62 protein-coding genes, 1 tRNA gene and 1 pseudogene (2 of these 64 cut by a window edge) are annotated in these 55825 nt (G+C 44.5%); 38 read left to right on the forward strand and 26 right to left on the reverse strand.

Translation table 11 applies throughout. The features are described from left to right. The 3 genes from HW988_RS01485 to HW988_RS01495 all read left to right on the forward strand — a co-directional run. Window positions 1–308, forward strand: partial view of a DEAD/DEAH box helicase gene (locus tag HW988_RS01485; RefSeq protein WP_181605920.1) — the final stretch only. 1417 nt of this gene lie to the left of the window's left edge; only the last 308 of its 1725 coding nucleotides appear in the window; its start codon lies off the left edge, out of view; the stop codon is at window positions 306–308. 148 nt (window positions 309–456) lie between these two features. After that, the gene (locus tag HW988_RS01490) at window positions 457–723 is read left to right on the forward strand and encodes a hypothetical protein (RefSeq protein WP_181605921.1); all 267 of its coding nucleotides are present in this window, start codon (window positions 457–459) and stop codon (window positions 721–723) included. A 279-nt stretch (window positions 724–1002) separates the two neighbouring features. After that, window positions 1003–1815 (forward strand): SAM-dependent methyltransferase, encoded by an 813-nt coding sequence (locus HW988_RS01495; RefSeq protein WP_181605922.1) that lies wholly within the window; start codon window positions 1003–1005, stop codon window positions 1813–1815. A gap of 13 nt (window positions 1816–1828) precedes the next feature. Here HW988_RS01495 and HW988_RS01500 read toward each other — a convergent pair whose 3' ends face one another. Further along, entirely contained in the window at window positions 1829–2335 is a 507-nt protein-coding gene (locus tag HW988_RS01500; protein ID WP_181605923.1) for a pyridoxamine 5'-phosphate oxidase family protein, read from the reverse strand. 341 nt (window positions 2336–2676) lie between these two features. Here HW988_RS01500 and HW988_RS01505 point away from each other — a divergent pair, with 341 nt between their 5' ends. The 5 genes from HW988_RS01505 (at window position 2677) to HW988_RS01525 (ending at window position 7065) form a co-directional block, all read left to right on the forward strand. After that, the gene (locus HW988_RS01505; RefSeq protein ID WP_255490149.1) at window positions 2677–4125 is read left to right on the forward strand and encodes a murein L,D-transpeptidase; all 1449 of its coding nucleotides are present in this window, start codon (window positions 2677–2679) and stop codon (window positions 4123–4125) included. A gap of 31 nt (window positions 4126–4156) precedes the next feature. Next, complete coding sequence (locus tag HW988_RS01510) at window positions 4157–5512, forward strand: beta-sandwich domain-containing protein (RefSeq protein ID WP_255490150.1); 1356 nt, start codon at window positions 4157–4159, stop codon at window positions 5510–5512. 65 nt (window positions 5513–5577) lie between these two features. Continuing rightward, window positions 5578–6432: a class I SAM-dependent methyltransferase gene (locus HW988_RS01515; RefSeq protein WP_181605925.1), complete on the forward strand. Its 855-nt coding sequence runs from the start codon at window positions 5578–5580 to the stop codon at window positions 6430–6432. Between the two features lie 11 nt (window positions 6433–6443). Then, window positions 6444–6638 carry a hypothetical protein gene (locus tag HW988_RS01520; protein WP_181605926.1) on the forward strand — a complete coding sequence of 65 codons (195 nt, stop codon included), beginning with the start codon at window positions 6444–6446 and terminating at the stop codon, window positions 6636–6638. Next, window positions 6625–7065, forward strand: a complete 441-nt coding sequence (locus HW988_RS01525; RefSeq protein ID WP_181605927.1) for a DUF1398 domain-containing protein — start codon at window positions 6625–6627, stop codon at window positions 7063–7065. The genes HW988_RS01520 and HW988_RS01525 overlap by 14 nt, the downstream gene beginning before the upstream one ends. On the opposite strand, the gene HW988_RS01530 is transcribed toward HW988_RS01525, so the two are convergent. Next, window positions 7054–8103, reverse strand: coding sequence for a nitronate monooxygenase family protein (locus tag HW988_RS01530; protein ID WP_181605928.1), 1050 nt, complete (start codon window positions 8101–8103; stop codon window positions 7054–7056). The genes HW988_RS01525 and HW988_RS01530 overlap by 12 nt on opposite strands. A 171-nt stretch (window positions 8104–8274) precedes the next feature. Here HW988_RS01530 and HW988_RS01535 point away from each other — a divergent pair, with 171 nt between their 5' ends. Both HW988_RS01535 and HW988_RS01540 read left to right on the forward strand, forming a co-directional pair. Further along, window positions 8275–8637, forward strand: a complete 363-nt coding sequence (locus HW988_RS01535; protein WP_181605929.1) for a hypothetical protein — start codon at window positions 8275–8277, stop codon at window positions 8635–8637. A gap of 32 nt (window positions 8638–8669) precedes the next feature. Continuing rightward, entirely contained in the window at window positions 8670–9431 is a 762-nt protein-coding gene (locus HW988_RS01540) for an alpha/beta fold hydrolase (protein ID WP_181605930.1), read from the forward strand. Here HW988_RS01540 and HW988_RS01545 read toward each other — a convergent pair. The 5 genes from HW988_RS01545 to HW988_RS01565 form a co-directional block, all read right to left on the reverse strand. Next, the gene (locus HW988_RS01545; RefSeq protein WP_181605931.1) at window positions 9423–10313 is read right to left on the reverse strand and encodes a PleD family two-component system response regulator; all 891 of its coding nucleotides are present in this window, start codon (window positions 10311–10313) and stop codon (window positions 9423–9425) included. The two genes, HW988_RS01540 and HW988_RS01545, sit on opposite strands and share 9 nt — an antisense overlap. Before the next feature lie 135 nt (window positions 10314–10448). Next, window positions 10449–11060 (reverse strand): hypothetical protein, encoded by a 612-nt coding sequence (locus HW988_RS01550; RefSeq protein WP_181605932.1) that lies wholly within the window; start codon window positions 11058–11060, stop codon window positions 10449–10451. Window positions 11061–11245: 185 nt separating this feature from the next. Further along, on the reverse strand, window positions 11246–12724 hold the full coding sequence (locus HW988_RS01555; RefSeq protein WP_181605933.1) for a hypothetical protein: 1479 nt from the start codon (window positions 12722–12724) through the stop codon (window positions 11246–11248). A 77-nt stretch (window positions 12725–12801) separates the two neighbouring features. Further along, window positions 12802–13356 (reverse strand): 3'-5' exonuclease, encoded by a 555-nt coding sequence (locus HW988_RS01560; protein ID WP_181605934.1) that lies wholly within the window; start codon window positions 13354–13356, stop codon window positions 12802–12804. Window positions 13357–13358: 2 nt separating this feature from the next. After that, window positions 13359–13709 (reverse strand): ArsC/Spx/MgsR family protein, encoded by a 351-nt coding sequence (locus HW988_RS01565; protein ID WP_181605935.1) that lies wholly within the window; start codon window positions 13707–13709, stop codon window positions 13359–13361. A 73-nt stretch (window positions 13710–13782) separates the two neighbouring features. Here HW988_RS01565 and HW988_RS01570 point away from each other — a divergent pair, with 73 nt between their 5' ends. Beyond that, entirely contained in the window at window positions 13783–14238 is a 456-nt protein-coding gene (locus HW988_RS01570; protein WP_181605936.1) for a dihydrofolate reductase family protein, read from the forward strand. Between the two features lie 46 nt (window positions 14239–14284). Here HW988_RS01570 and HW988_RS01575 read toward each other — a convergent pair whose 3' ends face one another. Beyond that, window positions 14285–14710: a hypothetical protein gene (locus tag HW988_RS01575; RefSeq protein ID WP_142698704.1), complete on the reverse strand. Its 426-nt coding sequence runs from the start codon at window positions 14708–14710 to the stop codon at window positions 14285–14287. Window positions 14711–14957: 247 nt separating this feature from the next. On the opposite strand from HW988_RS01575, the gene HW988_RS01580 reads away from it, so the two are divergent. Beyond that, a complete protein-coding gene (locus HW988_RS01580) occupies window positions 14958–15353 on the forward strand; it encodes an SRPBCC domain-containing protein (RefSeq protein WP_181605937.1) in 396 nt (131 codons plus the stop codon). Window positions 15354–15367: 14 nt separating this feature from the next. Here HW988_RS01580 and HW988_RS01585 read toward each other — a convergent pair whose 3' ends face one another. Then, window positions 15368–15721 carry a four helix bundle protein gene (locus HW988_RS01585; RefSeq protein WP_181605938.1) on the reverse strand — a complete coding sequence of 118 codons (354 nt, stop codon included), beginning with the start codon at window positions 15719–15721 and terminating at the stop codon, window positions 15368–15370. 183 nt (window positions 15722–15904) lie between these two features. On the opposite strand from HW988_RS01585, the gene HW988_RS01590 reads away from it, so the two are divergent. Then, complete coding sequence (locus HW988_RS01590) at window positions 15905–16123, forward strand: hypothetical protein (RefSeq protein WP_181605939.1); 219 nt, start codon at window positions 15905–15907, stop codon at window positions 16121–16123. A gap of 56 nt (window positions 16124–16179) precedes the next feature. Here the strand turns inward: HW988_RS01590 and HW988_RS01595 are convergent, their stop codons facing one another. Beyond that, the gene (locus HW988_RS01595) at window positions 16180–16992 is read right to left on the reverse strand and encodes a TIGR02147 family protein (RefSeq protein WP_181605940.1); all 813 of its coding nucleotides are present in this window, start codon (window positions 16990–16992) and stop codon (window positions 16180–16182) included. Window positions 16993–17134: 142 nt separating this feature from the next. On the opposite strand from HW988_RS01595, the gene HW988_RS01600 reads away from it, so the two are divergent. The 4 genes and pseudogenes from HW988_RS01600 to HW988_RS19230 form a co-directional block, all read left to right on the forward strand. Beyond that, window positions 17135–17434 (forward strand): hypothetical protein, encoded by a 300-nt coding sequence (locus HW988_RS01600; protein WP_181605941.1) that lies wholly within the window; start codon window positions 17135–17137, stop codon window positions 17432–17434. An 80-nt stretch (window positions 17435–17514) separates the two neighbouring features. Then, window positions 17515–18561 (forward strand): hypothetical protein, encoded by a 1047-nt coding sequence (locus HW988_RS01605; RefSeq protein ID WP_181605942.1) that lies wholly within the window; start codon window positions 17515–17517, stop codon window positions 18559–18561. Window positions 18562–18775: 214 nt separating this feature from the next. Continuing rightward, complete coding sequence (locus HW988_RS01610) at window positions 18776–19570, forward strand: replication-relaxation family protein (RefSeq protein WP_220128783.1); 795 nt, start codon at window positions 18776–18778, stop codon at window positions 19568–19570. Window positions 19571–20005: 435 nt separating this feature from the next. Further along, a pseudogene (locus HW988_RS19230) lies at window positions 20006–21079 on the forward strand (recombinase family protein); the annotation flags it as partial. Window positions 21080–21564: 485 nt separating this feature from the next. On the opposite strand, the gene HW988_RS01625 reads toward HW988_RS19230, so the two are convergent. Then, window positions 21565–21655 (reverse strand) — tRNA-Ser (locus HW988_RS01625). 199 nt (window positions 21656–21854) lie between these two features. Between HW988_RS01625 and HW988_RS01630 the strand changes: the two genes are divergently transcribed. Next, window positions 21855–23366, forward strand: a complete 1512-nt coding sequence (locus HW988_RS01630; RefSeq protein ID WP_181605944.1) for a YiiX/YebB-like N1pC/P60 family cysteine hydrolase — start codon at window positions 21855–21857, stop codon at window positions 23364–23366. Here the strand turns inward: HW988_RS01630 and HW988_RS01635 are convergent. Continuing rightward, window positions 23363–24019 carry a type 1 glutamine amidotransferase gene (locus HW988_RS01635; RefSeq protein WP_181605945.1) on the reverse strand — a complete coding sequence of 219 codons (657 nt, stop codon included), beginning with the start codon at window positions 24017–24019 and terminating at the stop codon, window positions 23363–23365. The genes HW988_RS01630 and HW988_RS01635 overlap by 4 nt on opposite strands. A gap of 109 nt (window positions 24020–24128) precedes the next feature. Between HW988_RS01635 and HW988_RS01640 the strand changes: the two genes are divergently transcribed. The 5 genes from HW988_RS01640 (at window position 24129) to HW988_RS01660 (ending at window position 27411) form a co-directional block, all read left to right on the forward strand. Further along, complete coding sequence (locus HW988_RS01640; protein WP_181605946.1) at window positions 24129–25358, forward strand: S41 family peptidase; 1230 nt, start codon at window positions 24129–24131, stop codon at window positions 25356–25358. 57 nt (window positions 25359–25415) lie between these two features. Continuing rightward, window positions 25416–25928: a hypothetical protein gene (locus HW988_RS01645; protein ID WP_181605947.1), complete on the forward strand. Its 513-nt coding sequence runs from the start codon at window positions 25416–25418 to the stop codon at window positions 25926–25928. After that, window positions 25928–26284 (forward strand): GFA family protein, encoded by a 357-nt coding sequence (locus HW988_RS01650; protein ID WP_255490152.1) that lies wholly within the window; start codon window positions 25928–25930, stop codon window positions 26282–26284. The genes HW988_RS01645 and HW988_RS01650 overlap by 1 nt, the downstream gene beginning before the upstream one ends. Window positions 26285–26388: 104 nt before the next feature. Next, window positions 26389–26901, forward strand: a complete 513-nt coding sequence (locus tag HW988_RS01655; RefSeq protein WP_220128784.1) for a hypothetical protein — start codon at window positions 26389–26391, stop codon at window positions 26899–26901. A 9-nt stretch (window positions 26902–26910) separates the two neighbouring features. After that, window positions 26911–27411 (forward strand): DUF4442 domain-containing protein, encoded by a 501-nt coding sequence (locus tag HW988_RS01660; RefSeq protein ID WP_181605948.1) that lies wholly within the window; start codon window positions 26911–26913, stop codon window positions 27409–27411. Here HW988_RS01660 and HW988_RS01665 read toward each other — a convergent pair. The 4 genes from HW988_RS01665 to HW988_RS01680 form a co-directional block, all read right to left on the reverse strand. Next, on the reverse strand, window positions 27408–28190 hold the full coding sequence (locus HW988_RS01665; RefSeq protein ID WP_181605949.1) for a hypothetical protein: 783 nt from the start codon (window positions 28188–28190) through the stop codon (window positions 27408–27410). The genes HW988_RS01660 and HW988_RS01665 overlap by 4 nt on opposite strands. A gap of 128 nt (window positions 28191–28318) precedes the next feature. Beyond that, on the reverse strand, window positions 28319–29737 hold the full coding sequence (locus HW988_RS01670) for a hypothetical protein (RefSeq protein WP_181605950.1): 1419 nt from the start codon (window positions 29735–29737) through the stop codon (window positions 28319–28321). Window positions 29738–29746: 9 nt separating this feature from the next. After that, window positions 29747–30994: a DEAD/DEAH box helicase gene (locus tag HW988_RS01675; protein WP_181605951.1), complete on the reverse strand. Its 1248-nt coding sequence runs from the start codon at window positions 30992–30994 to the stop codon at window positions 29747–29749. Between the two features lie 54 nt (window positions 30995–31048). Then, window positions 31049–31456 (reverse strand): DoxX family membrane protein, encoded by a 408-nt coding sequence (locus HW988_RS01680; protein ID WP_181605952.1) that lies wholly within the window; start codon window positions 31454–31456, stop codon window positions 31049–31051. Window positions 31457–31535: 79 nt separating this feature from the next. Here HW988_RS01680 and HW988_RS01685 point away from each other — a divergent pair, with 79 nt between their 5' ends. Both HW988_RS01685 and HW988_RS01690 read left to right on the forward strand, forming a co-directional pair. Beyond that, the gene (locus HW988_RS01685) at window positions 31536–32501 is read left to right on the forward strand and encodes a YeiH family protein (protein WP_181605953.1); all 966 of its coding nucleotides are present in this window, start codon (window positions 31536–31538) and stop codon (window positions 32499–32501) included. 23 nt (window positions 32502–32524) lie between these two features. Beyond that, on the forward strand, window positions 32525–33355 hold the full coding sequence (locus HW988_RS01690) for an aldo/keto reductase (protein ID WP_181605954.1): 831 nt from the start codon (window positions 32525–32527) through the stop codon (window positions 33353–33355). Between the two features lie 2 nt (window positions 33356–33357). Here HW988_RS01690 and HW988_RS01695 read toward each other — a convergent pair whose 3' ends face one another. The 5 genes from HW988_RS01695 to HW988_RS19235 form a co-directional block, all read right to left on the reverse strand. Beyond that, window positions 33358–33858 (reverse strand): hypothetical protein, encoded by a 501-nt coding sequence (locus tag HW988_RS01695; RefSeq protein ID WP_181605955.1) that lies wholly within the window; start codon window positions 33856–33858, stop codon window positions 33358–33360. Then, window positions 33855–34964 (reverse strand): 3-oxoacyl-[acyl-carrier-protein] synthase III C-terminal domain-containing protein, encoded by a 1110-nt coding sequence (locus HW988_RS01700; RefSeq protein WP_181605956.1) that lies wholly within the window; start codon window positions 34962–34964, stop codon window positions 33855–33857. The genes HW988_RS01695 and HW988_RS01700 overlap by 4 nt, the downstream gene beginning before the upstream one ends. Before the next feature lie 72 nt (window positions 34965–35036). After that, the gene (locus tag HW988_RS01705) at window positions 35037–36290 is read right to left on the reverse strand and encodes an AmpG family muropeptide MFS transporter (RefSeq protein ID WP_220128785.1); all 1254 of its coding nucleotides are present in this window, start codon (window positions 36288–36290) and stop codon (window positions 35037–35039) included. A gap of 22 nt (window positions 36291–36312) precedes the next feature. Beyond that, complete coding sequence (locus HW988_RS01710; protein WP_181605957.1) at window positions 36313–37953, reverse strand: hypothetical protein; 1641 nt, start codon at window positions 37951–37953, stop codon at window positions 36313–36315. Between the two features lie 50 nt (window positions 37954–38003). Further along, window positions 38004–38537 carry an HNH endonuclease gene (locus HW988_RS19235; RefSeq protein WP_370468140.1) on the reverse strand — a complete coding sequence of 178 codons (534 nt, stop codon included), beginning with the start codon at window positions 38535–38537 and terminating at the stop codon, window positions 38004–38006. 155 nt (window positions 38538–38692) lie between these two features. On the opposite strand from HW988_RS19235, the gene HW988_RS01720 reads away from it, so the two are divergent. The 10 genes from HW988_RS01720 (at window position 38693) to dinB (ending at window position 48282) form a co-directional block, all read left to right on the forward strand. Further along, window positions 38693–39172: a peptidylprolyl isomerase gene (locus HW988_RS01720; protein ID WP_181605959.1), complete on the forward strand. Its 480-nt coding sequence runs from the start codon at window positions 38693–38695 to the stop codon at window positions 39170–39172. A gap of 237 nt (window positions 39173–39409) precedes the next feature. Beyond that, complete coding sequence (locus HW988_RS01725) at window positions 39410–39901, forward strand: YajQ family cyclic di-GMP-binding protein (RefSeq protein WP_181605960.1); 492 nt, start codon at window positions 39410–39412, stop codon at window positions 39899–39901. A gap of 130 nt (window positions 39902–40031) precedes the next feature. Beyond that, window positions 40032–40370, forward strand: coding sequence for an RNA-binding protein (locus tag HW988_RS01730; protein ID WP_181605961.1), 339 nt, complete (start codon window positions 40032–40034; stop codon window positions 40368–40370). A 110-nt stretch (window positions 40371–40480) separates the two neighbouring features. After that, complete coding sequence (locus HW988_RS01735; protein WP_181605962.1) at window positions 40481–41080, forward strand: arylesterase; 600 nt, start codon at window positions 40481–40483, stop codon at window positions 41078–41080. Continuing rightward, entirely contained in the window at window positions 41077–41742 is a 666-nt protein-coding gene (locus HW988_RS01740) for an ABC transporter ATP-binding protein (RefSeq protein WP_181605963.1), read from the forward strand. The genes HW988_RS01735 and HW988_RS01740 overlap by 4 nt, the downstream gene beginning before the upstream one ends. A 1-nt stretch (window position 41743) precedes the next feature. Further along, on the forward strand, window positions 41744–44290 hold the full coding sequence (locus tag HW988_RS01745; RefSeq protein WP_181605964.1) for an ABC transporter permease: 2547 nt from the start codon (window positions 41744–41746) through the stop codon (window positions 44288–44290). 3 nt (window positions 44291–44293) lie between these two features. Continuing rightward, window positions 44294–45310 (forward strand): L-threonylcarbamoyladenylate synthase, encoded by a 1017-nt coding sequence (locus HW988_RS01750; RefSeq protein WP_181605965.1) that lies wholly within the window; start codon window positions 44294–44296, stop codon window positions 45308–45310. A gap of 105 nt (window positions 45311–45415) precedes the next feature. Further along, a complete protein-coding gene (locus tag HW988_RS01755) occupies window positions 45416–46243 on the forward strand; it encodes a GNAT family N-acetyltransferase (protein ID WP_181605966.1) in 828 nt (275 codons plus the stop codon). Window positions 46244–46333: 90 nt separating this feature from the next. Continuing rightward, window positions 46334–47179, forward strand: coding sequence for a 1-acyl-sn-glycerol-3-phosphate acyltransferase (locus HW988_RS01760; protein WP_255490153.1), 846 nt, complete (start codon window positions 46334–46336; stop codon window positions 47177–47179). A gap of 32 nt (window positions 47180–47211) precedes the next feature. Continuing rightward, window positions 47212–48282: a DNA polymerase IV gene (gene dinB / locus HW988_RS01765; protein ID WP_181605967.1), complete on the forward strand. Its 1071-nt coding sequence runs from the start codon at window positions 47212–47214 to the stop codon at window positions 48280–48282. Window positions 48283–48605: 323 nt separating this feature from the next. Here the strand turns inward: dinB and HW988_RS01775 are convergent, their stop codons facing one another. Both HW988_RS01775 and HW988_RS01780 read right to left on the reverse strand, forming a co-directional pair. Further along, window positions 48606–48965 carry an arsenate reductase family protein gene (locus HW988_RS01775; protein ID WP_181605968.1) on the reverse strand — a complete coding sequence of 120 codons (360 nt, stop codon included), beginning with the start codon at window positions 48963–48965 and terminating at the stop codon, window positions 48606–48608. Further along, window positions 48958–50025: an agmatinase family protein gene (locus HW988_RS01780; RefSeq protein WP_181605969.1), complete on the reverse strand. Its 1068-nt coding sequence runs from the start codon at window positions 50023–50025 to the stop codon at window positions 48958–48960. The genes HW988_RS01775 and HW988_RS01780 overlap by 8 nt, the downstream gene beginning before the upstream one ends. Window positions 50026–50175: 150 nt before the next feature. Between HW988_RS01780 and HW988_RS01785 the strand changes: the two genes are divergently transcribed. The 3 genes from HW988_RS01785 to HW988_RS01795 are packed head-to-tail and all read left to right on the forward strand — an operon-like array spanning window position 50176 to window position 53876. Beyond that, window positions 50176–51795, forward strand: a complete 1620-nt coding sequence (locus HW988_RS01785) for a peptide-binding protein (protein WP_181605970.1) — start codon at window positions 50176–50178, stop codon at window positions 51793–51795. 24 nt (window positions 51796–51819) lie between these two features. Further along, window positions 51820–52851, forward strand: coding sequence for an ABC transporter permease subunit (locus HW988_RS01790; protein WP_181605971.1), 1032 nt, complete (start codon window positions 51820–51822; stop codon window positions 52849–52851). Continuing rightward, window positions 52848–53876 carry an ABC transporter permease subunit gene (locus HW988_RS01795; RefSeq protein WP_255490154.1) on the forward strand — a complete coding sequence of 343 codons (1029 nt, stop codon included), beginning with the start codon at window positions 52848–52850 and terminating at the stop codon, window positions 53874–53876. The genes HW988_RS01790 and HW988_RS01795 overlap by 4 nt, the downstream gene beginning before the upstream one ends. A 100-nt stretch (window positions 53877–53976) precedes the next feature. On the opposite strand, the gene HW988_RS01800 is transcribed toward HW988_RS01795, so the two are convergent. The 3 genes from HW988_RS01800 to speA all read right to left on the reverse strand — a co-directional run. Beyond that, window positions 53977–54606 (reverse strand): BON domain-containing protein, encoded by a 630-nt coding sequence (locus HW988_RS01800; RefSeq protein ID WP_181605972.1) that lies wholly within the window; start codon window positions 54604–54606, stop codon window positions 53977–53979. A gap of 132 nt (window positions 54607–54738) precedes the next feature. Next, window positions 54739–55311 carry a hypothetical protein gene (locus tag HW988_RS01805; RefSeq protein ID WP_181605973.1) on the reverse strand — a complete coding sequence of 191 codons (573 nt, stop codon included), beginning with the start codon at window positions 55309–55311 and terminating at the stop codon, window positions 54739–54741. A 319-nt stretch (window positions 55312–55630) separates the two neighbouring features. After that, window positions 55631–55825, reverse strand: the final stretch of a protein-coding gene (speA, locus tag HW988_RS01810) for a biosynthetic arginine decarboxylase (protein WP_181605974.1). Its footprint extends 1710 nt past the window's final position; only the last 195 of its 1905 coding nucleotides appear in the window; its start codon lies beyond the right edge, outside the window; it ends in the stop codon at window positions 55631–55633.

A 55825-nucleotide genomic window follows, 5' to 3' on the forward strand; every position in this document is an offset into this window, starting at 1 on the left:
TGCTTCGCGTAGACTCGGTTACCTACTCCAAGGGATATGATAAAAAGGGCAATGAGCGTTTGGAAGTTAAATACTATGATGTCGATGCGAAAGCTTTGACCGAATATTTCTATCTGAATTCTGCATCTGACAGTCGTGCTTTTTATTTTAACTTCACCCGTATGCACCAGCGCCTGCCGGGCAAAAAGATCTTCATCAAGTCCGCGGATGAGGCTATCAATCTTAAAGATCAGTTCCGATCTCCTATGTTTGTAATTGCCCGAAAACAAAAGAGCTTCTGGGCTATTCGCGAGAAGATTTTCGAGTAAAAAGTACCCATTTTCTCTGTCTAAACTTTTGACGATCAAGGAACTTTGCCAAATAAAGGTGGCATTTTCGGCTGTTCCCTTGCGCAAACCCCCTTGCCGGAGGTATTTCTCGTCAGTCCTTCAATTTTCTTTCTGAAAGAGGTTTTTTATGAAAATGATGATCGCTGCTCTTATGCTGGTTTCTACTTCTGCACTTGCTAACTCTGGTTCTGGTCCTAAATTTGATGAAATTCCAAGAATCCAAGGAAGTACATGTAGCTATGATCGTTCGTTGCTTTTAGGCAAAGATGGTACTCTTATTCAAGAGTGCGCAGTTGAGGAGATCTGTACTGAGCGAGTTTTCGTCAATTACAGAGGATTCGAAACTGTGAAGGCTAAATGTGAAGTAAGAACTAAAGAAAACGGTGGCTTATAATTGAAAATATGTCTTCTTGCTGAAGATATAGATCACTGTTAGCCTTCTGAGATGACCCAAGCTCAAAAGGCCTTTGGGGACCTCCTAAGAAGAGGTCCTTCTTTTTTTTCTGATCTCCAGTTTCTGAACACTCAGAATTTGGCGGAAGTCTATGTGCTTGCCGCCTTCTCCCAAACGGCCATTCCTTTCATAACCGAATCTCATTGGCTCTATCGCAAACAGAATGGAGCAGCTCCGGTTCTTCCGATCTTCTTGGAGTCTTTTTTTAGAAAAGAACTCATGCGCTTAAGCTTTTTCCGATCTTATTTGGAGGAAATCGAGCTTAAGGGTTTTAAAGAATTAAAAGAACATCTGCATCGTTTAGAAGTTGCAGTGATTGAGTATATCCGAACTCGCCCAGCTCTTGAACAGCGCGAGTTTTCCCATTCTTCTTTGCTTCAGATGTCAGCCCTCTTCGCGGAAGAAGAAAGCTGGCAGCCGACCGGGATTTCGCTTTATAGAACTTTCGATCGGCTGGATGAAGTTTTTGAACTTAATTACGAAGCTGATGCCGGAATGAAAATCGAGACGATTGATGGTGGGGAGCGCCTTTACGAGGGGGCGGGCGTGGGTGTGCAGTCCGGATACTCGACGGTATTAACGGCGCTCAATCATCTGCAGCTTGCCGATTCTGCGCGATTTGTCGATTTGGGTTCTGGCTATGGCCGAGTCGGTTTGGTTGTGGGACTGCTTAGACCCGATATCAACTTCGTGGGATATGAATATGTTCCCCATCGAGTTCATATTTCTGCAAAGACGGCTGAACGCTTTCAATTGCATGAACACGTTAAATTCGAAATTCAGGATTTGTCTTTAGAAGAGTTCTCGATTCCTGAGGCAGAGGTTTACTATCTCTATGATCCTTTCAGTGAAGAGACCTACAAATACGTCTTGGATCAATTAATTGAAATCAGTCGCAGAAAATCCATCGTGATTGTTACTAAAGGAAATGCCAGAAAGTGGCTGTTAGATGTAGCGGCGAGAGAGAATTGGTCTCAGCCAAAGCAATACGACAGCGGAAACCTGTGCGTATTCCGCACAAGGTCCGCCTAATAAGTCTTAAGTTTTAGTGTCTTAAATTCAGCTCCCCGTGATTGCCCATCTTAATGTGACGGGAGCCAGTGGTTAGTTTCACAAACTCCAGAATTTTGGCAACGGGGTTTGAATGTCCTTCCCAGTACTCGGCCTTCTCAATATCAATTCTTAAAAGCTGTACGTTGGGATCATTGGGGCCTTGTGGAAACCATACTTCGTATGCTTTTGACCAAAGCTCACGAACTTTATCTGGCTGATTGTCGACGAGCTCTGCTACACCCGTCACGGAAATATACTTGCTGTGTCCGGAGTAAATAACATTGACGCGATTTTCGTTGTGAATGTCAGAGGCCTTTTGCGAAGCTTTGGAAATGATAAACCAGAGACTGCCGTCGAAATCCACTTCCTGTGTCATCAAGGGTGCGCTATGCAAACTATTGCCACCGGAAACTGTGACCAGCATCGCGATTTTGATATCTCGGATTAAATCTCCAAGCTTCTTGATTTCGGGAATGGAGTTTGTTGTGTTATCTTCCATGAGGCCTCCTAGTCTTCATAAAAAATTATCGCGCGAAACTTGTGTCCTCACCAAGGTGACTTTCTACACAGGTTTGTCAGCTGCCTGATTCCCAGACAAAGATCGATTGTGATTTTGCACGTAAATCCAAAATATTTTCCCTTCCAAAATGGAGACGCCTAGTCTGAGGTCCTTCACTGAGGGGAAACAACATGGAAGTCGTTCGTTTTGCGAACCGAATTCTAGTCGCGTTGCTACTGTTACCCGCGCTCGCGTGGGCACAACTGCATACCAGTGCTAAGCCAAGGCCGGCTGAGCCACTTGACTATGAAACGGTCATTTCAAATATTTCAATCGGAGATATGCGCGCAGCTATTAAAGAAAGCTGGAAGCATGGCCTGAATCCAAAACTTTATTGGACGGACAGTCTGGAATCCAAGTATTCCAAGGGAGCAAACGTTCGTGCGGCAGCGAACCAAGCCTATCTTCGAATGCTGAATCACCTTTATGGTGGAAGTGTTAACCCACAATTTGTGGGTTACGATGTTAAGTTCGTAAAAAAAGATTTTCTAACACCCAAACAGCTTCGTGCGATCGTTCTTGCTACGGGCAACGACGCCAAAAGCCTGGTTGACGAGGTGGCACCACAAAATGCTCCCTATCAATCCGTACGTCAGGGGTTCGTGAAAGTTTATCCTGCATGCACTAATGGAACTTGGTCGGAGATCGTTCCTGTGAATACGTCGCTTAGACTGTATTCAAAAAATCCGGTGATCTCGCAAATCAAAAGGCGTCTGACGATCTTGGGCTATAAAATGTCTAATTCCGACGACGTTTTTGACGGTGACCTACTGAATGCTATCACCGATATTCAATGGAATCTGCGTATCAAGCCTGACGGGGAAATTTCTCCAAAAGGCAAAGTATGGCAGTTCTTAAGTGTTCCTTGTCAGGAACGCGTACGTCAGTTGCAAGTCGATATGGAAAAAATGCGCTGGTTCCCGCAGTACTTTGAAGATCGCTATATCTTCGTGAATCTTGCGATGTCGTATTTCATCTTAATGGATACGTCCAACCCAGATTATCAGCGTGTGATGAGTTTCAGAACGGTCAATGGCCGACCTTCTCGCAAATCACCGACTATGCGGGATTTGATCGTCAAAGTGATTTTGAATCCATACTGGACCGTGCCACCCACGATCTTCAGTGAAGACAAAGTCAACGATTTGAAGGTTTTAACGAAAGCGCAGATTCGCGAGTACTTTGATTCCCATCACTATGAAGTGTGGTCCGGCGACTGGAAACGTCGTATTGATCCAACCTCGATTGATTGGATGGCTTTAAGTCAGGGTCGCGTCAGTTACGACATCAGCATCCGTCAGTTGCCTCACTTGGGGAATGCTCTTGGTGTTGTGAAATTCGATTTAACCAATGGATTCTTGATTTATCTTCATGACACCAATCAAAGGGAACTTTTCGACGTGCCCATGCGGCAGCTCAGCAGCGGTTGCATGCGCTTGGAAAAGCCATTTGATTTGGCCGAGTACTTACTGGAAGACACAGCTTGGGATCGCAAAACTATCGAATCGATGGTGGCTCGTCCAGGCGAAGTGTTAAGTAAGTCCACCGAGATTCCAGTACCGAAAGCTAAGCAAACACCAGTGTACACAGCCTATCTTACTTCGATGATGAGCTCAGATGGAGTCGTACGTTTTGTCGACGATATCTATGGTCAGAATGCGACGATTAAGTCGTATCTTTCCCCGCTCTTTGTGGGAGAAGAAAGCAGTCAATACTGGGGCTTAAATTAAAATCAAACTGAAGGATGAAAAGGGGTTTCAAATGCATTACGGTAAGATGTTACTTTTATTTCTAGCCAGCGCTCAAATGGCAAGTGCGGCACCGACTAACCATGCAGCGGCACCGGCAAAACCGGGAGCTTCAGAAAGTGTTTCTGATAAAGCTAAGCCGGATAAAGGCAATGGACAACTGCCTAAGCCTCCAGCTCCACCAACACAACCGACTCAACCACCGACTGAAAATCAGTATTCCGGTGTGGGAAAAGTTGATTCTGTTACCAGACAAAGTGGCGGCGAGGTTTACAGACTGGAATTGGTTAAGGCGATCCCATTGGTTCGTATTGAGCTAAAATCAAAATTAGGTCGTTCAAAAATTTACTCTGCAAGCTTAGTGACAGATAAAAATGACCGTGTGCCTTTGCGTTTGCTAACAGGTATTAATATCGATGATGGTTCTGCCGCTGTCAGTTCGGAAATTCTGAATGTTCAAACAAATATTGTAGCAGTTGAAATCTTGGCTGAGGCTATGGGTGGGGAATCTTCTGTGGATATCATTGCATACTCCACGAAAGAAGCTCCTCGTTTGGCATTGGCGAATCGTGTGCCTGAATTTTCATGCAAACGCAGTCTGGATTCGTTGTTAAAAGATAAGTTGGATCCAGTGCAATTGTGGGTAGGTCGTGCGGAAGGTGCCGCTCCCGGATCTGTTCAGGAAAAATTTGCTGGTAACCAGTTGAAGGAACAAGTTCGCGATTTCGTTTCGACAATTAAATCAGGTGGCTCTTATACGACGCTTAACTATTTGATCACTTTGATCAATTTCTTTGCTGATCAATACAACAACGTTCGCGTTGGGGGTGTATCAGAACCAGCATACCGTGATTTGCTGCAAGCAGGTAACGACGTGATGATGATTGCAATTCAAAATGAACTTCCTTGTCGCAAATTCCCAAGTGACACATTGATCAAAATCTCAACTGATTTCGCTAAGAAGCTTCAATCTATGCCGGCAGACGCTCGGGCTCGCGGATTATATGAAAAATTGACGACAAGAGTTCGTGACTATGCTCCAGATCAATATCGTAAAGAAATCGGCGCGGCGAATTTGTCTTTCCGTGATGCCGATAACGAAGGTATCAAACACTACAAAAACTACATCTCGGCTAAAGACGGTGAGTTCTTGAAAGAAACCAGCAAAAGCATGAGTGCTTACGCATTCATGGTTGCGGAAAATGCTTTGAAGGTTGAAGTAAAAATGATGGACGTGGAACAACGCTATCAGCTGATTGTTGAGTTCCAAGGAAAATACAACTCCAACGGGGAGTATCCACAAGCTGTTGCTGCCAGATATCTAAATATCCTGGCTGAACAGACCTTTGGCTATCGTTTATTCCGTTAAGAGTCTGTCCAGACCACCCCGAAGCTGCGGTTGCCAAACGACCGCAGCTTTTTTATTTTATATGCATGTCTCAAGCGAAAGTAATTCCTGATCATACGGCTGTTCGAGTTGCGCTTTGGCGTGCGCTGCACGTGGAGCTTGATTCAGCTCCTTCAGTGCTTGTCGATACGGTCGGTTTAAAGTTAATCGCACCGGAAGATGGCTGGAAAAATCGTGGGGACATGCATCCAATGGGAACTCGTGGCTACCGAGCCTCGATTGTGGGACGAGCTCGTTTGTTCGAAGATATCGTTGAAGAAAAAATTGGAAATGGAATCGATCAATACGTCATCTTAGGTGCGGGATTGGATACCTTTGCTCAGCGCCGTCCTGATTTAGCCGTAAAGGTGAAAGTTTTTGAAATCGATCAACCTGACACTCAAGCCTGGAAACGAAAACGTCTGGAAGAAACTGGATTCGGCATCGCTGAAAATTTGGTTTTGGTACCGGTCGACTTCGAATCGGGTGAATCCTGGAGAAAAAAAATTTCTCAGCACGGCTTCAATGATCAAAAGCCAGCAGTGGTCACATCAACGGGTGTCTCTATGTATCTGAATCGTGAAACGAACAAAGCCATGATGACGGAAATTTCCCAGATGGCCCCGGGAACGACATTTGCGATGACCTTTATGCTTCCATTAGAAATGTTGCCAGCAGAAGATCGCCCGGGTCATGAAAGAGTCTATGCGGCTGCAAAAGCCGCAGGCACGCCGTTTGTCAGTTTTTTTAAACCACCGGAGGCCGTTGCTTTGGCTTTGGAGGCTGGTTTTAAAACTGCGAAACATGTGTCCCGAGAAGAAGTTATTGAAAAGTATTTTAAAGGCCGTGCGGATGGACTTGAACCATCGCCTGGCGAAGAATTTTTAATTGCCACGGTTTAAGTGAGGTCGCGATGGATGAGCAGGACTTTGAAGGAACGTTAGTTTTAGAGAAGATCGCTGAAATCGGTAAGATAGACGACTTCTTCGAAGCGATTGATTCCGATGACTTTGGCAAAGTGAAGGCACTGATGAAGCGTGCGAATGTGGATTCAGAAACGATTGAAATGGTTTTAAAAAAAATGGGAGAAGCCGATGGCAAACACTAATAAAAACATCGAGAAACTAGTAGAAGCGCAAAAGCGTGCCATGTCTGTTCGTCCTAAAGTTGGTGGATTTCCCTATCTTGCAGAGGCGCTAAGACAAGCTGGTATTTTAAAAAATATTTGGTCGTTGCCCTCGTGCCAATCGGTTTATCTGATGAAAGAGGGCGGTGTGGTTCAGCAAGGAACACCTTTAGTAACGGGTACTCATTCCGTACCGAGTTTTGATAAAGATGCATTGATCAAAGCAATTCGCACCGATCAAGCAGGTAACAGTACTTTTCCGGAATTCCTGGATTCAACTTGGAAAGCCGGGGTCGTGAAATATGAAGTGGATTTCTCTCGTCGCCAGGTGAACTATTGCGGTGCCAATGGAGAGTCTTATCTTGAGGAATATCCCGCTGTTGAAATCAAAGAATCCTTAGTTGGATAGGTATTCTTGCCAAAGGACTTCGACAAGTTCTTTGGTGGGCATTTTCCTGATTCTTGAAAAATTACTTCCCGCCCACAATGAAAGAAAGTCTGATTTTCCCATTTGCGCCGATTTGTTTCTGATGTCTCTGGTGAAATTATTCTGAGCCGGAAAAGGCAGAATGCTTTCTTTCTTGTTTTCCATTTCGCGCATAAAGCGATTTTCGATTCCACGGGCGATTCTCCCTGAGAATGCGCGAGTCAATTTGGTCGCATCAGGTGGCGAATCAGTGAGGGCCTGCCGATAGGGTGCTGAAGTTCCCGCTTCATCACACAAAAGAAATGCAGTTCCCATTTGAGCCACTTGTGCTCCGGCCGTAAGGGCTGCGCGAATGCCTTGACCATCCATGATGCCACCCGCTGCAATTACCGGAATTTTAGTGTTCTTTACGATGGATTTTGTCAGGTCCAATATTCCAATCAACGGATCTGGAGTTTCCGTCGAAAAAAGCCCGCGATGTCCCCCGGCTTCCACCCCTTGGGCCACGATCGCATCAGCTCCCAAATCTTCAAGTAGCAGAGCTTCCTCCAAAGTGGTTGCGGTTCCCATGGTGACAATCTTGTGGGATCTGCAGGCATTTATATGGTCTTTAGATATCAGACCAAAAGTGAAACTAAATCCAGCAGGAGCTGCCTTTAGAACAACTTCAAACTGCTTGTCAAAGTCATATGAAAATGGCGGTTTCAAAGATGGTGCTGAATTCAGTTCCAGTTCTTTTCTGTAGAGGGCAAGTGCCGCCGTTGCGGCCTCAATCTGGCTTTGTGAAAGAATCGGATCTGCTTGCGGTGCGAATAAGTTTACTGCAAAGGGTTTTGTCGTAAGTTCTTTGGTTTTACGAATAGTTTCATGAATCTGCTCGGGAGCTTCGTAGGCACAGCCCAGTGATCCCAAGATTCCCGCATTTGACGCTGCCGCAACCAGCTGAGGAGTCGAAGGACCGCCTGCCATTGGAGCCAGAATCAAAGGTTTTTCAATGCCGAGTTCTTTTAAAAGATTCATGATGATTCAATTTTCATCCTGAACGCCGTCTAAGTCATGGGATTTATGTTCTTGGCCTTAGGATCTGATTTGGATCAAATAAATCGAAAATGTAGGATTGATATTTTCGGAAATGACCGGGAGACTAATTCAAGCGGGCCAAGGATGTGCACGCGTTCGGTTGGAGTTTCTATGAAGAATGTATTCTTAGGTCTATTGCTTTTGTTGCCTGTCTCGGCATTCGCGGGAAATTATAATATTGAATGCACAGCTCAAGTTTACGAGTCATTTTCTGATGGAAGCTCCAGGCAGAATAAAGTTCCGATGGCCGTTGAGGTTGAGAATGCCGCACACATCGTGTTGTCGGCGGATCTTGAAGAACGCGCTTTTATTTTAAACGGGCCAAAGGAAGGTCCGTTTCGTATTAGTATCATCGAGGCTCCTAACTATACAAAAGGATCTGTTTCAACAGCAGACTTCTCTAAAGACGGCCGCTTGCAACTTTCTACAGTGAATGGCCCTTTGATTTACAAATTGGAATGCTTTAAAAATTAGTGATCGATCTTAATTCGTGATACGGTTTTCCCATGGAATTGTTTGTGAATGTTCCCGGTGGAAAAGTATATGCGAATTCATGGACTCCGGAACGAACAGAGGGTCTTGCGCCTATCATTTTATTTCATGATTCCCTGGGATGCGTGGATTTGTGGAGGGACTTTCCCCAAGTCTTGAGTGAGTCCTTGAAGCGACCGGTGATTGCTTATGATCGCCTGGGATTTGGTCGTTCCGACAAAAGAGCCGATCTACCATCGATCCATTTCATCGAAGAAGAGTCGGATATTTTTCCTCACCTGCTAAGGGCATTCGGTATTTCTAAGTGTAGTTTGTTCGGTCACAGTGTGGGCGGAGCAATGGCGATTGCCTGGGCTGCGCGATACGTTGACAACGTGACCGCTGTGATCACCGAGTCCACCCAGGCCTTCGTTGAAGACGTGACTGTCGCAGGAATTTCTAAAGCCGCCCAAGATTTCAAAGATCCCAAGATGATTGAAAGGCTGCGCAAATATCACGGTGATAAAACAGAATGGGTTTTAAGTGCGTGGATTGACGTATGGCTTTCGAAGGATTTTTCCTCCTGGAGTTTAAGAAAAGATCTGCCCTTGGTGCAATGTCCCGTCATGGCAATTCACGGAGATCGCGATGAATACGGATCACGCAAATTTCCAGAAATGATCAGTGAGCTTGCGGGTGGTGTCAGTGAAATGCATTTACTTAAAGATTGTGGTCATGTCCCGCACCGGGAACAGCAACCCGTCGTTCTTGATTTGGTTCGGAACTTTCTAGCCTGATTTCTTGGAATTTATATAGTTGTCTAAAATCGCCTGTCCCTCAGGATTCAGGTGCTTTTGAAGTTCAGTGATCACTTCCCAAGGAATCAGAATCGCATCCAAACTTATCAGATAAGTCTTAAGATCCTTATCAAGATGTTCTGGAAGAGGCGGATGAGGCTTTCCGCTTTCTGTTGATTTTATCGATTGCTCGATAAAGGAAACATACTCTTTTATAATTTCCGAGAGCGGAGTAAGTAGTCGCTGATCTTTGTTTAAAGCCATGCCAATTGTATCGTCAATTTTTTGCGAGTACTCCGCAAGTAACGGCCACGTAGCTGATCTGGCTTTTACGCCCAATTCCTGAATGCTCTGAAGGCAGCCAGAAAGGTCCAAGGCATTTTTTAAGGGTAAAAAGTGCTGAATCTCCTTCAGATATTGTCTGGCTTCATTCGGAAATGAATCTGATTTTGGAATCTTGGATTCGTTGATGACGGAAATTCTTTTTTGCAAGTAAGAGTGGATTTCGGGAGCAGTTGTCGGTTTCTTCAAAAGACCAGCAGCTCCGTACGTAACCGCCGTCACCAAGCTGGAGTTTTCATATTCTGAAGTTAAGAAAAACACGGGCAGTCTGTGATAGGCCGGGTGTGATTTCAAGATGCACAATAAATTGAAGCCGCTTTTTCCGGGCATCAACCAGTCTGTTAGAATCACATCGAATTGTTTTCCCGAGAACAGAAGTTCCAACGCTTCATCAACTGAACCCACTTGAGTGAGTTCATAATTGTTTTTAAATTCTTCCATGCCACGGCTGACTGTTTTGCGCAGGATAGAGGAGTCATCTATGTGAAGTATTTTTAGTGGCTTCGTTGTCACGAAGAACTTATCGAAAATTATTCGCATAAGCTGAAGCTTTGGGCATTAAAGAGAAGTAAGGAATAATTTATAGGTGAGAGTCTTCTCGGAATGAGGCGAATATCTGAGCAATACTTTATGTCCATCAGAGTTTCATAGGCTCTGATGGACATATCAATCATGTTAACGAAGAGCCATTCTTTGTGCGCGCTCATAAGAAGCGCCTGTTCTAATGACTCTTTCAAACACGTACATATCGATGCGATTCTGCGCAGATAGTTCTCCAATTTCTTGGGCTCTCCCGTAAGATGCACCTAAGCTAACGGCTTTTTCAAATGCGTTGATATCAAATTGTCCTACAGCTGCTTTCATAGCTAATTCTTGTGCTCGTCCATAGCTAGCACCTTTTGAAAGTGCTCGTTCAAAGACATTAATACTTAAGCGACCATTTGCTACTAGGATACCGACTTCCTGTGCACGAGCATATGATGCACCACTGCGGATTGCTCTTGCGAACGCATCCATGCTGAGCTCACAGCGGCTTGCTAATCTTGCCAATTCCTCAGCGCGACCGTACGAGCTTCCCAAGGAAATTGCGCGTTCATATGCGCTAATATCCGGTGTATTTAAGTCGCACGTATATTCTGGATAAGAGCGTTCAAGCTTCTCTCCTTGCTCGGTCTGAACGATCTCAATTGTCGTCACGGTTTTAGTAGTTGTCGTAACTACGACCGTCGTATTAGCAAAAACCGGGGTCGCGGCTAACATAGCTAGGCCTAAAACAAGCGTCTTCATATAATTCTCCTTTAGATTTTATGTTCCGACGCTGATTTAGCAGTTTCCGTGCCTCTAAATCTGACCCTAAATCGTGTTTATTAGAGCTGGGAAGCAAGAACTTAAGGTGGCCGCCGAATTAAAGCTGCGCATGGCCCGAGAAGGTTACTTACGTAATCTAAAAGAAAACAGAGTGAAAGGAGTTATTAGTAGCCGTGGCTTCTTTCAAATTGGTGGAATCTCTTGGATAAAGCCCTGATGAGGGACTGTTTATCATATTCCGAGGCAAATGACGTGCTGATGGAATTATACGCCATCTTTTTTAACTCTGAATATGTCACATCCGTTTGTTCAATCGCGATTTGGCATTCGTGATTTATGTCGATATCGAAAATTCCTTCGTCATCCGTGCTTAGGCTTACGGGTAATCCCAGGCGCAGGTAATTCAAAAACGGATGCTCTGATATTTTCTCAACGTCTGTTAGGCGCAGGTTGCTTGAAAGATTGATCTCGATGGGCTCATGAATTTTCGCGGCATATTCCAAAGCTACCGGATCTTTCGCAAGATTCACTCCGTGACCAAGGCGTTCTGCTCCCATAATCATTGCATCACGAGGATTGCGAATATCGCCGATTTCTCCCGAGTGCATTGTGCGGCGGAGTTTGGATTGACCTGTCATGCTTTTATGTAAAAGCGTTCCGTATAAAATTTGACCTTTTTCCAAAGCAGGATTTGTACCTTCGTTATCCAAAAAGTCGATACCTACAAGGTGGATGTTCCCCGGGTAACTTAAGAGGGCTTGAAGTCCATTATCCAAAGTATCCAAGTCACGTGTGCGGTTAAATGCATTGTTCACGCGAATGACAAGCCCAGTCTGCTGTTCCACGACTGCGATGGCTTTAAATAAATCATCACTCGTGCTGGTAGTTAGTTCGGCGTAAAGAACGCCTTGGCGAACTGCTTTTTGTGCGAAGTTCAGTAGAACCTGATCGTATTGTTCCCACTCGGGAAATGCATATCCCAAGAATGAAAAAACACTATTGAATCTTGGAAAAGGCTGTTTTCCGGGAGGTAGGAACAAGTAGCTAGAAAATGTCTTTTGGTCCTCGGGTGACAACGTCAGATAGTTCGCATCGGCGGGGATTTGTGACAGCCACGCACGCTCTTCTGGGAATAACATAGAGTTACCACCCGTGCTGTCGATATGCTTAATCAATTCTTCCGCTTCAATCTTAGCGTTCACATCTGCTAGCAACTTTGCCGCAAGAGCACGATCTAATGTTCCGCCCGGATGGATATGAAGCATGCCTCCTTTGGGGATTTTCTCGCAGAACTGTTTGGCAGTTTTTTTAGCGCGAATGCGATCCAAATTGATAATGGATTCAAGCTTGGCTTTTTCTTTCGCGATTTGAATGCGACGAGCTTGGATATTTTCTAAATCAGAAAGATCTTGCGGAGTGAAAGCATAGTCCTCCGGAAGTTGAAGGATTTTCTCCCAAGCTTCACGAGAGATCGCACGTTGAGAAGCCGGGATATCAGTTTTCTGAACTTGCTCTAGCAATAAGGCGCGAGCTTGATCATAACGTTTCCACTGTTCAGTCAGTTTCTCCTGAAGAGTCGGGGCTGCAACCGCAGACGCTGTAGTAATGAACAAGAATAGCGACAAGATAGCCTGGAATCTCATAAACACCCCCGAGTGGTAATCAGCTACCACAAGGCCTTTTGGGGATTCAACATAAAAGGGTGTAATTCACATTTAAACTAAATATGAATAGACGAAATCTTTTGATAAAGCTTTAGGCCAATCCACGCATCGGTTGCTGCGTACAGAATCTGCTTATGAGTCAGTTCGTTTGCTTCCCAGTTCGTCGTCTTGGGGCCTTTGGTGATCGTTCCATCCAGAACTTCTTCGGTCATACTCTTTAGGCCAAAGTTATTCAGGTTCTTGGTTTTTGCAAGCGTCTGCAGCTCCACGAAGCCATCGGGAACAAACTGAAAACGTTTGTTCAGGTTTTTGATGTCGTCTCTGATCGCGACACCGGCTTTGATTACGTTGGGATTCTCGAAAATATTTTTAATCATTCCGAAATTTCTGATGTGTTTAAGGCGAATGACATAGGCGTCGGTATCCGTCGCCAACTGTAACAAAGCAACCTGATGCACTTCGCCCTTTTTAAACGCGGGCCGCGTTTCCGTATCAAAACCCAACTCATTCGCGGATTCAAGCGCACTTGCCGCGGCTTGGAGTTCGTGGTCGGTATTAATTAGGTGAATCTTTCCCGTGAAAGATAGAATTTTGAATGCCGGTTGAGTCATATTTATTTCTTTATCAATTCTTTGATGTTTTCCAAAGGGCGGCCTACGACGGCTTTGCCTTTTCCCTGCAGGACAGGGCGCTCCATCAATTGGGGTTTTTCGGAAAGTCGCAGTGCTACTTCTTCTGCCGAATTTACGTCAAATGGAGCGGCGGTGAATTCAACATCTTTAGTTCGCACCATCGCAGAAAGTGGACCTGTCATTTGTGCGATTAATTCACGGAATTCACCTCGGGACGGTGGATTTTTGATGTATTCCACAGTCTTAAAGTCGACAGCTTCAGCTTCAAGGAAAGCCAAGGCTTCGCGACTCTTACTGCAATGGGGGTTGTGATAGAACTTCCATGATGACATACATTTTATCTATACCGGAAGGTGGGGATTGGCAAAGGCATAGTAGTCCAGAAGCCCCGAAGGAGCTGCGTGGTTGGCAGAAAAGATTGAAAATATCGGTGCTCATCTGTTGGGAAGAAAAGCATTCACACAGCTTGGCTCCTTTTGGCCCACAGCTCCCGGAGTCGTGGCGAAACACATGAATGAAATCCCCAAGATCGCATTTTCCCGTAACGGCTTCGATCCTTCTCAGGTTGTGAGTGCAAAATCCTGGTCAGACGCAAAAGTGTTCACTGGTGACTTGGCAGAAGGAATCGCAAAACTAAAAAATGAATCTGGGAAAGACCTTTTAGCGCATGGTGGAGTGGAGTTTGCACAAAATTTGGTTCAAACGGGATTAGTTGACGAGTTCTGGATTGCCACTCATCCCCTTGCAGCAGGGAGCGGGTCTGCCCTGTTTGCCAAGTTGGATAAACCTTTATATCTAAAGTTAGTTGAGTCGAAAGTGTTCAGCACGGGCGCGATAATGAACGTTTATCGGCCAGAATAGAGAGCGAAAATAAAGCCTCCCAGAAATCTCTAGGAGGCTTTTGTTTTTACATAGCTTTCAAGTAGTATCCGGTGTCTTTAGAAGTCATCGTGTTTGATTTCTTCATCTTCATGTAGCGGTTAAAATCTTTAGTGTACGCTTTTTTGAAGTTTGTTTCGTGCTTGTTAAACATTTTATCCAACCAAGTGTAGTAGCAAGTGTACATGTGGTTAGATAGGAAATTGCAGTACCAAGCGAACGGCATGTTTGCGGAGAAGTTGAATTTTTTAGAGAAAGCCATGATCTCTTTGTTGAACATGCTCCACCATTGTGTCGCTTCAGTTTTATGAACAAAGTTACCCACCCAATAAGTGCGGTTACCTTGTTTAAAACCAACTTCCCAACCATTGCCTACAGCTTTAAAATAAGATTTGAAAGTGTAAGGACCGTATTGGTACGTTTTCATTTTCATCGTTGTCTTTGTGTTCATCATGTTGCCTTCCTTCTTTGTTTGGCGTTGAAGCAGCATTCATCTTGCGCACAATTTCTTTCTCACTAAACAAATTTCCTGATTTGTTCGGTTGAGGCGGAAAAAACTGGTCAGTGGTCTCAATGTTTCCAATGAGCGTTCTGTAGCACTTGTTGGATTTCTCGTGGTTGTTTACGAATTAGGGGCAGGGAACGATGTGTTCATTTTTTTCGAATGGATTCACCGAACGTCGAGTAACAGGAGGATTAAGATGTGCAAAACAATAAAACAAAAGGTTCATTTTAAAGCGCCACCTGAAGTGATTTACAGTTTGCTCACTGATTCCAAAAAGTATGCAGCCTTAACTGGAAAAAAAGCCACTATCGGAAAGAAGGCCGGAGCCGCGTTTTCGGTTTATGGAGGGCAAGCAACAGGAATCATCGTGGAGCTCGTTCGCAACAAAAGAATTGTCCAAGCATGGCAGGGGCACAGCTTCCCTGATGGAATATTCTCGATGGCAACTTTCAATTTGAAGCCATCCAAGACCGGCACCGAACTTGTTCTGATTCATCGAGGCGTACCAAAGCAAATGATTCCCTCTATTGAGCTGGGATGGCGCAAATACAATTGGGATCCGATAAAAAGATATTTGGAAAAGCAGGCGTAATTGGACGCTGTTTTTTAGGAGTGAGCTTGGACTAGTTTGGTTAGCATTTTTCCGATTGCATCCATATCTTGTCTAAGATTGTTGTATTGAGTCTCTGTCAGACAACTTTTGCTGTTAAGAATCTCGATCAGTGACACACATTCGAATACAGATCCTCGAGCAATCCAAAAGAATTGGCGTTTATCTCCCTGATGCCATCGCCCATTTCCTTCGGCAATATTAAGGGGAATCGAAAGAGATGCCCGAGACAGTTGATCACCAAAGCCACGATTAAAAGACTCCTGATGCTCAACGAGAAGCTCTTCGATCGTAGTTGCAAATTGAAGGGAGCGTTTATAAACGTCCAAATTTTCAAAAGTAAATGCCATACAGAGTAGTGATGCAACCAAGTCGCCAGAACTATCATCTGATTGGTTGCCAAAGAAGGTCTATCGATAATCGAAATTCGAACTCTTCCATTTTCGATTTTCTATTTTCGTTTTTGCGTGGGTAATTTTTGGCTCGTGCTGCGCACGTCGCGGCGAGAATGGAAAATCGAAAATAGAGGATTTTTGCTTCGCAAAAATGGCGGAGAGAGCCACAAAGTAGACGAACACTCTCCGGTGGTTATCTTTGAGTTGGAGGCGTATCCAGAACCTAAAGCTTTGTCTGTAGGGGCTCTTAAGGAGCTTATGGCCGTTTTGGGGTCGACAGTGAAGGTGGCCAAGCATATTGGGGCTTCTCAAGCATTTGTATGGGATAAGCTCGATCGGGCCAAGAAAAGCCGCTGATAGAGGCCAAATCCATTTAGTCAGTGCTTAAAGAGCCAATGGATGGCTCTTTGGCATTACTTTCTTAAATTGAAAAAATCGATAGCTATCGCGCAAAGTTCTTCTTCTTTAGAATCTTTAATTAACGCTTGAGATGTTTTTACTGCATCTAAAAGAATATTTTTAACTTTAATTACGTCGGCCTTCGAGAGGCTTACAACACCCGAGTAGTGCATGTCTGTAAGTTGCTCTCGATCTAAGGACTCCGCGGATTGAAGACGCCAGTTGGTATGATGTTTTAAAATATTCTTCGAATCATTACCCAATCGGATTTGTGCTTTGGTCACTGCATAGCCATTTCCTGTGCTAGCGACAAGCCCCGCGCTAATCAAAAAATCTAAAGCTTCGGTAATTTTTCTTATGGGTAAATGAAAGTAATCAGACAGTGCTTCTCTTGTCCTTAGCTCTGGGATCGTGAGCGCAATATGAAGAGCAGCATAGATCCATGAACTATAATAAGTTGCCTGATCAACTTCACTTAATACGTCTTTAGGACCGAGGCGCTTGGTTAAGACGAGTCTTCTCCGCAAGGCTTCATCGATTTGCTCTTGGAAGAATTCTCTCAAAGCTTTAGTTCCTGCACGATCTTTCTGAACGAGTAGTAAAAAATAAAAGGCTTCTTCTTTAGAATGAGAGAAAAAACCATTCAGTATCTCTGCCTGCTCAAGGCTTAGATGAGCCTTCTCATGTAGAACCTGTGAAATATAAGTTGGCTGACAATGAAGGGCTTTTGCCATAGCCGCTTTCACCCCTTTACGAGTTCCGGGGGCTCCTGTCTTAGCCTCCAAATAGCTTCTGTAGTCTGAAAAATCGAATATTGATTTGTCCATAAATTCAATACCTTATCGCCATTATGGCAGTAAAACTTTAGTAGTAGTAAATTAATTCAGTAAAATGATCTATCTCAAATTTATACAGCAAGTTATTTTGCGGGCACTGATAGCTCGAAACAAACTAACAAGGAGAATAAAAATGAATAGAAAAACAATGTTAATGATGGCTTTAGTTCTAGGTGGACTTTCAGCACAGGCACACGCCGCAGACCCATATTTTGCGCAACGTCAGGTCGATGCGATCAAAAGCCAAGAAAGCCTTATACGTAACGGAATTGCTTCTGGGCAAATCTCAAAAGACCTTTGCATTTACTTTGTCCAAGGCTTGGCTGATATGAGAAAAAGCGCCTATGTGATAGCCGCGGCTACTGGTGGAGAAAGTTCTCAGTTAAATCAAATTAGTCAGTTAAAGACCATGAATATTGATGAGTGCAAATAAAACTTAGTCAGAGTTCTTTCGAACAAACAGTGGAGGTTGCAAGTGGTATCCCCCTTGCAGCCTTTTTAATTGGAGGCTCAATGAAACTGTCTCAAAATAAAACAGCCTATAGAATTCTTGCCTTGGCGACTTCTGTAATCGCTTGCAGCGTTTGCATGGCCTCCTCCAAGCCTGTGAGCGAAGATTCAATTCGATCTGGGGACTTTGATCAAACTCTCACAAAAGTTCTTAGTAACAAAAAAGAGCCTCTGTTAGATAAATTGACAGTCGACGAAAAGAGTCTAAAGAAAGCCATAGATCATTCGGTCGACGAGAAAAATGCATTGCGATCATTGGGTGGAAGCAGTGATGGTGGAGGCAATTCCGTCGGACCAACTTTGTTTGATTTCTACGAAAACCAGGGAACCATTGAAATTACAGTCAACGAACTCATTTCCTTGGAACCACTGGCGCAGAAAAATCTAGCATCTTTAGATAATGCAATACCAGCTGTCGATAATATCTTTTCTGGTGGCTTAGGTGGAATCATCGCCAAGTCTTTAGCTGAAAAGAAAATATATCTTGAAAGTAAGCAGATCACTTCAGATGCATGTATTAATCAAAGCATGGTTGGTGCGGGTTCGCAAAAAGTTGTAGCTTGTCAATCTGATCTCGAGGTTCGATTTGACGTAAAATGGTTACGAAATGCCAAACCTCGTGATCGCGCGGGGCTTATCATACATGAGATGCTTTTAGCCTGGGCTCGTACGCGATTAAACGATCCAAAAGATATTTTAGAGCAGAAAGTACGCATTGTGAATCGCATGATTTTTGACGGAAATATAAATCGCGATATTTTGAATAAGTACTTTGGAGCTCGGTCTTACACGAGAAGCCAAGTTCAGAGGGCTTCAGAGATCGCCGTCTCTATCAAAAGATTTGAAGCAGCCAATAAGGACCTGTTAAGAGATCCTTCCTACGAATTTGTTCGAATACTTTTCAAGGGTATTAAGGATGGAAGTATAACGGATGCAACATGCGAGAATTTTGTTGAGGGTTTGCCAGATATGCATAAACAGACTTACAGCACTCTACAGCAATCCCATCTAGCCACTCCAGAACAACTGTGTTTTGCAATAGTGGATTAAGATCCTTGTTTCTAACCCAATATATTGATCAAAAGGCACAGACTTAAAAAAATGTGCCTTTATTTTTTTCGTGACCTTGCCAATTTTAAGATCGTTATCATCTTCCTAGGGCTCTTTATGAAAGGAGCCATATGAAAACATAATTACCTTAGGAGGTTACGCATGAATCGAGATAAATTTTAACATGATCCTTCAGCCAAGAGACCTGTTGCTCTTGGAAAGTCTTAAGAAATACGGTGTTCTTTCAACACCTCAAGTGATCCGACTTCACTTCCAATCAATCGCAAAGACCACAGCACTCAGACGTTTACGAGCACTAGCTCATGGAACTTTCATCCGTCGTTCAGTTCCATTGGACGAGGGGACAAGTACATGGACTCTTGGACTCAAGGGAAAACGACTGCTCGCAGTTGAAGAGTCGATGCAGTTCTCAAATCGCAATACAATCTATCATGATGTTCTTTTGAACGACGTTCGAATGAAATTTGAGTCCATGGGATTGGGAAGCGATTGGACTCCCGAGTACCATTTAAAGTCCCATGCTTTTAAAAACTATAAATATCGTCACGCTAAGGAACAACTCATCCCAGACGGATTGTTGGTTGAACCTATTAAAGGCAAAGACATTAAAATGGCCATTGAGCTGGAGCTCACCAGGAAAAGTGAATTAAGATACAAGAACATCTTTCATGAATACCGAAGTATTAACCTTGATCATGTGTGGTACTTCGTAAAAAGCATTAGGGACAAAGAAGCGATCAGCAAAATAGCTAAGAGCTGTTTTAATTTTGACCTAAAAATGCTCCTGTTTTCGACCATATCGGATTTTCTAAAGGATGAAATTCCTCAGATCTACTTCGCTGACAAGCAAGAACCGATGCCACTAACGAGAATCCAATTTGATCACTCTATGATCTATTCCCCTGCTCATAGTTCTGATCATGGGGTGAGCAGGCTCGAGGACCAAGAAATTGAGATTATGGAAGAACCTATGTCCTTGATTTCATAACCCAACTCCCTCATTCCAACGGCCCTGCAGGCCGGGCTTCTCCACTCCTGACCCCTCACCCCCAACGTATGGTGGTAAGGGGTCAGGAGTGGAGAAGCCAAGAGAGGAATGGAATGAGAGAGTTTAGTGTGTAGTGGTGGATAAGAGTATGGGTAAGGAGAGAAGAAAGGAGTGGGAATAGAAGTTAGAAGAGATCGGTAACATTTTTTAAAGGAGGTATTTTTATGAAAACAAAGGAACTATTTAGTTGATAATAGAGGACCTAAAGATTGAGCAGCAGCAAATCAGCATCGGTGAAAGCGAATTAAACCGCAAACGTTCGCAGCTGATAGCGGCCTTGCTTGAGATTGAAACACTCTTAAGATCCCAGGAGGAAAAGCTTTTAGTAACCACACAAAATGACCGACAAGAAGAGGTCGTTTGGAAGGAGGCCGCATGAATAGAGTTGCCATATATCTACGTGTATCGACCGAGGAGCAAGCAAAAATTTTGGAAGGCTCTCTGGTCTCTCAACGACGCCGAGCCGAAGAATACATCGAAGGACAAAATCGCAGAGAACCCAATTGGGGGATGATAGTTGATGTCTATTGTGATGAAGCCAAATCTGGCAAGGACATGAATCGTCCTGAGTTCCAAAGAATGCTTTCGGATATTCGTGTGGGCAGAATCAACTTAGTTTTAGCATCCGAGCTATCAAGGTTGTCACGATCCATTAAGGATTTTTGCAGCCTCTTGGATTTTTTCAAAGAATACAAAGTTAAACTTGTAACCTTGCGCGAGCAGTTTGATACCACGACGGCTGCTGGTGAGCTGATGATGTTTAACCTCGTGAACTTCAATCAATTTGAACGCAAGCAAACTGGCGAGCGCATCACCGCCAACTTTACTAGCCGTGCGGAACGAGGCCTTTGGAATGGCGGCGTGATTCCGCTTGGGTACAAGCGCAATCCAGAAAATCCAGGAAATCTTTTGATAAATGAAGAAGAGTCATCGTCGATTAAGATGATTTTCCAAGTGTTCTTAGAAACGAAGAACCTTCGTCAGACTTGTTTGAAGTTGAATGCAATGGGCGTGCGCACGAAGGCCTATATTAATTCAAAAGGTGAATCACGAGGCGGAAACAAGTTTACGGTGGCAAGTCTTCATCATCTTTTAACCAACGCGACCCTTATAGGCATGAGAGAGATCAATAAGAAGCGTGGTGATATACGCCAAGTGAAAGCATCATGGTCCGCAATTATTAATGCCGAAGACTTTGAGGTTGTGCAAAAGATACTCGAGTCCAATAGAAGAAGATTCAAGCCGAACGATTGGAAGACTTATCCCTATCCGTTAACGGGAAAGATCATTTGTGGCGATTGTGGTCGTCACTTGAATGGCAAGAGTGCTCATGGAAAAACTCAAAAGCACCACTACTATGATCACAATAGAACTTTAAATGCCGTCGGAGCACCGAAACACAAGTGTCAGATCCAGAGAGTTCGAGCTGGTAAGTTCGAAGATATGATTTTGGCATCGCTCAAAAGTATTTTGAGTCAGCCCTCACTAATTAAAAGTGCTATTGCTGCGTATGAGATTTCCAATAACAAAGAGCTGCCTTTGGTGGAATCAAGACTTAAAGCTGTTTCCTCTGAGATAAAAAGCCATGACAAGAAGGCTCAGAACATCATGCAAAGAATAGAAGAGTTACCGCCGGATCTATCTGCGGAATTGTTCTATAAACGTCTAACGGAAATAAATAGAAAGATTCAGGAACTCAAAGCACAGCATTTGGAGTTGGAGTCTCAAAAAAGAAAAACAAGTTTGCAGGGGGTTTCAGGGAGCTCGATCAAGGCTCGGATTGAATATGCGATTAAACATCTCGCCGAAGCACCCAAGGAAAAACACCGTGAGGTGTTTGAGAATGTTCTGCAGTTCGCAGAGATTCATCCGACTAAAATTAAAATGGGTATTTATGGAGGTCACCCTATCGAGGGTTCGACTACTATCAAAATTGGCGGACAGGGAGAGATTCGAACTCTCGGTAGGCTTTTGACCTACACACGCGTTCCAGGCGTGCGCCTTCAGCCACTCGGCCACCTGTCCATTCGGGAAAGTTCTGAAGAGGTGACAACATAACAATTGCCCCCTGGGAAATCAAGGACGTGGTTTAGGAATATCTGGGTGATATTCGGCTCTTGATTTGATGCGTTAACATTTGGATTGGTCTAAAACCCGGACCGAGGTCGAGTCATCAAAAACCCTCTGATTGCCGAATAATATTAATCACTTCGGAGGATTTTATATGAATAAATTGGTCACGATTGCGACGGCAGCGGTGATGGGATTGATCTCGGCTTGTACCAGCAGCTCAACCAAGCCAATGGAACCACGGTCTTATCGCAATCCAGCCAGTACGGGTGAGTTGATCACAGGTAGCCAAAAGGTTTTGGCTGATATCAACAATGCTCAAATTTTCAATCCGCAAACTTGTGTGATGTTCGTGAACAATGTGACGGACTATCTTTATTATCTGCCAGCCGATCACTTCGTTCCAAAATCTTCTACGGAGCAAGAGAGCTTGCGAAAATATGGCCCGGAAGTTCTAGATACGATTTTCCAAATCCGCGTTTCTTTGCATGAGAAACTTCAGGAGTTCGATACACGCAGTGAGCTTAGCAAAGACTGCGCAACTAAAGCGCGTGAGGGATTTCAGTACGCACGTTTTGCTGAAGAGTATTTGTTGGATTGGTTGTATGCACAGAAAGTTTATAACTTTAAAGCAGCTCCGATCCTGACAAATCAAAAACCAAGTACTTGGACCAATCCAAAATTTGAAGGTTTTGAATTGCAAGCCGGTGACGTCATGATCATTCGCGGGAAGTCCTATGTCTCTGCGATGATCGCGCGTATCGCCGACGAAGAAGGAAATTTTTCGCATCTTGCAGTCGTGGGCGAAGATAAAGCTGGCAAGAAATATGTAGTTGAAGCCCTTATTCAGTACGGTACGATTGTTACTCCGCTGGAAAAATGGCGTCAGTCTGCAGATGCCCGTGTGGCTTTGTTCCGTCACCCAGATCAAACGCTTGCAAAAAAAGCTTCTCGTTATATTTATGATTATGCCCAAGGAGCCTTGGACAAAGGCCAGGGTATCAAGTACGACTTTTCGATGAATGATGACGACTATTCGACAATGTTTTGTTCTGAAGTCGTCAGAATGGCTTATGACAAGGCATCAAATGGTCAGCTGATCATTCCAAAATTTCGTAGCACCGTCAGTAAATTCAAAGGCAATGCTTATCCACGCTCATTGGGTGTGACAAAAACTTCGTTGTTCGCCCCCTATGATGTGGAAGTCGATCCACGCTTTGATTTCGTCGCCGAGTTCAGACATATGCCACTTCTCCGTCAGGTCCGTATGCAAGACGCTGTTTTGCAAAGTGTTTACGGTTGGATGATCACGAAGGGCTATAACTTCCACTGGGAGCCCAAGCATGCAGGCAAAGCATATCTTGCAAAAATGGTTCGTCAGTTCGGTGTCGCCAAAGACACTCTGCCGAAATATATGCCAGTCGATAGCATCAAAACAAATGTGCAATTTGAAGTTGTGGCCAGTGCCTTGGAAAAGAATATTTATGCGAAAGAAGCTGAGTTCTATAAAAAGAACGGTTACCTTCCTTCATTTCAGGATCTATTGATTATCAATGAGGCTTATCGACGTAAGGACTGTACAGACGATAAAGCTCTTCATATCCCGGGTTTCGGCGGGTCACAGTTCCACTGGTTTTTCTATGACGATAACCACAAGTGCGACTAAAGAAATAAAGCATCGAGTTGCTTAAAATACCACTCCTGAAGAGATTTTCTTAAAGGAAGGGAATTAAGCATCTCGGTTTTATTTTGCACATTTCCAGTTCGCGCCGAGAGATCTTTTTCCGAGCAGTATTTGATCCATTCATCCGTCGCTTCCGGATGAAATTGAGTGGCAACGATATTTTTGCCAACTCGATATGCCTGATTCTTACAAAAATCATTCGTCGCGAAAAGCTCGGCCCCTTTTGGTAAATCAAAAGTGCAAAGGTGAGATTGGAATACCTGCAACGTCTCGCCCGTTGACATTTTCACTGGGACGAAACCAGATTCCCAACCAGCTGGATGAATAAAAACTTTTTCTCCCAAGACATCCGCCAGGAGCTGGGCACCCAAACACAAACCAAAAACTTTCTGGTCGTTCTTAACCAATTTTTTAAGGAAGGCTTTTTCCGTCTGCAGCCACGGAAATTTGTCTTCTTCAAACGCGTTTGCCGTTCCGCCACAAATCACAACCCCCAGATAGGGTTTAAAATCTGGAGCCGGGGTCCCGTCAGCAGGATGCCAATACTCCACCTGAATACCATTCTTTTTTGCCCACTCAAGTGTCGAACCAGGAGGAACCGATTGCTGATGTTGGATAATTAAAAGCTTTTGCATACTTAAAAATGCTATCTGCGGATTGCTATTTTGGCAACGATGAGTTTAGTGGTTCAATCTCAAAATGAGATACATTAAGTAATGGTGAAGTTGTTCCGAAATATAAACAATGAAAAGTTTTGCAAAAAAATATAAATGGATGATCATTGTGTTCCTTTCGCTATCGGCATCAATCTGTTACTTTCAGTTCAATCAAGAGTTAAGTCCTAAAGATTTGGAAGTTAGCAGAATAGATTTCAGTGACAGGAAGGAAGTCCTAACGTCGAAAGATATCGACAAGGAAATAAAGTATCTTCTGTATGCGTTTGATCATGCATACTCTGCGAAATCTATTTATCCGGATCAGTATCAGCGAATGATAGATGAGCTCCAGCTGTTGAGCGCTACCAAGAATATGGCTATGGATGAATATCTAAATAAGCTACAGAAAATATTTTCAATTATTCCAGATGGTCATCTGCGTGTATCTCGGATCGAATCAGATGACTCCTCTTTAGAGTCTGCGCGCGCACCTAGCAGTGTATTCTCTGATCCCGTACTTTCATTAGACCCTCACAAAGTTGCTGTAAAACAAATACCCTCTTTCATTATGGAAGAAAAAGACATTCGCGACCTCATCGGTGAAGTTGAGAAAGATATGCAAAAGTCCAAAGCATTGGTATTTGACCTTCGGGGAAATAGTGGTGGGTATGTTGAGGTGCCACTGAAAATAGCCGCACTCTTGTGGGGTGAGCAATATCGAGAGGGAAGTGAAATTCAATACTTTCCGATGCCTATAAAAAGAAATGGAAAGATTGGTCACCCTGTTATTCACGCCTTAGGTAAGAATCATCTAATATTATTTCAAACAGAACGAGGAAAAAGAATCGATGCGGAAGCGAGAAGGGGAATGCTTCAAAAAATACTTGATTACAATGAGTACGAATACGGTGGCACAGTTAAGAAGTTGGTCTATGACGAGTATGCCTTTCAGCCGACGAACGAATATGAAGACAATAATTTGACCTATGAGAATTCCCATCTGAAAGATCGTGGATACAATCGTCCTATTTATATAGTGATTGATGAAACTTGCGCTTCAGCTTGCGAGAGATTCTTGGAGGCAATGGAGGAGCATCCTCATGCTAAAACTATTGGAAGTAGGAATACGCGTGGCTGTGTTCAGTTTGGTAATGTGGGTTTGTTAGTTCTGCCTGAGAGTCATCTTGCTGTCAGTATTTCCGCCAACTACATCAGTTATAAAGATGGGCGCATAGTGGAAAATATAGGGTATAAACCACAACTTTTGTTAAAAGATTCAGAAGATCCATTTCAGAGAATATCCACTTTAATAAAGTGATGAATTTTTTGTTCAAATTGTCTTGAGTAATACTGAAGGACTTGTCAGTATTTAGCCATGAAAACAATTATGCGTTCTTTTAAAGCTTTGGTGTTTTTGGGTGTGATCTTGAATAGCGGTCTTGCTTTAGCGGAAGGCATGGGTAAGTTGGGCCTATTGTATATGAGCTCTTCTTCCGAGGAATCAGGAGCTGAAAGTAAATCGACTCGTACTTTGTACGACGTCGCTCTTTACTATAAATTTCAAGGTTCGCCTTGGGTGCTGGGTGGACTTTATCAAAATGACGCTCAAGCATCTGATTCGGCAACGGTGAATCGCACTTCTTATGGCGTCAGCGGTGGTGTCATGACTCGTAAAGAAAGTGGTGGATATCTTTTGGCCACATACTTTGTTTCATCGACATATGGAGATTACAAAGAGGGTTCAGGATTCCAGTTGGATTTCGGTTATAAAGTTCCGACGAAAATTCCTTTGGCGTTTCAGCTGAGCTATAAAAGCTATGACTATTCCAAATACAATCATAAGGACACAAAACTTGATCCTTACTTTGTAGTGATCGCGGATTTCTAGTGGAAAAACAAATCGGCAGTTGTCACTGTGGCGAAGTAAAATACGAAGCTACAGGCAACTTCACAGAAGTTATCAGTTGCAATTGTTCAATGTGCAGAAGAAAAGGCACCTTGCTGGCATTTGTACCAGTTGAGAATTTCAAAATGCTTTCCGGGGCTGAAGAGCTCGTCGACTATCAATTCGGCAAAAAGCAAATTCATCATACCTTTTGTGGTGAGTGTGGCGTGACTCCATTTGCACATGGCACGGCTCCAAATGGTGCAAAAATGGTAGCGATCAATGTACGTTGTTTGGAAGACGTTGATCTGGATAGTCTGAAAATCACTAAAGTGGACGGAAAATCATTCCCGATCTAGGCACCAGACGATAAACGCGTCCTCGAAATGACTTATATCAAAGCCGGCTCTCTGATCTTGAAATACAGGGAGAGGGTGTTTGAAATAGAGTTTCGAGGTGTGCCATGAATAAATACCTGAAAATTCAACTTTCCATTTTGATTCTTTTTGCTTGTTCGCTCGGATCGTCCCAGATCAAAATGTTCAAAAACGTGGTTCGCCCCAGCAAAGGATTAGCCGTGACTTATCCCGCAAAACAAATAAGCATTTCAATTGGGAAAAACGTGAATGAAGTTTATCAGTTTATTTCCACGCCGGAAAATATGCCTCGCTGGGCCGCGGGATTAAGCCAGGCCGAACTGGTTAAGTCCGGAGATGATTGGATAGCTGATTCTCCGATGGGAAAAGTGAAAGTTCGCTTTGTTGAAAAGAACAAATTCGGTGTCGTCGATCATGACGTCATTCTTCCGTCTGGAGAAGTGAATCACAATCCCTTAAGAGTAGTTAAGAACGCTGATGGCAGTGAAGTGATTTTTACTTTATATCGTCGTCCTAAAATGTCTGATGCGGATTTTGAGAACGATGCAAGGGCAGTCACCAAGGATTTGCAGAAGTTGAAACAGATACTGGAGAAATAGGAACAGCGAATGGTTAATGCCTTTACGTCTTATCTTAGAAAAAGGGGATCTAACACTCCAGGCTGGCTTGTAAAGTACATGATCAGCTTTTGGACGCCTTATCTGGGGGCGGGGATCAAGATTGAAGAGATATCTTCTGATTATCGCTACATCAAAGTATGTCTGAAGCAAACATGGTACAATCGCAATTACGTGGGCACTCAATTCGGCGGATCTCTTTATGCCATGACGGACCCTTTTTACATGCTGATGCTGATCAATAACTTGGGGCAGGATTATTATGTTTGGGATAAAGGTGCCACCATAGACTTCGTAGCACCCGGAAAGACCAATGTTACGGCCGAATTTAGAATCAATGATGAAATCATCGAGAAAGTTCTTAAAGAAACCGCGTCTGGTGATAAGTACATCTTTGATCTGCCAGTACAGGTGATTGATGCGAACGGGGAGTTGGTCGCGTCCGTTCTTAAAAAACTTTACGTTCGTAAGAAGAAAAAAGAACGCTCTTAGAAAGAAATTTTAAAACTGATATCGATATTATTGGGAATGAATCCTGCCCGGTGACTGATCATATCTGTCGCATTAACTTCATTCGCAGTATATGTATCGTATGCACCTTTTAACATGCTGGCGACTACACTTGAAGCGACACCAATCCAGTAAGCTTGTTTCTTGGTGATATTAAGTCCTTTATAGGCAAGCGCGGCACTTGAAACGGCAACCAAACTTCCCGCAACAGAATTGATGATCTTATCATTATGTTCAATGCTGTCTTGATCTTTAGCCAACAATCCTTGCATCAGCGTTCCTGCGCCGACCTCTAGCAGAATGTCACTTGGATCATCGGTTTTAATATTCGCCGGCTTCGAAATATCAGTTGCGAACTGCACAACCTGCAAGTCAGCCAAAATTTCGTGTTGATCTAAGGTTGCGATAAATTGAATCGTTTCTGGAATAGCGTGATAGTCGCTTTTGTTATCACACTGAAAATTTAAAACTGTGAAATTTCCAGTCTTCTGCACGGTCATCGTTTTCGCGTAGCGGTCGTTGCGCACGCTGGGAACGCAGGCCTTTACGAAAAGCTTCCACACGGCAACCGCGGTGCTGGGAATCCTTTCATTGGTGACTTGCAGCTGGCCCGAGTTCAGTTGCAATGCGCGATCCAGTTTGGAGGAATGAGTGAAGTATTCTTTGTCTTGAGGAGTATAGATTTTCGTTGCTGCCAAAGACATGCTTGAAAGCAGAGTGATCGTGCAAACCATTACGAATTTCATGGATTTTTGAAGCATCCCCGTTCCCCTTGTCGCTGGTTCGTTTCTGAATAGCGAAAGATATGCCACAGCTTCGGTTTATATAGCTGGGTTGGGGTCGTGAACGTTGAAATTAGGTAAAAAAGGTGACCAAAATTTGGTCACTCTTAGAAGGGAAGGTCTTTGTTTGGAAAGGTGTATCCCAGAGCAAAACCCGCTGCCACAAAGGCTGCCGAGTCCACAGTTGTGGGAGTGTTAGTAACGTCAGAAATGATATTGCTCCACATACCTTCGGGCACAGTCGCACTTCGGCTGAAGACCTGAATACTCCAACGCTCTTTAAAAAATAACATCGCGCCAACTTCAAGGCCTACCGTCACGCCAAGACTGTCCTCGCGATAATCGCGCCCTTGTTTTTCGGTTGTGATCGAGTCATAGCCCACGGTCGGAAAGATATTTAGATACAGATTGTAACGATTGTTCCCGTAATTAAAGCTCGGGCCCCACCCCGCATCCGTGTGAAAGCGTTTAAACTGAACGTCTTTCAATGCCGGAATGTCGTTAAACTGCTCGCGGGCGTAAGAAAAACTTAAACTCGGAGTTAACCGAAAGTGATAGCGCCATTCCTTTCGTTTCGAAGGAGGTAAAAAGTTTTTTAAACTGATGGCTGCCAGGTACTGCGTGGTCTTTTCCACAAAACCTTCAGAGCTGACTTCCTCGGCGCTGACGTTTTGTTCATTGATAGTCAGGCTGGTTCTGCCCGAGGCGGGAATAATAAAAATAGAATTAGGCAAAAGACTTATGACTTCAGAACTTCTGTCTGTCCATCCAACCTCGTAAATGGAGGGTGTCAGAGATTTATCAAATGCAAAGTCCATGCTTTTTGATTCTGCAGGATTTAAGACATCTTGAAGCTGTCCCTTAACTAAAACGTTTTGTGAATCTGAAGATATATCGACTGTGCCCAGATATATCTTTGAAGCCTTTAGGTGATAAGCCGCCTCGTAACGATCCGACTTAACGCCTTGGTCATCATTATCCATATCATGATCATTAAAAACCGAAAGTGTCTGATTGTATGGCAGAACCGTCGTCGAGGTTTGTTTGGTACTTAAATCGGCGCTGATAAGTCTTCCGACTTCGTCAGCAATATTCGGATGAGTAGCGATCGGGGGAGCGATCGCAATAAAAACGGCTGGTTGGTAATTGCCTTGTTGTGATTCAGAAAAATCAAGATTGACGTCGTCTTGATACTCCCAAGCAGCACCCGTCAGTAAATCTGTTGCCCAACCAACCGGTGCCCAGCTTAGAAACCCCAGATTACCTGCAAAGCTTCGTCCCCAGCGATAGTGGCCATCGAGTTCTGTCGATGCTTTGGATTTACCATCCACGGCATTCAGTTGTAGGGAGCTTTTACGGGGAATTTCTGCAAGAAGGGGAGCTTGACCCAGGAGTTGATCGTCTAGAAAGACCTTGGCCCCTGGGGAGTTTGAACGAATTTGAATGATTTGGCGTCGTCCGCCGCTGGTTGCGCAGGCTGAAAGAATCAAGCTGAGTGTAAGTGCTGCGCAAATTCTGAATTTCATTCCGTCGTTTTACTTTTTCTTCCACTTCGCTTTTTTAGGATTTGCAAACAGATCTTCGCTATCAAGCAAAGCTTGAAGGCTTTTATCGATATCTGAAGTTTCCGGTTGCGAAGCGATAATTTTATAGTCGGCTTTGTTTACTTTAATAACTTCGACCGGCTTGGTCAACAGAGCCTCGATATTTGCAAGTTGTTCTTTTTCTTCCGTAGCACAGAAGGAAACTGCGATACCTTTGTTAAAACCGCGGCCTGTACGACCGATACGATGAACGTAGTTCTCAGGTTTTTCCGGCAAGTCATAGTTAATGACATGTGTAACGTCAGGGATATCTATACCACGAGCACTTACATCAGTCGCGATCATGATTTTGCAATCGCCTTTACGGAAGGCTGCCATCACGTCAGCACGGTCGACTTGGTCTTTTTCCCCGTGCAAAGTCAAAGAGGCGATGTTCACGCGCTCCAGAGCTTTAGCAACTCGTTCAGCACGTACACGCGTGCGAACGAAGACGATGAATTTACCATCTGCATTTTGATTGATGTACTCTGCCAAGAAGAAACGCTTGTCGTCCATTTCGACAAACATCACAAAGTGTTTCACGTTTTTTGAAACAGGATCTTCCGGCGAAATTTCGATTCGGATCGCGTTACTGCGAACTTGAGAGTATGCAAGCTTTTTGATCTCAGGATTGATTGTCGCAGAGAAAAATAAAGTCTGGTGGCGACGGTTTAATTTCCTTTTGATGTCTTCGATATCGTCAATGAATCCCAAATCCAACATCTGATCGGCTTCATCCAAAACCAGGTGTTCGATAAAATTCAGATTAATGAAGCCTTGAGAAATCAAGTCAAACATACGGCCTGGAGTTGCGATCAATACGTCGATGCCGTCTTGAAGTTTTTTGATCTGTGCGTCTTGTTCGATACCACCAAACAAGGCGAAGGGTTTTACCTTTGTGTGTTTGGAAAGTTTATTAAACACTTCACCGATTTGCTGAGCCAACTCACGAGTCGGAACAAGTACCAGGCATTTGATGCCGATTGCACGTTTGCTGCTTTTTTCGGAGTGGATCATGTTGATCAGAGGAATTGCAAAAGCCGCCGTTTTACCGGTGCCGGTTTGGGCAATAGCCAGAACGTCTTCGCCTTTAAGGATGGATGGAATGGCTTTGAACTGAATATCAGTTGTGCGGAAATAGCCGTTGTCTTCAAGATTGCGAAGAAGGTCTTCAGAGAGGTGGAATTTTTCGAATTTCATGAACAGACCTCTACCATGGAGAGGTCTGCCGTGTCCAACTTGCTGAATTATTTACTATTTTTTGTGAAACAAAGCCTTAACTTTAGGAGCGTATGGAGGCGCAAAGAAGGCCAAATAGATCAATAAAGCACCCAGGATCAAAGCTAGGGGCACGCCACTTGGAGCCAGGAACGCATGGATAAAGAAAATATTCAAAACGATCGGCGCCATGATGACCAAGCAAAGTGGCACAAACCAGCCAATCAGAATCAAAAGCCCGCACACGGTTTCCGTGATTTTAAGTAGCGGCATGAAATAAACGGAAGCCATGATACCTTGGAAATAAGTCAACATTGCCGGAGGCATGCCTTCAACTGGTGGAGGTGGCATAAGGCCCATCTGTTGTGCAAGGCCTGCAACTCCCGAAAGAAAGAAGATCAAACCGAAAAGAATGCGCGCGATCATTGGTAGTTTAGCTTTCATGATGAATACCCCTTTTAAATATTGGAGCTTATCTTCAATTTAGTATCAACCAAGAATTATGTCGGCTACTCTTTTCCCTATGAATATACAAAGAATCCAATATCTAGTTTCGATGGCCCTCATTCCATTGCTGGCGGTGGCATGTTTTGTTTTTAGCTTTTCATCAGCGCTTGCATTGGTTCTGGGGTTGGTCGCGGCTGTCACGGTTGGTAATCCCTATATCTCCAAAACACGTAAGTTGACGTCGAATCTTTTAAGCATCGCCGTTGTAGGTTTGGGGGCGGGAATGGATTTGAATGTGGTTGGTCGAGTCGGAGCGCAAGGTGTGGGTTATACAGTCCTGGGTATTTCGTTGACTCTGATCATTGGTTACTTCTTGGGTAAAGTTTTAAAAACTGAGCGCGATACTTCGATTTTGATTTCCGCAGGAACAGCGATTTGTGGAGGCAGTGCCATCGCTGCAGTTTCCTCTTCCATCAAAGCGAAGCCTCATGAAATTTCAGTTTCATTGGGTGTGGTGTTCATGCTGAATGCCTTGGCATTGATTGTTTTCCCATTTGTGGGTCATCACTTTAGTTTGACTGAAGGTCAATTCGGTCTGTGGAGTGCGCTGGCGATTCATGACACGAGTTCTGTTGTGGGGGCGTCCATGCAATATGGTGCTCACGCTTTGGAAGTGGGAACAACAGTGAAACTGGCAAGAGCATTGTGGATTGTTCCAGTGACGTTGTTTTTTGGATACTTGGTTTCACGCAAGCAAGAATCTACGGCGGGCAAAACAAAATTTCCCTGGTTTATTCTTGGGTTTTTATTAGCAGCAGCTTTGGTTACTTGGATCCCTCAGCTTCAGGGAGCAGGAAAAGTCGTTAACGAACTTGCCAAAAAACTTTTAGTGGTCACGTTGTTCCTGATCGGCGCGAATTTGACTCGCGACACATTACGCAGTGTCGGCGTGCGACCATTGATCCAAGGTGTTTTACTATGGGTTATTGTTGGCGGACTGACATTAACGGCAATTTTAGCGGGCTGGATCGGGCTCGCGTAATCCTCGAAAGCAAAGGAATATCCATGGCATTCAAATCAGCAGTTACGTTAAGAGATGGCACCCACATGCCTCAATTGGGCTTCGGCGTTTGGCAAGTGCCGGATGATGGTGCCGAGGCAGCCGTCAGTGAAGCTTTCAAAGTTGGTTACCGTTCGATTGATACTGCAGCCATTTATCGCAACGAAACGGGGGTAGGTCAGGCAATTAAAAACAGTGGACTTGCCCGCAACGAGATATTCATCACCACAAAACTTTGGAATGACGATCAAGGATATGACAAATCGATGAAAGCGATTGATTCGAGTTTGAAAAAGCTGGGAATCGAACAAGTTGATTTGTATTTGGTGCATTGGCCTTCTCCCCATCGTGGTCTTTATCTTGAAACGTGGAAAGCCATGGTGGAGATTAAGAAACAGGGTAAGGCAAAATCAATCGGTGTATCTAACTTCATGCCCGAGCATCTGACTCGTATTATCGATGCGACGGGGGAAATTCCAGTCCTCAATCAAATTGAACTTCATCCAAAATTCCAACAAAAGAATTTGCGTGAGTTCCATCAAAAACACGGCATCTTCACTGAATGCTGGAGTCCCTTGGGTCAAGGTAAGCTTTTAGATGATTCCCATCTGAAAGAAATCGCGGCAAAACATGGCAAGTCCACAGCACAGGTTATTTTGCGCTGGCATTTGCAGAATAATTTTATCGTGATTCCAAAATCCGTGACACCTTCACGCATTAAAGAAAACTTTGATGTCTCTGATTTCAAATTAAGTGCCGACGATATGGCTAAGATAGAGAAAATGGACAGCAAAGACGGTCGCATAGGGCCAAACCCAATGACGGCAGAGTTCTAAATTTATTCGCGAAAATAGTCATAGCGATCCTCTTGGGAAAGATCGCGGTAAAGGGCGGCCCTGCGCCGCTCTTGCAATCGATAATCTATAAAGTTCCAATACACAACTTGATAGACCCCAAAGACCACAACCCCCGCAGCAGTCATTAAAACCATTTGTTGATGCGACTCCCAGACATATACTGCCGAAAACAATAGCAACGGATGGACCACAAAAAGAAGCGCGTGTAGCCACATCTCCATTGCGGAACAAAACTTACGATGAACCCATTCGTCCTTGGTTATGAAGACGCAGGAAAATATCGCCATCGAATAGTAAATGGTTTCATTGGTGACGTTTTTCGGTGCAAGTCCAATGAATAGTAGACATGACAGTACAGTTGCCGTGTCTAAGGGGTGTCCTATTCTTTCCCAGCGGGGTAATCCTCGTTTGTGATGAAAAAAGACCTCATCCACAAAAATCAGAATCCCTTGTAAGACAGTCAGAACCAGGAAGGCACTCATAACTTCTCCATCAGTCCTCCGCAAACAGTCAGTCCGGGTCCGAATGCGTAACTAATGATCTGAGTGCCCGATGGCACGTTGTCGTCATGAAGAATGGATTCCCACAAGTGGGGGAGAGTCGCCGAAGACATGTTGCCCCGTCTATGCAAAAGTCGCCGACTGGCTTCAACTTGCGAGTCTTTTAATTCTAAATGATGCGCAACTTGATCAATAATTTTTGGTCCACCAGGATGAACAGCGAAGAGTGCATTTTTTTGAAGTTTAGAAAGATCATAGCCGCGCGTTTTCAACCAGCGTTCGGTGAATTCGCGAATCTTTGTTCCCACCATCGAGGGAACGTCTTTCGAAAGAGTCATTTTCATTCCCCAATCAGAAACCATCCACTCCATCGCATCAGCGGTATCAGGAATTATTTCTTCATAAAGCGAAAGAATTTTGAAACCCGCGTCCGGTTGAGCGTGACTCATGCGGTACGCGATACAACCATCAGCGAACAGGCTTTGAATTACCATCTGTTCCAGCGACGATTCTTCGGGATTTAAATGCAGACTGCATAATTCGGTGTGAACCAAATCTACGCTGCGCTTTTCCCCTAAGATAGATTCATTCGCTAAAAATCCCGCTGCCATTCTTAACGCCGGAAAAGCTCCATAGCAGCCCATGTGATAGGAATGCGTGACGGTGACGGGTTTTGGAGACTTTAGGGCAATAAGCTGTGCGGCGCTCGGCGAGACATATCCCGTGCAACTGACGTGAATCATATCGTCCGGATAAGCCCGGGTATCATAAATCTGTTTGAACAGATCTTGCACGATCTTGTGATAGTACTCGTGGCGATGGTGCATGCTGACGCCACGCTTGCTTACGGGAATTGGATAAATTTTATTTTGAGACCAATCGTGCTCGCCGACATCAGGTACGAAAAAATATCTCTGCTGAATTTGTTGAGACGAACAACCCACCCGATGGAGCATTTTTAAATACTCTTCCTTCGTGTGGGATTGTTCATTTTGTGCAAGATGATGAGCTGTCGAAAGCCAATCAAGACTGGCATCCTGGGAAACCTGATATGGAGGCTCAATGGAGTGAAACTTTCCTAGATACATGACTCCATGCTAAGGGCCCGCGTACACCTCTTGTAGATCCAGTGTGAACATACACCGGGAGGCTAACAATTCTTAAGAATCAAGAGCCTCATCTGTGTGATACTTCTTCATGCCTATAAGCATGAGCAATCCCGGAATTGCAATCAAGGCGCAGGCATAAAAGAAATTTGCCCAACCCAATTGCTTAACTAAATCACCTGTGAAGCCCGAGAAGAAAGTTCTTCCCAAAGTCGCAACACTTGAAAGAATCGCGTACTGCGTCGCTGTGTATTTCTTGTTGCTAAGTGCGGCCATGAAAGCCACGAAGGCAGCGGTTGCCATACCTGTGCTGATATCTTCAAACACGATCACCGCTGCAAAAGGCACCAATGCATTGCCGGTAAATGTGAGAACAGCGAAAGCTGCAGTGGAGATTGCTTGTAATATTCCAAAGACCCATAGACTGCGATAAATGCCGATGTAGTAAATTGCGATACCGCCAAAAAACAATCCCACTAGCGACGAAGCGGTTCCGAAGACTTTTGCCACCAATCCAATGTCGGCGTTCGTGAAGCCCATTTGCACATAGAAAGGCTGCAGCAAAGCTCCGGCAAGGGCGTCACCGAGTTTAAACAGTAACACAAACAAAAGAATATACGCGGCCCCTGGTCTTCTTAAGAACTCTGCAAAGGGCTCAACTGCGGCCTGATACAATGATTTCGGGGGAGGGGAATCCAGTTTTGGCTCTGGTGCAAAGAATGTCGTTAAAAGTCCGATACCCATTATCGCAGCCATCAGGAAATACAACTGCCCCCAGGTAATTGGCCAGAACTCGTTGCCGACCATACCGATACCCAACCCACCCGATACCAGCATCGCAATTCTGTATCCGTAGATATTAAGTGAGGATCCCAAGCCCAATTCTTGGTTTGTCAGAATCTCGCGGCGATAAGCATCAATCGCAATATCTTGAGTGGCACTAAAGAAAGCAATCAACACGGCCATGATCGCCATCAAGCTTAAGTTATTCATGGGACTTAAAGTTCCCAGGAATAACAACGATGCCATGATCGCAACCTGTGTTGCCATCATCCAGCTGCGACGACGACCTACTTTAAATAAAGTATAGCGATCCAACAGGGGCGACCATAAAAACTTCAAAGAGTAAGACAGTCCCACCCAGCTAAAATAACCGATAGTGCTGATATCAACTTGCTCGCGGGCCAACCACGTTTTTAAAGTCCCGCCGGTCAAAGCCAGCGGCAAGCCGCTGGCGAAACCCAAAAACAGGATGATAAGCATGTGTTTGCTAAATAAGTCTTTAAGGATGTTTTTCTTAGCTGCCATTACTGTGATGTCTTTCTTTGTATTACTTAGTCAGGTTCTTAAGTCTTTTGCGCATCGTCCACAACAGGTGACTGATGTAAGGTCTGCGGCTTTCTCCGGTAGTAACCATCAAAAGTTTTGTGATCTTTAAATTGACGGAATCGGTGTAAAGCAAGATCAGCATTTCATAAATAAAGTTGGTATTTAACGTCACGTGATTATCCGTGCCCACACCCAACTGCACACCTTTTTTCTCCCACCACGAGAACGGGTGGTCCTTATAATCCTCGAATTTTCCAGTGAGTTTGTTGTTTGAAGAGGGAAGTGAAACTAACGTGACACCTTTTTGAATCATGCGATTTAAAACGTCATGTTGATAGTGTTCAACTTCGCGGGCAGTATGGAACTTCGCTTTGACCAACAGAACTTTTTCCGCGTCGTCTAAACGCTCGCCCTTTAAAAGTTTTTCCAGGACGTGGCGGTTGTCAGCCCAATCAAGTTCCGTTAACTCACGGTATAAAGGATCTTTTTCAGTGAAGCCCTTGCCATCATTATTGCGCTTAATGAAATCCTGATACAGGCGGTGGAAGTATTTATTGGGATTAATTCCTAAACTGATTCCGTGCTCAAGTGTATCGATGTGCCAGATGTTCATGGCATTATCCACAGCTTGAATACCTTTTTTCAATGTGTGCCAGGTTTCCCCATGATGCGAGCGGATTTTAAAACCACGATACTGCAGTTTTCTAAACCCCATCTTCATTTCATTGAAGTGTTCTTTACGGTAAAGTTCACGCTCGTCACCCACCGTATCAGCATCCGTCATCACTTTTTGTAAGAAAGGATATTTATCCAACATCTGAACCAGCTCGTCGATCTGGGACATGAAATGTTCTTTTCGGGTTTTAAAGTTTTCCGCGTCAAAGTGATTGGCTTCCTTACGGAAGGAAGGGGATAGGATAAAGCGGAACTCACTGTGCTCATCCTGGAATTTTTTAAAACCGTCGTACAACCCTAGAACAACATCCTCGGGCGTGACGTCGTCAATACCTGGAATTTGTTCTGATGAGCTGGAAGTCGAACGCGACAAGGAAAACTTAAGTCGAATAGAACCGACGTTAAAATTTTTCCAAAGGTCACTTGCCAGATGATATGCGGCTTCCGCATGGACTTCGCGATTCAAAAAAATCAATTTGGGAAGATATAGAATTTTAAGGTAACGGGCGAAGCCTTCGTTTTCCTGCAGACGAATCAGTTTATCGACGTCCTCAACACTGCGAATTGGTAATGCCTGGGGACCGTAAACTTCAGAAATCTTTTGTTCATAGATCGCTTTGTCAGGACCTTCCAAAAGTTTTTTCAAACGGGGATATATGAAATCTGCAGAAATCGCACCGGTCAGATGAATGTGCTCTTCGTGATACTTAAGTGGAAAATTTTTAAAGAAGTCAAACAAGGCTGCCGAAATCGGATGCTTCAGCAAAGTCGTGATCGTGATTTCATTAATTTGAAAGCGGTTCAAAAGATTGCGGAAGTCCGCGACCAATTTATAAGCTTCGGGATTTTTGTCATTTAAATCAGATGAAAGCAATAAATCCAATGTATCGGATAATGAAATCCCATTGGTTTCACTGATGATAGTAGTCAGAGCTGCGACCAGCTGATTGTGAATGTCCTTATTCACGCAAGCCCCCTTTGTAAAAGGTTAGCTGGGAATAAGGACGATGTACACGACTATCCCGTTTTTAGGATAAGGTAGGGTGCCCAGTCAGGCGGAACGTGATCGGCACTAATTTCCAACTGTAAAGTTGGTAGCCAATTCGGTGCACGCGGTTCTGTCAGCAAAGGCATATTCGCAGTTCTTGGAGTGCGATTTGCTTTTCTTTGGTTGCATTCGCGGCAGGCTGAAACAACGTTAGTCCAATTTTTCGGTCCATTATGAGAGGCGGGTACGACGTGATCAAGAGTGAGCTGTTTGGCGTTGAGTTTTTCGCCACAGTATTGGCAGGTATAGTTATCGCGGATATAAACGTTTTCTCGACAGAAGCGGACGGCATGGCTTCCCCTCGGTTTTACGTATGATTTAAGTCTCAATACGCTGGGGAGCTGAAACCTTCGCTGAAAAGACCGGGCGAAAGTCTGGTGATACTCAAGTATCTCCACTTTGTCCTGAAACCACAATATTAAGGCCTTTTGCCAACTTACAACCCGCATGGGTTCGTAGCTTGAGTTAAGCAGTAAGGACCTCAGTGAGGTCATGTGCTGCATGTATCCCCCGTTCTGGTGCGTTCCTATACTCAAGTATATCTAATATTGAGCCGGAAATTCAAGCTCTACGCCAATTGTGTCGCAGATGAGGGCTTTTATATTGCCAAAAGGCTAGGAAAAGTGGGATACGGACGTATCAAATAAGGAGACTCATTATGAGAAGAGTATTGGCATTTAACTACGTTCTAAAAGGCCCAGATGGTCAAATCCTTGATAAATCTGAAAAGGGTCATCCATTGCCATACCTTGAAGGTGCAGGACAAATCCTTCCTAAACTTGAAGAAGAAATTAAAGACATGAAAGAAGGCGACAAGAAAAATGTTAAGCTTGCCGCTAAAGATGGTTACGGAGAAATCCGCGACAACATGTTCATGGATGTTCCTAAAGAAGAACTAGCACACCTTCCACAATTGGAAATCGGTGCACACCTTCGTTTGGAATTGGGCGAAGGACAACACATCGTTCGCGTAACAAAAATTTCTGACTCTCACGTTACTCTAGATGGCAACCATCCTTTGGCTGGCCAAAATCTTGAGTTTGATATTGAAATGGCGTTGATCAGACCAGCCACGCCAGAAGAAGAACAACACGGCCATCCACATGGACTACACGGCGACGCCGGCCACCACCACTAAGAGTTGGTGAAAACGGCCCGACTGCTGCGTTGTCGGGCCATCTCCTCGCTCCGACGTGCCTGGAGCACGCCTGCGCTGTGGGGATGACCCTCCGCCTTGCATTCGGACCCTTTTGACCAACTCTACTTCTGCGACGTTTGTTGGGGAGGGGAGTTGGTCTTTTAGTTTTGGGAATTTGAACTTCAATTTTCGATTGTCGACTTTTCGATTTTCGAAAAAATTTCGGAGAAATTTTTTATGCCTTCGTTTGATATTGTTTCTGAGTTGAATCTTCAGGAAGTGGATAATGGGATTAATCAGGCTCGTAAAGAGGTTGAGGGTCGTTATGACTTTAAGGGGAGTAAAGCTGAGATTGGTTGGGACAAAGATAAAAAAGAAATTAGTTTGTCTGCCGAAGATGAATATAAAATCGAACAAATGGGCAGTATCCTTCAGACGAAATTGCATCGTCGTGGAGTAGATATCAAAGCTACTAAGTTCGATAAAATTGAACCTGTTGGGGGAAGAATGCTCCGCCAGAAGGTCACTTTACAGCAAGGTATTGACCGCGAAGTTGCTAAGGAAATTATTAAGGCGATTAAAGATGCTAAACTTAAAGTTCAGCCTCAAATTGCGGATGATAAAGTTAAAGTGACTGGAAAAAGTATAGATGAATTACAAGAGTGTATTGCTCTAATACGCTCTGGTAGTTACGCAGTTCCATTGCAGTTTAATAATATGAGATCCTAAAATTGGGCTTGCACGGAAATTGGGCTATGCTAGCCTTAATCTAGTTTACCCAAGTTTCCCGTGTGAGTATCGATTTTAAGTTGTTCGAAGGCTTCCTCGGGTTTTTAAAAACGACCACAGGAGGTCTTTCGTGGCTAAGAAGTTATACGTAGGCAATTTGCCTTACTCTGTAGACGATGAAACTCTACACAATCATTTTGCACAATTCGGTGCAGTTGATTCCGCAAAAGTTATCATGGATCGCGAAACAGGTCGCTCTAAAGGCTTCGGCTTTGTTGAGATGACTGATGATACTGCAGCTGATGCAGCTATCGAAAAAGGCAATGGCATTGAAATGAACGGCCGTGCTTTGAATGTTTCTGAGGCTCGTCCTCAAGCTCCTCGTGAGGGTGGTCCTCGTCGTGGTGGCTTCAACAACAACAACCGTGGTAACGGTGGTGGCGGTCGTCGCGAGTACGGTAATCGCTAATTGATTTGATCACTATTGTTAATAGTAATTTAGAGCCCTGAGGAAAACTCCTTGGGGCTTTTTCGTTCTGGTCTTGAACAAAGTTCCGTAAAGATGTCTGATAGTTCTCTATGAGAACTCTAATTATCACGTTTCTGCTTTTATTCTCGTCGCTTTCGTTCGCTCAAAAAAAACTAATCGTCTTAGGTGACTCTATCACTGAGGGCTACGGTGTTTCTAAGGAAGCGGCCTATCCGGCTTTGCTTGAAAAGAAGTTGCATGATGCTGGCAAGAAAGAATGGTCCATCATCAATGCCGGTGTCAGCGGCTCGACGACGGCTTCCGGAATTTCGCGCATGAAGTGGCTGTTTAAATCAAAACCTGATGTCGTTTTTTTGGCTTTGGGAGCAAACGATGGTTTGCGTGGATTAAAAGTTGAAGAGAGTCAGAAAAATCTGGCCACCGCGATCGAATATGCCCAGAAAGAAAAAGTCGAAGTGATTTTGGGTGGACTTTATATGCCACCTAATTACGGCGCGGATTACACGTCGAAGTTTAAAAAGATGTACGAGGATTTGGCTAAGAAATACAAACTGACATTTATTCCGTTCATTCTGGATAAAGTTGCTGGAAATCCGAAATATAATCTCGCTGATGGCATTCATCCCAACGAGGAAGGCCATAAAATTATCGCAGACACGATCTTTAATGCGTTGAAAGGCAAATTATGAGCTTAACCCTGAACGACATCCGTAAAAGTTTTCATCAAGGCGATGCTGAAGTCGCAGTCCTAAAAGGGTTGAACGTCACGATCGAACCAGGACAGATAGTTTCCATCGTTGGGCAGTCGGGAAGTGGTAAATCGACTTTGCTTTCTATTCTGGCTGGCCTGGAACGCGCAGACCATGGGGAAATTCTTGTGGATAAGGTGAATTTATCTCCGATGACGGAGCAACAGCTAACTTTGTTTCGCGCGCAGAATATTTCCATCGTGTTTCAGCAGTATCATTTGATTGCGCATTTAACGGCTTTGGAAAATGTGGCTCTTGCTTTGGAAATTTTGAAAATGGAAAATCCAAAACAAAGAGCCGAAGAGGCTCTGCGTGAGCTGGGATTGGGACATCGCCTGGATCATTTCCCCAGCCAGCTGAGCGGTGGAGAATGCCAGCGCGTTGCGATTGCCCGGGCCCTGGTGGTGAAGCCACGTATTTTGCTGGCCGATGAACCAAGTGGAAATCTGGATACGCATACGGGAGATAAAGTGATGGATGTGTTTTTCGAAGTTGTTCGTAAGCACAAAATCACGACTATTCTGGTTACTCACAGTGAAACCTTGGCTCGCCGTTGTCAGCGCATTCTTCGTTTGGAAGAAGGCGTATTAAAGGATCAGTAAAATGATTTTTCGTCTGGCCGTAAGAGAGCTGATTCGCAGCTGGCGATTTGGTTTGTTTTTTATTTTCAATTTAAGTCTGGGGCTGACTGGATTTGTGTCGCTGCAGGCATTCAACGTCACCTTACAAGATGAACTTGCAAGAAATGCTAAAAACATTTTATCAGCGGATCTATCTGTTTCAGCCCGCAGAGAACTGACCGAAGCAGAGCAATCTGCCATGAAGTCGGTTTTGCCGCCCGGAACGGAAACGGGTCGCATTTATGAATTCTTTGCGATGATGAGTTCATCCAAAGGTTCACGACTGGTGATGGTGAAAGCCATCGACAGCAGTTATCCTTTTTATGGTGCATTGGAGATGCACAGTGGAAAAAGGATCGGTCCAGGCAGTGAAAAGGAAATTTTAGGTTCCCACAAAGTCTGGATTTATCCAGAACTTCAACAGCAGATGAATCTGCAAACTGGCGATCGTATACAGATCGGAAAACTTGATTTAGAGATTTCCGACGTTGTTGACCGTGATGAAACGCAGACATTTCGTATGGCTTCGCTTGCACCACGAGTTTACGTCGATTTGAAACTTCTGCCAGAATCTGGATTGATTCAGTTCGGAAGTACTTTCACTCAAGCTTACCAATTTAGATTTCCGTCCGGGACTGATGAAAATAAAGTTAAGGAAAATATCTTTCAAAAACTTCCAGACCCGGCGATATCAGTGGACACTCCTACTTCCGCCGGTGAAGACTCTGGCCGCCAGCTAGGGTACTTGTCTGATTATTTGGGATTAGTCGCGATCATCGCGCTTTTTATGTCAGCATTAGGTGCGGCGTATATCTATCGAATGTTCCTGTACAGCCGTATGAAAGAGATCGCGATTCTGCGAACTCTTGGTTTGCAAAGTATCCAGGCGGTTGGCGTTTATGTTCTTCAAGCCTCGCTTTTGGGGTTACTTGCCACCTTGCCGACAGTTGCTTTCAGTGAAATCGTATTGCCAGTCCTTACTAAAGTTTTAGGAAGCTTCACTCCGTTTGACTTAAAGCCATCGGTCACCATGGAAGCCTGGGGCCTTTGCCTGTTGATGGCGGTTCTGGGAAGCTTTGTCGTCAGTCTTCCGTTCCTAATGAAGATCTATGACTTAAAGGCTGCAAAACTATTTAGTGAAGAAAAATTTGCGGTGAATGAAGGTAAGTTCCGTGTTTGGCCGTTTATTCCTGCGATCCTGGTATTCTATGGACTGTCCGTGCATCAGGCACACTCCTGGAAGATCGGCTCTGCTTTTGCTGGATCTTTGGTTGCGACAATTGCGATTTTGCTGGTGGCTGGATACTTCGTTCTGAAATTTGCAGGAACTCTTAAGAATCTTCGTCAGTGGACAATGAAGTTCAGCTTCCTGGGGCTGTCCCGTCGTGCGGGCGCAAGTCTGGCTGTATTCGTGGCGTTGGGTTTGGGTGCTTTGCTGATCAATATCCTTCCTCAGCTTAAGAACTCTTTGCAATCTGACTTGCAGGTTGATCAAAAGACAAGTCTGCCTTCTTTGTTCATGTTTGATATTCAAGATGAACAAGTTACGGGCATTCAAAAAGTTTTGGCCGACAATGAAATTAAGACTCTTTCTTTGGCGCCAATGGTGCGCGCCCGGGTTTTGAAAGTAAATGGCGTCGATTATGAACGAAAAATCGAAGGCCAAGGATTTAAAACCCGCGAAGAAGAACGCGAAGCCCGTTTCCGCAATCGCGGAATGAATTTGTCTTATCGTGATCATTTGTCAGACAGCGAAGAAATCATCGAAGGCCGCCCAATGGCTGCGATGTTTGATCCAGAAAAACAAAAGATTGCCGAACTTTCCGTGGAAGAAAGATTTGCGGATCGAATGAACTTTAAACTTGGCGACAAAATAATCTTTGACGTGCAAGGTGTGGAAGTCGAAGGCGAGATCGTGAACTTCCGTAAAGTGAAATGGACGACCTTTCAGCCGAATTTCTTTGTCTTGGTTCAGAATGGGGTTTTGAACGATGCTCCTAAAACATTTATCTCGGCATTACCCGCTGTAAGCGCTGAAAAAAGAGCTGCCCTTCAAGATGAGCTCGCTAAAAAGTTTGCGAACGTTTCCGTAATCGATGTCGTGCGAACGGTGGATGACGCACTTAAGACAGCAGACAAAATGAGTTGGTCGTTGGAGCTTATGGCATACCTGGCTTTGTTCACCGGATATATTGTGCTCTTTTCTATCGTGCGCAGTCAGATCAAGCTTCGCCGGTGGGAAATGAACATGCTGAAAATCCTGGGAGCAAGTCACCGCGAAGTGGCGGGCTTTATTCTGACGGAGTTCGCGTTTCTTGCCTTCGTTAGCTCATTCTTGGGGTCTTTCCTTAGTGTTGGTGTCAGTTATGGATTAAACCGGATCATTTTTGAGGGCGGATTTCAGTTTTCTCTGACTCAACCACTGCTTTCTGTGGCGATAATTACTGCCTTAAGCTTATTGATCTCTTTCCTTGCCAGCGCAGATATTGTAAAAGAAAGTGCTTTAAGTATTCTACGCGAGGAAAAGTAATTCATGATGTCGAACAACGAGGCTTTAAAAAAAGCTCAACAGATCCTTGAAGAAGGGGGAGTCATCGGACTTCCCACGGAGACTGTTTACGGTTTGGCCGCTCGTATCGACATTCCCTCTGCGATTGAAAAGATCTTTACCACCAAAGAGCGTCCTTTCTTTGATCCTTTGATCGTGCACGTGTCGTCGATCGAAATGGCTAAAAAGGTGACGGCTTATTGGGGACCTGCTTCTCAGGCTTTGGCTGAGGTTTTCTGGCCGGGGCCTTTGACGCTGATTTTGCCTAAGGATAACTCTATCAATTCTATGATCACTTCAGGCTTAGAGTCTGTGGGGATTCGTATGCCCAACCATCCTTTGGCTTTGGCACTGATTCAGGAAGTGAATGTCCCCCTGGCGGCGCCAAGTGCGAACAAGTTCGGTCGTACTTCTCCGACATCAGCGACTCACGTACGTGTTGAGTTTAAAAACGAAAACGTTTTTGTGATGGATGGTGGGGATTGCCAGATCGGTATCGAATCCACGGTTTTGTTGGTTCGTCATCGCCCGGAAAAGGTTGAGCTTTCGATTCTTCGCCGCGGGCATATTTTGAAATCTGATTTGGAAAAAGTGCTTCAGGGAAAGGGCTTTACGTTTGAGTTTATCGAACAAGTCGATAAGCGCGAATCCCCGGGCCATATGAAACACCATTACATGCCGCCGATCCCGTTGATCGTAAGCACCGACGCCCAGCGCCCAGTGGATGATATTCTTAAAGAAGTGAATCAAAAACTATCTTTGCTGCCGGATGAAATCGAAAGCATCAAGATCATTAAACCCCAAAATGGAATTGCGAAAGCTGAAATTTTAAAACTTTCCCAGGATCCGTTGCTGGCGACGCGCGAATTTTACGGAAAGCTTCGCGAAGCAGCTCAAAATGGTGCTGACTGCATCTTGTTTTACAAAGAATCACATCAAGTGGGCGAGCGTTGGGAATCCCTCTTTGACCGTCTGAACAAAGCCGCATCTTTGGTCCTGTAAGCACCTTCGTCCAAACAGAATCCTAAAGATCCTCTGTTCTTCTTCTGACAATGTTAAGACAAATAGTTCGTTAAGCTGTTCTTGGATTCAACGGAGGAGTTCAAGATGTTTACGGCACTTCAATCCTTTTATCAGCTACGCACTCACAAACTTCACAAGTTCAAATCTAAAGTTAATATCAATGTGGAAGTTGGACCGTTTGTCCTAAAAACCGTAACCGACACGGAAGAGCTTCGGGAAGCTTTAAGCCTGCGCTGGGAAGTCTTTCACTCTGAAATGCTGGGCAAAAAACCGGGTCGCCTGGATATCGATGCCTATGACTATGATTGCGATCACTTGATTATCAAAGAAAAGCGCTCAGGGAAAATCATCGGGACTTATCGTATCCGCTGCTCTCTTCATACAAATAACTTTTACTCTGCCAACGAATTCAATATCGAAACCTTGTTGCAACAGCCGGGAGTTAAAATTGAATTGGGCCGTGCTTGCATCGAAAAAGAATTTCGCAGGGGTGCGGTGATCTCGATGCTTTGGCGCGGGATTGCAGAATACATGAATGCGACGGATGCAAAGATCTTGTTCGGTTGCGCCACGGTGATGACGGAAAATCCAGAAGAAGCCGCGTTGTTGCAGGCGTACTTTGAAAATGAAGGCCGCGTGGCTGAAGCTTTCAAAGTTCAGCCCACTGCAGACTATTCCATGCCGGAAATTAGAAAGGCTAAAGCTCAGTATCAAGACTCTCTTACGGAGACTCAAAGGGAGACGGCTGAAGCTTTGATGCCACCGTTGTGTCGCGCTTACTTGAAGGCTGGCGCGTTCATCGGTGGTGAGCCTGCCTGGGATCGTGATTTCCGTTGTGTGGATTTCTTGACGATCCTTCAGCGCGAAGATTTGAACAGCACGCTGTGGAAGCGTTTTAAGATGGGGTCTTAACCAACTTTAGTTTAGCTAAAGATCCGAGGATCCCTGCGATATGAAACGTGACTTGACGGTTTTGCCGGTTAACACCTTATAATAGACAACGTGGAATCTATTACGTCGACAATTCGTGGTCTTATTAAAGCCGTATTCTTTTTGTTCTATTTGAGCGTGTACGTTATCACGTCGCTATTCATTGCTGCCACAACTCGTGATCGCAGTAAACGTCGTCGCAGATTCTCTGCCAACGCCAGCCGTTATTGCGGTTTGATCGCGCGCAATGCTTTAGGAATTAAACTGACAGTCATTAACAAGCCCGCTGCGAAACATGCGGGAAGTTTGTTAGTCGCAAATCACATGGGCTTTGTGGATATCCTTTTACTAGCGGGTATCGAGCCAATGTCTTTTATTACTTCCAATGAAATGCGTGAAACTCCATTGCTGGGGCCTGTCACCGAGCTTGCGGGTTGTTTCTATGTTGAGCGTCGCAGTCGCACTAAAATCCTAAGTGAGATGAAGCGCCTGGCGGAGTCTTTGAAAGACGGACTGAATATCGTTCTGTATCCCGAGGCGACTTCGACTAATGGAGAAAAAGTTTTACCTTTTAAACGTACTTTGATGATGGCCGCAGCAGAGGCAGGGGTTCCTGTTCAGCCGGTGGTTATTAATTTTAGAAGTATCAATGGTGAGGCTTTCAATACCAAATGGCGCGATGCTGTTTGCTGGTATGGTGATGCCACTTTCGTGGAGTACTTCTGGAAGACCTTGCGTTTAAAGTCCGTTACTGCCGAAATTGAATACCTGGAAATCCTGCACGCCAAGCCCGAAGACGAGCGTGGCGCTTTGGCTGATAAGGCGCACGCCATGATTTCAGCGAAGTTTGTGCCGGTTCAGCAGGTCCCTCCTGCTGCAGAGCAATTCCCTACGGACCTTGAGACAGACCCCACTTGACGTCCTGATTTCGATATGTAAATAATGTGTAAATGAAGAAGATTATCCATGTGGATATGGACTGCTTTTACGCAGCCGTCGAGGTGAAATACAATCCGGAGCTTAAGGGGAAACCTTTGGGTATCGGGGGGCCTCCCAATACTCGCAGTGTTCTTTGTACTGCAAGTTACGAGGCTCGTAAGTTTGGCGTGCGCTCAGCAATGCCATCCTCACAAGCTGTGCGTTTGTGCCCACAGTTGATTTTGATTCCTCCACACTTCGATCTTTATAAAGAGGAAAGCCGTAAGGTGCGGGAGATCTTCGAGCGCTTCACCAAGAAAATTGAACCATTGTCTTTGGATGAGGCCTATCTTGATGTCACAGATTGCAAAGAGTTCGGTGGCAGCGCCACTCTGATCGCGCAAGAAATTCGTCGTCTGATCTATACAGAACTTAATCTCACAGCCTCGGCCGGTATTGCTCCGAATAAGTTCTTGGCGAAAATTGCCAGTGACTGGAAAAAACCTAACGGACAATTCGTGGTTCGTCCTCAGGATATCGAGGGCTTCGTGAAAGAACTTCCGGTGGAAAAAATTTTCGGCGTGGGTAAAGTCACAGCTCAGAAAATGCACGACGTGGGACTTCACACTTTAGGTGATGTCCAAAAGTATTCTGTGCCAGAGCTTCATCGCTGGTTTGGATCCCGAGCTCAGGATTTATACGACTATGCTCGCGGAATCGATAACCGTGAAGTTATCACGGAATGGGAGCGCAAATCCCTGACCGTCGAAGAGACATACAATAAGGACCTTATGACCTTTGAAGAATGCAAAGCCCGCATTCCAGGTTTGTATGAAGACTTTATGGAGCGCTTGGAGCGCGGTCAGTATCAGGACCGAGTCAAAGGCATGGTCGTAAAGCTTAAATTCTTTGATTTCAAATCCACCACTCACGAAGAAGTGGTTCATACACTGCCCACACAAGAGGATTTTGAACGCCTGCTGGATAAAGCTTGGCATCGTCGGGCAGTCGCGGTTCGTCTGATTGGTTTGGGAGTTCGCCTGGGCTCTGAAAAAAAGAAGGATGAGTCAATTCACTCATCCCAACTTAAATTCGCTATTTAATATTAATGCGATATTGTTGTGTTCTGTGGGCGTGGCTCAAATTCTTCAGCTAACTTTTCTTTTTGTATGCTGATGACCGTCGTATTTATCACGGTGTACTTTGGTGAGCTCTTCGCCTTTATTAAATTTTATTATCATCCACAGTGCTCCAATGATTGCTACCATGGTGATTATCACTACTGAGAGGCTGATCATATAACCTCCTCTATTCATGAACTCATTATGGCACAGATAATTGCGAAGATACTCGCTTAGGGATCAAAGGCTAGTAGGTACGGACACACTTTTGGTGGCAGCACTACGCCAGCCTGTGTCCGTACTTTTTAGAAAACTTTTTTCCATTCGTCTTCTTTGAAGCCGACCAGGGCCACGTCATCGCTTAATACGAAGGGACGCTTTACCAGTTTGCCGTTTTCAGACAAGAGTTTGATCGCTTCAGCTTCTGTCATGGAAGGAAGCTTGTCAGAAAGCTTCATTTCTTTGTAAACCAAACCGGAAGTATTGAAGAGATTTTTCAAGCTGCCGCCGCGTTCTTTCAAAGCGGCGAGCATTTTCTTAAGTTCCGTTTGTGATGGAGCTTTCTCGACGATCGGAAGTTTTTGGTATGATACTTTTTTGCTATCCAAAAACTTCAGCGCTTTTACACATGTCGAGCATTTCGCGTATTCGTAAACCTTAAGCATTTGATTTCACCAACCAGCCGCACATTTTATACAGAATACGGGCGCCCACATTGCCGTCCCACTCAACTTCATGAGGCTCCAAGCCGCCAGTGGATACTTCGTTCAAGTCAAACGCGATGATCTTGCGACCTGAGTTGTGGATTTCGCGGAACAAGAAGAAAATTTGGTCAACACTCATGCCGCCGGGAACTGGAGTTCCTGTGTGAGGGCAGAACGCTGGATCCAAACCGTCGATATCAAAAGAAATGTAAACGTTTTGCGGAAGTTCTTTCAGGATGTCCTGGCAAATTTTTTCCCAAGTTTCGCCCTTTAACATGCGACGCTTAAGTTCCAAATCATAAAATGTTTTGATGTCTGGACGAGATTCGCTGAAATCGTATTCTTCTTCACAGAAATCACGGATGCCGACTTGGACCAATTTTTTTGGTTTCTTCGCATCAGTCATCACGTTGTACATGATCGAAGCGTGAGATTGTTTAAAGCCTTGATAAGCCACGCGAAGATCGGCGTGAGCATCAATATGCAAAACACCAAAGTCGCCTTTGAACTTATCGCTCACCGCACGAATCGCCCCCAACGGAGTGGAGTGGTCGCCACCGACCATGCCCAAAAGTTTGCCTTTGTTCAAAACGTCAGAGCACTGATCGTAAACCCATTGTGACATTTTTTCGCATGCTGCGTTCACTTCAGCTGCCAATTTATCCATTTTGGCTGTGTCATCGCTCATGCTTGTGCGCATGCTGATTAATTCTTGGGCAACAGCTTTGTACTTGTCGTTTTGTTTTAGCAAATCTTCTGACAACTCGCGCATGTGGTATCCCACTTCGTAAGCTTTGCCGACTTCGATATCAAAGAGATCGATTTGCTCGCTGGCGTCACGGATAATCTGTGGACCACGAGACGCTCCCTCGCCGTATGAGGTTGTTACTTCCCAGGGAACTGGGACAAGAACGACTTTGGATTCCTCTTCTGTCATTGGGATTCCGAAGATTCCAAACTCTGCAGAAATGGTTGTCGTTGGATCAAATTTTGGTGCCGTTTTTTCTGTCTTTTCAGACATTGCTTATCTCCTTGAAAATGCGCTAGAATTTATAGCATTTAAACAATGTGTCAATCGAGCAATAACTTGATTATTTTTGGCGCATAACCCATTTTAAGCCCACTTTGGGAACTATACAATTTCCCAGCGAAATTCTTTGGAGGAAACACAATGAATATGAAGGCTCTTTTGCTGCTCATCTTGAGTTCAGCTTTGACCGCTCCCGCTTTCGCGACTGCACCAAATGCATCTGCACCACAAGGCGGAAATTTCGTTTACAACCTTGGTGGCGAACCACCTACGGTTCACCCGATCACATCAACTGACATTTATTCAAGATATGTTCAGAACTACGTGTGCGAAGGGTTGTTGTCTCGTGATTCAGAAACTTACGACTGGAAACCTCGTTTGGCTGAAAAGTGGGAAGTCTCCAAAGATAATAAAGTATTCACATTCCACTTGCGCAAGAACGCAGTCTTCCACGATGGTAAACCAGTTACTGCGGAAGACGTAAAATTCTCTTTCGACGCTATTTTCAACCCAGTATACGAAGCTGCTCACTTGCGCCCGTACTACGAAGGTTTGGCAAAAGTTGAAGTTGTAGATCCTCACACTGTGAAATTCTACGCTAAAGACTCTTACTTCAAAAACTTCGACTCTGCTGCAGAGTTGACGGTTATCCCAAAAGATATCTACAGCGATGTTAACAAATCTAAAAAAATGAACCGCGAGTTGATCTGTGCGGGTCCATACAAACTGATGAAGTTCGACCGTGGTCAAATGATCCAGTTGAAAAAATTCGACAAATGGTATGGCAACACTGATCCAGCTTTCAAGGGCTACTTCAACTTCGACACAATCACTCTTCGCTTCTTCAAAGACGAAAACGTAACTTTGGTAAGAGCTGAAAAAGGTGAGTTGGATTACATCGATCTTCGTATCGAATCATTCATGAAGAAAACTTCTGCTCCAGCTTGGGGTAAAACAATCATCAAGCACAAAGTTGCGAATGATGCTCCAAAATCTTACGGCTTCGTAGGTTGGAACCAACGTAAAGAAATTTTCCAAGACAAAAATGTTCGTATCGCTTTGGCTCACTTGTTGAACCGTGAAGAGATGAACAAAAAATTCCGTTACGGCATGTCTGATCTTGCTAACGGTGCTGTTTACATTAAGTCTGAATACAATCCAGGCAACAAAGCTATCGAGTACAACCCTAAGAAAGCTCAAGAGCTTTTGAGTAAAGCTGGCTGGACAGACGCTGATAAAAACGGTGTGCTTGAAAAAACAATGAACGGCAAAAAAGTAGAATTCAAATTCTCTCTTCTTTACGCAAATAAAGACGTTGAGAAATATTGGACTATGTACCGCGAAGATTTGAAAAAAGCCGGCATCGACATGGAATTGAAATACCTTGAGTGGAATTCATTCTTGAAATTGGTTGATGAAGGTAACTTCGACGCAGTGACTATGGGTTGGGGCGGCGGTTCCGTTGATCCAGATCCAAAACAAATCTGGCACTCTTCTAACGCGATTCCAGGTGGTTCAAACTTCATCGCTTACAAAAGCCCTGAAGTTGACAAGCTAATTGACGACGCTCGTGTTGAGCCGAACAAAGCTAAACGTGTTGCTATGCTGAAAAAAGTATACGCAAAGATCGCTGAAGACGCTCCCTACGCGTTCCTTTTCAACGATAAGTATGAATTTTATGCAAATTCATCACGTATGGGCATGCCTGCAGAGACATTCAAATACGAAGTTGGTAAAGACTACTGGTGGGTTAAACCTTAATAGTTACTTCTCGGGAGTAGGACCTTGTTCGTATACCTGATCCGTCGACTTTTTCTAATGATCCCGACTTTTTTCGGGATCACTGTTGTTACTTTTGTGCTCATCAATTTGGCTCCTGGCAGCCCTATTGAGCAAAAGCTACAAGCTATCCGTTTCGGTTCCGGAGCGGCTGGTGGTGGCGGTGGAGCATCCAGCGTAGGCGGCCGTGGCGACACGGGCGTCAACGAGGAAGTTATCGAGGCTTTGAAGAAACAGTATGGTTTCGATAAGCCTCTTCACATGCGCTACCTTATCTGGCTTAAAAATATCTCTCGCCTGGATTTCGGCGAAAGCTTCACTTATCAAGAGCCAGTTATCGATGTAATCAAAAGTAAACTTCCAGTCTCAATGATCTTTGGATTGTTCACTTTGATTCTCACTTATATTGTGTGTATTCCGCTGGGAGTTCGAAAGGCCATCAAGGCCGGGCAGGGCTTCGACAAGGTGTCGACATTGCTTCTGAACTTTACCTACGCAATTCCGCCTCTTATTCTTGGTATCGCATTGATTTACTTTGCTAGCCGTTCAAACTGGTTCCCATTAGGGGGCTTGCAGTCTGATGACTACGAATCTATGTCCACTTGGAACAGATTCTTGGATCGTGCTCACCATATGGTTCTTCCATTGATCTGTTACACGATTGGTGGTTTCACTGAGCTTTCTATCCTTATGAGAAACTCCATGCTCGACATTATTAAGTCGGACTTTGTTCGTACGGCTCGTGCAAAAGGTCTTTCTGAAAAGGTTGTCGTTTATAAACATGCTCTTAGAAATGCTTTGATCCCAATCGCTACTGGTTTGGGTGGTTTCTTGGGTGTGTTCTTGGCTGGTTCTTTGATTATCGAGCAGATGTTCAACCTTGATGGTATGGGCTTGCTTGGTTACCAATCGGTTTTGGCTCGTGATTACAATGTTATCATGGGTATTACTTTTATCTCGGCGATGCTGATGATGGTGGGTCGTATTCTGAGCGACGTCATCTACGTACTTGTTGACCCAAGGATTGATTTCAAATGATGGATCCAATTCAGAAATATCTTATTAAAAATGAGCTTACGCTTAAACGCTATAAACGCTTTAAGCGCGACCGTGTCGCTGTTATTTCCGTTTGGATCTTGCTTGCGATGTTCTTTTTCAGCTTCACTGCGGAGCTATGGGCGAACAGTCACCCTCATATTCTTCACTACAATGGTCAGACTTACTTCCCATTGTTCAAAGAATACCATCCGTCTCAACTGGGCCGCGATGATATCTATGTGATGGATTACCGCGCTCTTGAATTGAAAGAGGGCGATTGGGCCGTGTGGCCATTGATTCAATGGAATCCATACGAAAGTAACCGTACTGTGGAAACTTATCCTTCTCCTCCGACTAAGTACAACTGGTTGGGTACGGATGAATCCGGTCGTGACGTGATGACACGTCTTCTTTACGGTTTCCGTTACACGATGATTTTCGCTATCGGTGCATGGATCTTTACTTACCTTATCGGTATCACGATGGGTTCAGTAATGGGTTATGTCGGCGGGCGCGTGGACCTTGTGGGTCAGCGTATCGTAGAGGTTGTCGAATCCGTTCCTTATTTGTTCGTATTGATCACGATCATCTCGATCTTCACTCCGAACATCGTGGTATTGGCAGGTTTGACGGCGCTATTGGGTTGGACTGGTATTTCTGCTTACATGCGTGCGCAGTTCCTATCATTGCGTAAGCGTGAATACGTAGAAGCAGCAGCAGCTATCGGTGCGACTCATACTCGTATCATCTCAAGCCACATCCTTCCGAATGCTTTGACTCCGATCATTACGTTCGCACCGTTTGCTATCTCTGCAAACGTGTACGCTCTTTCGATCCTGGATTACTTGGGTCTGGGATTGGTTCCACCAACTCCTTCTTGGGGTGAGTTGATGGCGCAAGCACAAAAGTGGGCGACTATTGCCGGCTGGCTTGTATGGGGTCCATTGATCGCGATGGTTGTGACATTAACGCTTCTGAATAATATCGGTAAAGCAGTTCGCGACGCCTTCGATTCTAAAATGTAGATCCCTCCTTCGCTGAAGTTTCGGCGAACGAGTTCTGAAAATTTAAACCCGCCATAGCTTTCGCGACGGCGGGTTTTTTGTTTTTGAGACATCGTCTGTTTTAGGGGCGATGTCCAAACGTCCTTCTTCCGCCAAAGCGAGCTTCGGCTTCTGAAGTGCGGCTTACTATGAGTTGATTGGTCACATCAATCACACCATAGCAATCAATTGAAATATCTTCGGCCAAATAGCGCATTCTTCGTTCCGGCACAAATCCAGTCAGTGTCACGATGCCGTCGGTGACCTGAACGTCAATATCACGGGCGTCGATTCCCCGGTGTTGCGCCAGTACATGGGAAATCTCAGTTTGCAAAGTTTTATCATTGCGTCTGCGTCGATGTCGCTCGGGTTGGAAATCTCTTTCTGTCCAGTCTTCCTGGTTCATCTCTTTCATGCGTTTTTCAGATTCATAATCAGAGTGGGCTATAAAATCCCGTGGCAGCGGTCGATTCGCATCATGACCATATCCCGTATTAAAATCGGGGGAGGCGTAACGAAGATGTTCGCGATTGCGCTCGTAATCGTAAAAGTTTGAATCAGATTCCGAGCTGTCGCGTTCGTTGCGATTTGAGAAACGCTGTTGTTGGCGTTGAAGTTCTTCGGGGGAATATTGAATTTCTCGACGCTCTCTTTGGATGGCACGCAGTTCATTGTCGCGACGTCTGGGAGGGCGGTAATTTGAACTTTGCATCTTAAACTCCTGGTATGATTGAGTTTAGGATGGCATGAATGGCAGGGATCCCCGAATACTGAGTTGGTAATATTTCAGAATACAAATCAGGGTCGGTACTGATGGCCAGCGAAAGCTGGCCGAAAATTCAGCTTAAGGATGGCGAAGCATCTTGCAGAATACAGCAGAGGATACGTTTCCGCCTTTATCTGACGTTGTGCCGATGACGAATACGTTCTTTTTAGAAACATCACTACGATAAGAATATCGGATGTCTGTTTCATCATAGATATGCGCCAGTTGGACTTCGGTTGCAGTTTCAGTTCCTGGGCTAAGCTTTGAACCGTTTTCGGCAAAACGTTGTTTCATCTCTTGCGCTGTCATGTCTTGATAAGGATCTTCTGAATAGAAGAAATTAAACATCCCACTGATCGCGATCTGGTTTTCAGATTTTTCAAAAATGAACCCGCCGTGATGTGCATAGTTCGGATCGAACTGTGAGCTTAAATGAAAGCACTTGCCAGAATAACCCGTTAAACCTTGATTGGCGAAACCAGAAACGCCTTGGGCGTAACCCTCTACGATGTTTTGCATCGGCTCAGAGCAAACGCCACCATCACAGATGGTCGTTGGATCAACAATCGGACCGGGTGCCGGTTCTGCTTTCGCAGTTCCAGTGATAGCGCTTACGAAAATAACCAAAGAAGAAAAGATATATCTCATCATAGAAGACGGTCTCCAAAATGTGCCTTCTAAGAGCTTTTCAATCCGTTCACAGACGGTCAAAAGGTACAGCAGAGTGTTTCACCGAATTGGTATATGGTCGTGGAAAGAAGCTGGCTGTAGGGATAGGTAGAAGGCTCCAGCTGCTGCTTCGCCTTATGGAGAAAGAAAGAGAACCTTATAAGTCTAGCAAAGCAAAAAGGTACGGACACACTTTCTCCAATGCAACATTGGAGAAAGTGTGTCCGTACCTTTTGAGCATTAAAAAAGCCGATTCATTTTTGGTGAATCGGCTTTTCATTTTTAACTTTTTGAATTCAAATTACTCAGCTTCTTCTAGGTAAGTGTAGCCTGAAAGACCTTCTTCGTAGTGCTTGATCAGAAGTTTTGCTTCTTGTTTTGTGATCGAGCCTTTTTGGATAGAGTCTTCAGTGGCTTGACGAACGTTATCGACCATTTCTGATCTGCCGTACTGAACGTATGACAATACTTCAGTCACCGTGTCGCCTGGAACATA

The organism is Bdellovibrio sp. KM01, from assembly GCF_013752535.1.
Taxonomy (GTDB): Bacteria; Bdellovibrionota; Bdellovibrionia; order Bdellovibrionales; family Bdellovibrionaceae; genus Bdellovibrio.

What these genes read in the sequence shown, in the direction of transcription:
- HW988_RS01640 (WP_181605946.1), top strand. Translation starts at nt 24,129, where the DNA reads ATGAAAAGTTTTGCAAAAAAATATAAATGGATGATCATTGTGTTCCTT.
- HW988_RS01690 (WP_181605954.1), top strand. Translation starts at nt 32,525, where the DNA reads ATGGCATTCAAATCAGCAGTTACGTTAAGAGATGGCACCCACATGCCT.
- HW988_RS01755 (WP_181605966.1), top strand. Translation starts at nt 45,416, where the DNA reads ATGTTTACGGCACTTCAATCCTTTTATCAGCTACGCACTCACAAACTT.
- HW988_RS01665 (WP_181605949.1), bottom strand. Translation starts at nt 28,190, where the DNA reads ATGCTTCAAAAATCCATGAAATTCGTAATGGTTTGCACGATCACTCTG.
- HW988_RS01520 (WP_181605926.1), top strand. Translation starts at nt 6,444, where the DNA reads ATGGATGAGCAGGACTTTGAAGGAACGTTAGTTTTAGAGAAGATCGCT.
- HW988_RS01575 (WP_142698704.1), bottom strand. Translation starts at nt 14,710, where the DNA reads ATGATGAACACAAAGACAACGATGAAAATGAAAACGTACCAATACGGT.
- HW988_RS01750 (WP_181605965.1), top strand. Translation starts at nt 44,294, where the DNA reads ATGATGTCGAACAACGAGGCTTTAAAAAAAGCTCAACAGATCCTTGAA.
- HW988_RS01645 (WP_181605947.1), top strand. Translation starts at nt 25,416, where the DNA reads ATGAAAACAATTATGCGTTCTTTTAAAGCTTTGGTGTTTTTGGGTGTG.
- dinB (WP_181605967.1), top strand. Translation starts at nt 47,212, where the DNA reads ATGAAGAAGATTATCCATGTGGATATGGACTGCTTTTACGCAGCCGTC.
- HW988_RS01525 (WP_181605927.1), top strand. Translation starts at nt 6,625, where the DNA reads ATGGCAAACACTAATAAAAACATCGAGAAACTAGTAGAAGCGCAAAAG.
- HW988_RS01540 (WP_181605930.1), top strand. Translation starts at nt 8,670, where the DNA reads ATGGAATTGTTTGTGAATGTTCCCGGTGGAAAAGTATATGCGAATTCA.
- HW988_RS01670 (WP_181605950.1), bottom strand. Translation starts at nt 29,737, where the DNA reads ATGAAATTCAGAATTTGCGCAGCACTTACACTCAGCTTGATTCTTTCA.
- HW988_RS01720 (WP_181605959.1), top strand. Translation starts at nt 38,693, where the DNA reads ATGAGAAGAGTATTGGCATTTAACTACGTTCTAAAAGGCCCAGATGGT.
- HW988_RS01660 (WP_181605948.1), top strand. Translation starts at nt 26,911, where the DNA reads ATGGTTAATGCCTTTACGTCTTATCTTAGAAAAAGGGGATCTAACACT.
- HW988_RS01735 (WP_181605962.1), top strand. Translation starts at nt 40,481, where the DNA reads ATGAGAACTCTAATTATCACGTTTCTGCTTTTATTCTCGTCGCTTTCG.
- HW988_RS01700 (WP_181605956.1), bottom strand. Translation starts at nt 34,964, where the DNA reads ATGTATCTAGGAAAGTTTCACTCCATTGAGCCTCCATATCAGGTTTCC.
- HW988_RS01595 (WP_181605940.1), bottom strand. Translation starts at nt 16,992, where the DNA reads ATGGACAAATCAATATTCGATTTTTCAGACTACAGAAGCTATTTGGAG.
- HW988_RS01505 (WP_255490149.1), top strand. Translation starts at nt 2,677, where the DNA reads ATGCGCGCAGCTATTAAAGAAAGCTGGAAGCATGGCCTGAATCCAAAA.
- HW988_RS01560 (WP_181605934.1), bottom strand. Translation starts at nt 13,356, where the DNA reads ATGACTCAACCGGCATTCAAAATTCTATCTTTCACGGGAAAGATTCAC.
- HW988_RS01740 (WP_181605963.1), top strand. Translation starts at nt 41,077, where the DNA reads ATGAGCTTAACCCTGAACGACATCCGTAAAAGTTTTCATCAAGGCGAT.
- HW988_RS01780 (WP_181605969.1), bottom strand. Translation starts at nt 50,025, where the DNA reads ATGTCTGAAAAGACAGAAAAAACGGCACCAAAATTTGATCCAACGACA.
- HW988_RS01515 (WP_181605925.1), top strand. Translation starts at nt 5,578, where the DNA reads ATGTCTCAAGCGAAAGTAATTCCTGATCATACGGCTGTTCGAGTTGCG.
- HW988_RS01805 (WP_181605973.1), bottom strand. Translation starts at nt 55,311, where the DNA reads ATGATGAGATATATCTTTTCTTCTTTGGTTATTTTCGTAAGCGCTATC.
- HW988_RS01545 (WP_181605931.1), bottom strand. Translation starts at nt 10,313, where the DNA reads ATGCGAATAATTTTCGATAAGTTCTTCGTGACAACGAAGCCACTAAAA.
- HW988_RS01510 (WP_255490150.1), top strand. Translation starts at nt 4,157, where the DNA reads ATGCATTACGGTAAGATGTTACTTTTATTTCTAGCCAGCGCTCAAATG.
- HW988_RS01500 (WP_181605923.1), bottom strand. Translation starts at nt 2,335, where the DNA reads ATGGAAGATAACACAACAAACTCCATTCCCGAAATCAAGAAGCTTGGA.
- HW988_RS01635 (WP_181605945.1), bottom strand. Translation starts at nt 24,019, where the DNA reads ATGCAAAAGCTTTTAATTATCCAACATCAGCAATCGGTTCCTCCTGGT.
- HW988_RS01800 (WP_181605972.1), bottom strand. Translation starts at nt 54,606, where the DNA reads ATGCAAAGTTCAAATTACCGCCCTCCCAGACGTCGCGACAATGAACTG.
- HW988_RS01675 (WP_181605951.1), bottom strand. Translation starts at nt 30,994, where the DNA reads ATGAAATTCGAAAAATTCCACCTCTCTGAAGACCTTCTTCGCAATCTT.
- HW988_RS01685 (WP_181605953.1), top strand. Translation starts at nt 31,536, where the DNA reads ATGAATATACAAAGAATCCAATATCTAGTTTCGATGGCCCTCATTCCA.
- HW988_RS01550 (WP_181605932.1), bottom strand. Translation starts at nt 11,060, where the DNA reads ATGAAGACGCTTGTTTTAGGCCTAGCTATGTTAGCCGCGACCCCGGTT.
- HW988_RS01775 (WP_181605968.1), bottom strand. Translation starts at nt 48,965, where the DNA reads ATGCTTAAGGTTTACGAATACGCGAAATGCTCGACATGTGTAAAAGCG.
- HW988_RS01535 (WP_181605929.1), top strand. Translation starts at nt 8,275, where the DNA reads ATGAAGAATGTATTCTTAGGTCTATTGCTTTTGTTGCCTGTCTCGGCA.
- HW988_RS01725 (WP_181605960.1), top strand. Translation starts at nt 39,410, where the DNA reads ATGCCTTCGTTTGATATTGTTTCTGAGTTGAATCTTCAGGAAGTGGAT.
- HW988_RS01655 (WP_220128784.1), top strand. Translation starts at nt 26,389, where the DNA reads ATGAATAAATACCTGAAAATTCAACTTTCCATTTTGATTCTTTTTGCT.
- HW988_RS01705 (WP_220128785.1), bottom strand. Translation starts at nt 36,290, where the DNA reads ATGGCAGCTAAGAAAAACATCCTTAAAGACTTATTTAGCAAACACATG.
- HW988_RS01530 (WP_181605928.1), bottom strand. Translation starts at nt 8,103, where the DNA reads ATGAATCTTTTAAAAGAACTCGGCATTGAAAAACCTTTGATTCTGGCT.
- HW988_RS01695 (WP_181605955.1), bottom strand. Translation starts at nt 33,858, where the DNA reads ATGAGTGCCTTCCTGGTTCTGACTGTCTTACAAGGGATTCTGATTTTT.
- HW988_RS01795 (WP_255490154.1), top strand. Translation starts at nt 52,848, where the DNA reads ATGATGGATCCAATTCAGAAATATCTTATTAAAAATGAGCTTACGCTT.
- HW988_RS01490 (WP_181605921.1), top strand. Translation starts at nt 457, where the DNA reads ATGAAAATGATGATCGCTGCTCTTATGCTGGTTTCTACTTCTGCACTT.
- HW988_RS01495 (WP_181605922.1), top strand. Translation starts at nt 1,003, where the DNA reads ATGCGCTTAAGCTTTTTCCGATCTTATTTGGAGGAAATCGAGCTTAAG.
- HW988_RS01585 (WP_181605938.1), bottom strand. Translation starts at nt 15,721, where the DNA reads ATGGCATTTACTTTTGAAAATTTGGACGTTTATAAACGCTCCCTTCAA.
- HW988_RS01600 (WP_181605941.1), top strand. Translation starts at nt 17,135, where the DNA reads ATGAATAGAAAAACAATGTTAATGATGGCTTTAGTTCTAGGTGGACTT.
- HW988_RS01630 (WP_181605944.1), top strand. Translation starts at nt 21,855, where the DNA reads ATGAATAAATTGGTCACGATTGCGACGGCAGCGGTGATGGGATTGATC.
- HW988_RS01785 (WP_181605970.1), top strand. Translation starts at nt 50,176, where the DNA reads ATGAATATGAAGGCTCTTTTGCTGCTCATCTTGAGTTCAGCTTTGACC.
- HW988_RS01680 (WP_181605952.1), bottom strand. Translation starts at nt 31,456, where the DNA reads ATGAAAGCTAAACTACCAATGATCGCGCGCATTCTTTTCGGTTTGATC.
- HW988_RS01745 (WP_181605964.1), top strand. Translation starts at nt 41,744, where the DNA reads ATGATTTTTCGTCTGGCCGTAAGAGAGCTGATTCGCAGCTGGCGATTT.
- HW988_RS01605 (WP_181605942.1), top strand. Translation starts at nt 17,515, where the DNA reads ATGAAACTGTCTCAAAATAAAACAGCCTATAGAATTCTTGCCTTGGCG.
- HW988_RS01555 (WP_181605933.1), bottom strand. Translation starts at nt 12,724, where the DNA reads ATGAGATTCCAGGCTATCTTGTCGCTATTCTTGTTCATTACTACAGCG.
- HW988_RS19235 (WP_370468140.1), bottom strand. Translation starts at nt 38,537, where the DNA reads ATGCAGCACATGACCTCACTGAGGTCCTTACTGCTTAACTCAAGCTAC.
- HW988_RS01565 (WP_181605935.1), bottom strand. Translation starts at nt 13,709, where the DNA reads ATGTCATCATGGAAGTTCTATCACAACCCCCATTGCAGTAAGAGTCGC.
- HW988_RS01580 (WP_181605937.1), top strand. Translation starts at nt 14,958, where the DNA reads ATGTGCAAAACAATAAAACAAAAGGTTCATTTTAAAGCGCCACCTGAA.